Raw genomic sequence first — 48,070 nt, 5'->3', positions numbered from 1 at the left:
TCCGGTGACGGATGAAGGAAACTCACTCCTGAAGATGGGGAACTGACGAAGGAAAGCCGTGTGCGGGAAATCCGCATGCACGGTTTGACGGGGAGTCCGAGGGAGTAATCCCTCGTCTTACCCTACTCGTTTAGGAAATTATGCTTCTCGTCAATTGTGGATAAGGCAGGTATGAAGTTAGGGGGAAATTATATTGCGTCTTAATCGTGCTGAATCGTGCTGAGTCGTACTGATTTGTGCTGAGTTTGCTGAGTTGCTGGGTTGTGCTGAGTTTGCTGAGCCGTGCTGAATGGTGCGGAGTCTGAGGGATCTATGTTTTGCAGGAGGAAGCGGGAATAGAGCAGGTCCAGCCGGGGCCGCTACCGGGGCAGGGACGTGAAGTGGAATGGAGTAAAGTGGAATTCGTAAGGAATAAGTACACTTACACGGACGGATGGGTCTTAAAGGAATCATGGGAAGCTGGCTCCATCTAAAAAATAGGGGCCGGCACTAAGTGCGGACATAGCGGAGGGTCAGAGGAATTCCGGAGAAACGATAGTGTTCGCCTTTAAAGACTGTTCAACCAGTAATCTTATTCCAATCAGGAGACCGGGCTTTAGCAGCGGCCGGAAGAACCCTCTGAACCCGCCGGACTTTCATTCACATCATCAACCGCTGATTTTGGCTTTGAGCCAAAAAGGTAATTTAGTAAAAAGGTAATTGAATGTATAGGAATGGAACCGGAGAACCTGAACACGCTGATGGAACGCAAGGAGGTTCATAGGGAACGGAAGCGAAGTGTAAAAAGTAACACTAATAAGCTGGAATTCTGGCGTGAACGGGCTTTAGTGGGATTTTGTACACTTAATAGAGGTCCACTCCCCCCATATGGCTGATTTCAGCCGAATTAGTTGTACTTTTTCCCACTAGGGATGAGCCGGAATCCGAATGCGGTGGATTAGTTATTCTTTTTACCACTAAAATGGCTGCCCTTTGGATGAATGGTTCAAGTTCAATCTTAGTTTAGACGTATTCCTCTGCAAGGGAGAGAAACTCTGTATTCACCTATCCTTAATCCGGCTATTTCCCGCATATACATCAATTTACAGTGGCTATCCAATCCATAGCAGGTTATACTTCCGTTAGAATAGTTGCTGTCTCTGCATAAGCTTAAACAGGAAGCCATTACTAGCCGATATAGGTAGTGTGGAGTGCAGAATAGGTTGCCGGACCCAAACTTGTGAACTTAGTGTTACATATAATAAGCTGAGTCAAGTTATAAGGTTGCAAATGAGAAAGACAGTACTCTCTAGGCCCGCTTGCAAAGCCGTGCAAGTATTATTTTTCAACGATGTGGTAATAGTTGGATATTAATGAGGCAGATCAGTTTTCCGGCAGTCTGGCGGAAAACATCGGGATGGTGAACATGAATGAATAGCAATTATATAAATGCGGAGCAAGAAATAGAAACCTATGCAGGCAAAGATCTTGGCTTGACTTATTCAGCGGAGTGCAGCTTTTTCAAGGTATGGGTGCCCACAGCCTTCACCGTGTCGCTTGTGTTGTATGACACCGGCGGGAACGGCACGGAGGGAGCAGGCTCCGGGTTCCGGGACAGCGGCCGGATCGTGAATATGCTGCGTCAGGAGGGCGGGGTTTGGGTGGCCCGCCTCTCGGGCGATCTGAAAGGCAGGTATTATATGTACCGTGCGGTCTACGGGGACGGAACCATCAGGGAAGCTGCGGACCCGTATGCCAAGGCGGTGTCGGCAAACGGTGTACGCTCTGCAATTGTTGATCTGCGGGATACCGATCCGGAAGCCTGGGCCGGGGATGAGTCCCCCGCTCTGCCTCATCCCGCCGATGCGGTGATTTATGAGCTGCATGTGCGCGATTTCTCGTCGGCTGCGGATTCCGGCATGCAGCACAAGGGCAAATTCAAGGCATTCACTGAATCCGGGCTGCGGGATTCCGCAGGACATGCACTCGGCATTGATCATTTGGCGGAGCTGGGCATCACCCATGTGCACCTGCTGCCGGTATTTGATTTTCAGACCATAAATGAACTCGCTGCGGATAGCGGAAGTGCCGCTGAGCCTTATTTCACCGAATACAATTGGGGATATGATCCGCAGCACTATAACGTGCCGGAAGGTTCTTACAGCACCAATCCGTCTGATCCGGCCGTCCGGATCCGCGAAATGAAGGAAATGGTGCAGGCGCTGCACAGCAAAGGGATATCCGTAATCATGGATGTCGTATACAATCATACCTACTCAGTGGAGAAAGGGCCCTTCCAGCCGCTGGTGCCGGACTACTTCTACCGGCATGACTATAACGGCCGCCTCTCGAACGGCTCTGGTGTAGGCAATGAGCTGGCTACGGAACGCCCGATGGTGCGCAAGTACATTAAGGATTCCTTGGCCTACTGGGCATCTGAATATCACATTGACGGATTCCGCTTTGATCTGATGGGGCTGATGGACAGTGTGACCATGCGTGAAATTTCGGAAGAACTGCGTCTGGAGGTTAACCCCAGTCTTCTGCTCTACGGTGAGCCCTGGACCGGAGGGGAGTCTCCGCTGGCGGCCAAAACACTCAAAGGGGTGCAGAAGGGCAAAGGCTATGCAGTCTTTAATGACAATTTCCGTTCCGCGATCAAAGGCGACAGCGACGGGTGGGGCAAAGGATTTGCAACCGGGGAGTACGGCAGGGAGGGTGCGGTTGCTTCCGGGATCAAGGGAGCGATCCATGAATTCACCGACTCCCCGGCGGAAACGGTGAATTATGTTGCAGCTCACGATAATTTGAATCTGTGGGATAAGGTGCTTGCCACACAAGGCCTGCGCCAGGCTGCGGGGCTGCCTGAGCTGGACAATGGACGGCTCAGGCACGGCGGCTCTGTCGAAGCGGCCGTGGCCGCAGCCGATCCGTATATTGGAGTGGATCCGCAGGATATTCTCGGCGATGAAGCCGTACGCCGCTCTCTGCTGGCAAGCGGGATCATTTTGACCTCGCAGGGCATTCCCTTTCTGCAGGCCGGAGATGAATTCCTGCGCAGCAAATACGGTGACCATAACAGCTACCGCAGTCCCGATGCCATCAATGCCATCCGCTGGGAGAACAAAGGGAAGTTTCTCCCCGTCTATGAGTATTACAAGGGGCTTATTACGCTGCGGCGCAAGCATCCGGCCTTCCGCCTGCATGGACGGCAGGAAATTGAGCGTTCGCTGGAATTTCTTCGCTGTGACGGCGGAGTGGTATCCTATCTGCTAAAGAACAACGCCGGCGGCGATGAGTGGAACAATATCGTGGTGATTTTTAATGCCAATCCGGGACCGGTCATTCAAGCGCTCCCTGAAACGGACGGCTGCTGGAACATCGTTGTGGACCACACTTCTGCCGGAGCAGAGGCCTTCCGCAGTATTGAGGGCCCTGAGGTACAGCTTGAGGGATTGTCCCTGATGGTGCTCTATGACAAATACGGGCAGCCCGGGCCGAGATCCAAAATTATTGAAATCCATTATGAACGTCCGGACGGCGATTACCGGGGCTGGAATCTATGGGTGTGGGGCACAGGCATCCAGGATGGACAGAGTGATTTCCGGCAGATGAAGGACGGACACGCGGTAGCGCGGGTTGAAGTGCTCCCGGAAGCTGCTTCCATAGGCTATATTCTCAGGCTGAACGACTGGGAAGAGAAGGACGGCGCCGGAGACCGCTTCATAGACTGCTCAGGCAGCAAGGAACTGATTCAGGTAATCATCCGGGACCGCGTGCAGGAGAACAGCGGGGATAAGGATGATCCGCTTCAGCTGACCAGTTAAAAATATATAAGCAAAGGAGCTGCTCTGTACTTCCCCCTTCTTGGGGGATTGCAGAACAGCTCCTTTTTATGTAGCGGGTGCCTGCAAAGCGCCGGAGCAGACCTGAAAGCCAAATGCGGAAGTGTTTTGTTGTTTATTTGGACTGGTCGGTGTATTCTTCATCCACCAGCTTGCTGTACAGATTAGCTTCGTTGCCGCCGTGGTTTTTGGAGCGGTACATCGCCAGGTCGGCAGCGCGGAGCAGCTCATTGATGCTGATGCCGTGCTGCGGATACAGCGCCACTCCGATGCTGGCTGAGGTATGGAAGCTGGAGCCCTGGTTGATCGACCAGGTTTTATTGAAGAGCTGCAGCAGGCGGTCCAGCATTTCATCCAGCATCTCCGGGCTGGAAAAACGGTGCAGCACTACGGCGAATTCATCTCCGCCAATACGGAATGCCTGTCCGTAGCCCTTTACGGTCTGCTGCAGCTCACGCGAGAGCAGCTGCAGGAATTCATCACCCGCCAGATGGCCGAGTGTGTCATTGAGCTGCTTGAACCGGTCGCAATCGAGCAGGGCGAGCGCGATATCCTGTTTGCGTTCCTCCGGCTGGCTGATCAGATTCTCCATATACATTTTGAAATGGGCCCTGTTGGGAATCGCGGTCAGATGGTCATAGAAGGCCAGCTTATGCAGGCGTTCCTCATATTGCTTGCGCTGGGTAATTTCGCGGGATACCAGCATGAACTGTGCCGGAAAAGCACTGCCGCCCTTAATCGGGCTAACCTTTGTTTCGAGCCATACCCAGTGCCCATCCGCTGAACGCATGCGCAGCTCGGAAATCCGCGGAGTGGCCTGCACCACACTCTTGAGCTTCGCCCAGGTGATTTCCGCCTCGCGGATATAATTGGAGAGCGGAGTCCCCTTGCCCGGGGTATAGCCGAGCAGGCTGGAGTGGGAAGGAGAAGCATACATGATCAGCCCATTGGGATCGGTCAAAATAATAAAGTCGGACATCGACTCCCCGATTAGCTGATACAGCGACTTTTCCTCAAGCATTTCATTCTGCAGGCCAATCAGCTTGCGGCACAGATAAATAATGACAAGTACCAGCAAAAACAGGAATAGCGAGTATACGGCGAACAATGAGCTTTTTTGATCGCGGAATTCCTGCGTAACCTGCCGGGCGTAGCTGTCAATCAACTGCTCGGATTGGTCGAGGGGCTCCCGCACATGCTCCAGAAGGACATTAATTTGCAGGGCAGAAAAGGATTCGGGATTCCAGCCGTTCTGGACGCGCTGTACAATAAGCTCCCTGCCTGTATCCTTCCAGGTTTCAAATGGGCCATCGAAGCCGTACAGTGCATTTTTCAGCTCACCAAGCAGCTGTTCACTCTGTTTCATTCCTCTGAACGGATTCTTCACGGAGTTGATATTATCCCCGGCCCTGCTGAGTCGCTGCTGCGCCTGGGCATTGTTCTCCTCGAAATTCCGGGACAGCAAGCTGCGCTGCTCACCGGTTATATTCCCGTTCATGGCGGTATGGAGTGCCAGGGCAGCCTGGTACAGGTCACGGTCGGCGTTCAGAATAAGCTCTGAATTCTGATAGACATCGTTATACAAGGAATCGGATAATTTGTTCATCGTATGATTCAAATACAAAAGGGAAACAACGCTGATGCCAACCAGAAGAACGGAGATAGCGGCAAATAAAAGGATTAGTCTGCGTGTGTTTTTGAACTCGGGAAAACCTGCCACTTCATCCACCCCCTGCAAAAGCTATTAAGTGTTCTTATTGCTGTGACATGAACACGCGAAATATATCCATATGGGGACCAATTGCTAGTGTGTGCAGGATATTGAAGAGAGATTGCGATTCAAGCGAGTCATACAGAGCAGGGGAAGAATGAGGTGGCAGGAATGGGAATCTCCCGGTATGATCGAAGTTTCTTTTCTCATCAGTATAAAGGGCGCACTCCTGTAGAGCAATTGAATGTAAAAAAATGGATATGTCCAGCAAAAAAATCAGGTCCGTTATCCGTGCCGGAGATATGACAATTGATCCTTTCTGATGTATGGGTTTACGGAATATAAGCCCTTCTCTATAAAAAAGATTATGTATAGCCTGCTGCCTTATAAACATTCCAGCCCTTAAGTCCTATTACCCAACTTTATTGCAAACGATACCCCCTCATACAATAATCCGAGATATAGAATCCCGGGTTGCCTTAGGCATATTGCAGCAGTCCGGACAGAAAAAAAGCCGCAGGCCCCAGGAAAAAGAGGCTTGCGGCTTGATATGTTACAGAATGCCCGGGTAAAGCCAATGGCTAGTCATTGCGCAATGCATAGATAGGGCGCATTCTTGCCGCCTTGTTGGCGGGCATCATTCCAAAGACCACTCCGATAAACAAAGAGAACAGAAAGGAGATGATCACCATGTTCCAGGAGGTGGCCACATTCATTGAGGTGTAGTTGCCGACCGCCCAGCTGATACCCAGCCCCAAGCCGACGCCAATTAATCCGCCCAACCCGCTGAGCACAATGGATTCAATCATAAACTGCATCAGAATATTCATTTTTTTGGCCCCGATCGCTTTGCGGATGCCAATTTCCCGCGTACGTTCATTGACGGAGACAATCATGATATTCATAATGCCGATACCGCCGACAAACAGCGAGATGCCGGCAATTCCTCCGAGGGCCATGGACAGCGTATCACTGGTTGCCGACACGGTCTCCAGCATTTCCTGGGAATCGAAGACTGAGTAGGAGTTGTCGGCGTAGTTGAATTTCGCATCCAGGGTTGCTTCAAGCTTGGCCTTGACCTCGGTCACATTATCGGCAGAGGTCGTTGTAATGGTAATGGAGCGGACACCCTTGCTTTGCAGGAAACGCTCGGCAGTGGAAATCGGAATCAGGATCTTCTCGTCATTGGACCCTCCCAGGCTTGAGCCCTTGGATTCCAGAAGTCCAACAATCTTGAAGCTTCTTCCGTTCAATTGCACGCTTTCTCCAACAGGATCATCAGTGCCGAATAAGGTTTCCGCTGTGTCCGAGCCGATAAGGGCCACCTTTTGACGGTACTCTGTATCAATATTCAGGAGGAAACGGCCGGATTGGACATGAAAGTCCTGGACATCCTCATAGCCCGGGGTAATTCCTTCCATTGATACGGTTGTATTCTCCGTCCCGTTCTTGGCAGTGACGTTGCCGCTGATCACCGGAGATACCCCGTCCACGCCTTCGATGTCCCCAAGCGCCAGGGCTTCCTCATAGGTCAGCGAGGTTGTGGCGCCACGTCCTGTAATATTAACCGTCAATTGATTCGTACCAAGTGAATTCAGTGATTCAGTGATCTGGGAAGTGGTCCCCTGGCCGATGGATACGAGCGCGATGACGGAGGATACCCCGATAATAATCCCAAGCATCGTAAGGAAAGCTCTTATCTTGCTGCTGAGGATGCTTTTCAGGGCCATTTTCATACTTTGGAAAAGCATCATTAGGCATTCCTCCGATCCTCTACGAGATTGCCGTCCTGGATACGGATAATCCGTTTGGCCTGCTGGGCAATCTCCAGGTCATGCGTAATCAGAATAATCGTGTGGCCCTGCTCGTTGAGCTCGCGGATCATTTGGAGGACCTCCTGGCCGGTCTTGGTATCGAGCGCTCCGGTAGGCTCATCGGCAAGCAGGATCGGAGGCGTGCCGGCCAAAGCTCTTGCAATGGCGACACGCTGCTGCTGTCCGCCGGACAATTCGGAAGGGCGGTGGTGAATCCGCTCTTCCAGCCCGACCCGGACCAGTGAATTCCGGGCAACCTCACGCCGTTCACGGTGCGGCATGCCCCGGTAGATCAGGGGAAGCTCCACATTTTCGATGGCCGACAGCTTGGGAAGCAGATTGAAATTCTGGAAGATAAAACCGATCTTCTCATTGCGGATCTGCGCCAGCTTGTTATCCGACAGCTTGCGAATTTCTTTGCCATCCAGGAAATAATCCCCTTCATTTGCAACATCCAGACAGCCAAGCATATTCATCAAGGTTGATTTGCCGGAGCCGGAGGGGCCGATGATGGCCACAAATTCGCCGTAATCAATGGTAAAGGTCAGGCTTTTCAGGATCGTCATCGTTTCACCTGCCATGACATAGCGGTGAATCATGTTCTCGACCCGGATAAGCGGTTCAGCGGAGCTCATCGGCCGCCACCCCCGGGCATGCCGCCGCCAGCACCGCCACTGAATCCGCCGCCAGTACCGCCGCCAGTACCGCCGCTGAATCCGCCGCCAGTCATACCGCCGCCAGTCATACCGCCGCCGCCAAATCCGCCGGACATGCCTCCGGCCTGTGTCTGCGCCGCAGATGAGGAACCTGTAGAAATGACAGTCGGGATGATGACTTCATCGCCTTCACTTAAGCCGCTGACTATTTCAATGCTGCTCTCATCGTGGATGCCCACTTCAACAGCAACTCTCGTCTGGCCGGTTGCCGCGGCCGTTCCTGAGCCGCTTCGGGCGCCGGAGCCGCCTCTGCCGCCGGCCTGGCCATAACCGCCGGCACCTGAACCGCTTCGTTCGCCGGCCTGCCCGTAACCCGAGCCGCCGCCAGGGAACTCGCCGCCGCCGGGGAATCCGCCTTCGCCGGCTTGCCCGCCCGGCGCCTGCCCTTCAGGCGCCTGCCCTTCGCCGGCTTGGCCGCCGGGCGCCTGCCCTTCGGCTGGCTGTCCTTCTGCGGCATTTCCTGCCGCTTCGTTGCCTGCTGCATCAGCTGGAACACTAACGAAATACCTGCCGTTCACTTCCGTGACCGCCTCAATAGGTACGGTCAGCACATCGTTTTTCTCTTCAATGGTGACCGCGACTTCTGCAGACATGCCGACAAGCACGCCGTCCGATTCATTCAGCCCCACTGTAACGTCAAACAGCGAGACGCCGTTGGAAGAGACTCCTTCTTTGGCAATGTCAATAACCTTGCCGGCAAATTCCTTATCCTCCAGGGCATCCAGTGTAATCGTAGCTGCCTGGTCCAGCTTCACTTTGGGAATATCAAGCTCGTCGACCTGCACGGTAACGCTCAGGTTCTCATAATCCGTCATAGTGAACAGCTCCGTGCCGTTCTGGGCCTGCTCTCCGTCCGTAATGTTCACTGCGGTAATCGTCCCGTCAATTGGAGCGGTGAGCGGGTCGGGAGGCACCATATCCTCCTGAATGTCAGCAATGGAATCCTGCTGGTCCTGGATATCGCTTTTGGCTTTGTCGATAGCTGTTTTCGCGGAATCCAGCTCTTCGTCCGTGGCGTTGTTCATCGAAAGCGTTTTGTAATTCTCCTGCTTGTTTTCCAGCTCGGTCTTCAGATTCTCCAGAGACTTGCCGGCCTCTTTGAGCTTGTCGCTCATATCGGCGGCCACAAAGGTAATCAGCACATCGCCTTTTTTGACGACATCGCCTTTCTTCACCATGACCTGGTCCACTTCGCCGGCTTCCTTGGTGCGGATGCTTTCGCTGTTAATCGCCGAGACAGATCCTGAGCCCGACACGCCGACCAGGATATTTCCTTTGGTCACGGCGGCTGTATTCAGCGGAGCCGCATTGACCGCTTTGTTCTGGTCAGGCCACAGCACGTAGGCAAGAATACCCGCAATGGCAACAACAACGATACTTGAGGCGATCACAATCTTTTTCTTCTTGTTCATTCCGTTCCTCCATCTTGCTTCAATATAAAAGGCAGTATATTTCTAACAGATACCTGAGAGTGATACGGAGTACCGCTGCTTCGGAGGCATATGCTTCTCCTGGGCGGGGCAGCCGTTTTCACTTGAAATATAAGAATTTATATGCTGGCCCACTAAATGATCCTTCTATTTCTCGCTGAACCCCCCCGTCCCTTATAAGGACGGCGTAGCCGTTTCTGCTTGATGCGCTTTGGCTTTTTTCAGCCCGTCGATTTCATTGCCCTCTTAACTGCCGCCGGCCCCGGTTGCAGAGGAAGGAGATGGAGTAGGGGTTGGAGTCGCTGTATCTGTTGCCGTCGCAGTTGGAGTTGCCGTCGCTTTAGCCGTTACATCGATGGTAAAGACCTGACTGCCGAGCGCAATCCGCTGACCTTCGAACTCGTCGTACAGGGTAAGGGTATAATTGCCGCCTCCGAGAGTCTGGTACAGATTGCTGCTGAAGGTTGTAGTGTACGTGGTGTAAGTTCCCGTTGTCAGGTCGGTTCCGAGCGTAAGCGACTTCTCGAAATACTGTCCGAATGGATCGCTGAAATGCAGAATGAGCTTATGACCGTACTCGCCCATCTGATAGGAGGTATCCTGCGATAAAATGTAGTTGACCGCCAGTGTGAAATTGCTGCTGCCCTCAGTAATACTGCCTGTTGAATTGGAGATCGCCAGTGTGTAAGGGAACATCGTGATGTTGGTCAGACTGGTTTGTGCCGTCACTTCCGTGGCGGTCAACGGGATAGCGGCTGTATTTACATATCCGGTTGCTGCCGTGCCGGCGGCTGTCAGCTTGCCCTCGGCCACTCCCTGACCCACGTACAGCTGAAGGCTGGAGGTATCAACGGCAGTAGGCACTTTGGCCCAGAAGGTAACCAGTGTCTTGCCTTCAGGACTGGTCGACAGCTCGGACTGGTTGGCTGTGGCTTCAAAGTACTGCCCGTCTGCTGTCTTAAACTGGGCATAGAGCCTTGACAGATCCGCCTGGCGGGTTTCCTCGCTGTTCATTTCCACTTCACTGTATACGAGCTTGGCGCTGCTGCTCTTGTAGACGGTGGTCAGGCGTTCCTTCACACTTGCTTTTTTACCGGTTGTGGTGATTTTGAAGGCTTCTCCCGCTGCCAGTGGGGCAATGCTGGTCACGGCCCCGTCTGTTGTGCTGAGGGAGAGGAACTGTGTCACATCCTCGCCGCTAGTTTCCTGGAGGATGATTTTGGTCTGTCTGTAATCCAGGGTGTACGGCACACGGGCCAGCACGGCAACCTGAAGGCTGGCTCCGGGGGCAAGCGTGGTCGTGTCATTATCGATAACAAGCTGTGAAGAAGATGTCAGATCATTCTGGTCCACCTTGAGAATTCCGCTGAGTTTGGGCAGCGTAACCGTTTTGGAGGTGGAGTTCCGGATGCTCAGTTTGGCCTGCACCAAATCCTCGTTGCCCCATGGCAGACGCTGCAGGGACTGCAGGGTGACGCCGAAGGTTCCATAATTGTTCGTCACACCGCTCTCCGAGAGGACATGAGTATCGCTCTCCAGGTTGTAAGGGATTGTGAAATAGGCGACAGGAAGGATTATTCTATCCGTATCCTCGCTGGCAGGCGGTATGACTTGAAGCTGGAGTTTGTCCTGGGCAAGCTCCAGCGGTATGCTGGCGCCAAGGGTGATAATCTTCTCTTCCAGAGGCTTCAGTGTCAGACTGCTGAAGGCTGTAGTCGTAATCGGGAAGTTGTATCCTTCCGCCGATTTGACGGACAGCACATAGGATGGCAGTGTAACGGACTGGCTGCCCGTATTTTTGACCCGCAGCTGATAGGTCCAGATGCCATTTCCATTCTCGGAATATACGGTTGCCTTCTGCAGCTGCATGTCCACAATGTTGCTGCTGATGGACATCTTCTTGGTGGCGCCGGCGGCAATGGTGAAGTCGGCAGTCGACGCTGCCGGAAGGTTATAAGACGCGACCGGAAGGTAGAGCTTCAGCGTTTCATCCAGCTTGGCGATTTGCAGCGTCATTTTGGTCAGGTTCATATAGGCGGGAATTTCCGTCATATAATAAAGCGTCTTTTTTTCCTGCGGCTGAAGCTTGTACTCCGAGCTGCCTTGGTCCAGTGCAAGCGTAAAGATAGAGCCCCCGGACGACTTCAGATACAGGCTGTAGCCGGGGTCCGTGAGCACCTTGGTGCCCAGATTGGTGAGGGTAACTCCTACTTTGGCATAGACCTTGCCGTTATACTTGTAAATCTGCAGTAAAGACGCCCTGCTTGTGACCGGTATGCTGTTCAGCTCTATTTTTTTGTTCTCACCCTGAAGTGCGGAGAGCGAATAATTGGCAGGGACGGTAAACGTACCAATCCTCTGCTCGTAATTGGCTGCGCTGAAGTTCCAGCCGTACATGCTGATTTTGAGTCCTTTTACCGATGAGGCTGTTCCGATATTGGCGTAGTATGTAACGCTGGCGGTTTCCTTGGAGGCGATTTTTTTCTTTGAAGCATCAGCGCTGACGGCGGTTCCTTTGATGATACTGCCTCCGGGAGTGACCACCTTGGAGAAGTAATTGACAAGATTGACGCTGCTGCCAGCCGTATTCGTGTAGGTCAGCGTATAAGTAAGGATATTTCCGCCGTTCTGGCTGAAAATACCGACATCGCTCAGCTTCACGCTGAGTGTGGTGCCCAGCTTGATGGAGCTCAGCTTGGCGAGTGTGGAGATTTCTGTAACAGCAGCAGCTGTTGTGGCCTTAGTTGCCGCTGCCGCAGCGGCAGGTGCCGCCGTCCCGGCAATCCAAGGTACTGAGCTTACGGCAAATGTGCTGAGCAGTAGCAGAACATAAGCCTTTCTTCGATTATGCATGAATTTCCCTCCCTGTATAAAAAGCCTTTGCCATCCGGAAAGCTGCCGCAGGAATAAGGACAGCCAAGCTTTTCTAATAACGAAAAATATCAAATTTGGCTGAACGTTAGCTGAAAATTATTCCGGAAAAGCGCTCTGAAGCTTAAAAAAAGCTTAACGTAAGATAAAAGAAGGATAAAAATTGGTCTAAATTTGTCCGGCTTGTCAAAACGGCTGATTATGCATATAATAAATGGGCATATCTTCTTAAGCAGAAGATCATTTGTATTCAGCAGCATCCTAATGAAATGCAGTGATGGAGAAGAGTAAGCAGTGCCTGGCCTACAGGGAGGAGACGCCGCAGACTGAGAGCGTTTCTAGGAGAGCAGAGCTGCCGAAGTTCACTCCGGAGCAGTTCCTTGAATTCCATTTAAGCTTTGGCTTGAAGGGGAACGTAGGGGAAACCGGCCGCAGACCGTTATTTCTGTATAAAGTGAGACAGGTCTTTGTCATGCCTAAAGAGGGAATAGTGCTCTTAAGGGATGCATAACAGACGGTCTAACAAGGGTGGTACCACGGTCTTTTCGTCCCTTACCGGGAGGAAAGGCCTTTTTTTGTTGGATAATGAGATAAGGGGGCAGTACACGGAGATGAAAGAGAAGCTTGAAGCATTGAAGGCCGAAGCGCTCACGAAGCTGCAGGAAGTAAGCGATCCGCAGGTTCTGAATGATTTGCGTGTGAAGTATCTGGGTAAAAAAGGCGAGCTTACAGAGATTCTGCGCGGCATGGGCGGACTCAGCGCGGAGGAGCGCCCGGTCATAGGCCAGGTGGCGAATTTGGTGCGGAGCGCCATTGAGGAGATTATCGGCACGAAGCAGGAGGCCTTCCAGCAGCAGGAAACCCTGAACCGCCTGACTGCGGAAAAGGTGGATGTAACCCTGCCGGGACGCAGACTGCCGCAAGGCGGGATTCACCCTCTGAGCCGGGTGGTCCAGGAGATCGAGGATATTTTCATCGGCATGGGCTACAAGGTGGCGGAAGGCCCTGAGGTGGAAACAGATTACTACAACTTTGAAGCACTGAATCTGCCGAAGAACCATCCGGCCCGCGACATGCAGGATTCCTTTTATTTAACGGATGACATTCTGATGCGCACACAGACCTCTCCGGTGCAGATCCGCACCATGCAGGCGATGAAGGGCGAAACGCCGGTCAAAATTATCTGTCCGGGCAAGGTGTTCCGCCGTGATGACGATGATGCGACCCACTCCTTCCAGTTCCATCAGATTGAAGGCCTGGTCATTGGCCGTCATATCCGCATGAGCGATCTGAAAGGCACGCTGCAGCAGTTCGTCAAGGAAATGTTCGGACCGGAGGCAGGCATCCGCCTGCGTCCAAGCTTCTTCCCGTTCACCGAGCCAAGTGTCGAGGTGGATGTGAGCTGCTTCAAATGCGGCGGCGACGGCTGCCGCCTGTGCAAGCAAAGCGGCTGGCTGGAAATCCTTGGCTCCGGCATGGTTCACCCGAACGTGCTGAAGATGGGCGGCTATGATCCTGCCGAGTACAGCGGCTTCGCTTTCGGTATGGGTGTGGAGCGGATTGCGATGCTGAAGTACGGCATTGATGACATCCGCCATTTCTACACGAATGATATGGCTTTTGTGAAGCAGTTCAAGGGAATTTAGATTTTTGGCGGGCTTGCGGGGCGGACGGGGAATGGAGAGGCGCAATTGATTTGGGTTTCTGATTTCAGATGAATGAGAAGACTAGTAAAAAGGGAACGGAGAGAAAATTTGGAACTGCAGGAGCGTTAGCGACCGCCTTTGCATCCGGATTTCATCCGCTAAAAGCGGCATGAATCGAGAAATCTGGATACAGCAGCGGCCGGAAGTCCAAATGTTTCTCGCAGTGACTGCATTTAACAGAATTTCAGAAGAAGAAATGAGAGCCAGGTTATTTGCAGACTCTTCTCCGCGCAGCAAGCAAATCCGGCATGTAAATATATCTGAAACAAAAGGAAGTGTGCGAACATGAAGGTATCAACCTCCTGGCTCACGGATTATATATCGCTTGAAGGCGTGACCGCAGATGAGCTGGCAGACAAAATCACGGCCGCCGGCATTGAGATCGACAGCGTGGAGCGACGCAACAAAGGCCTCTCCGGTATTGTCGTCGGTTATGTGAAATCAAAAGAAAAGCACCCTGATGCCGACAAGCTGAATGTATGCATCGTGGACGCCGGCCAAGGAGAGGAGCTGCAGATTGTCTGCGGCGCCAAGAATGTGGCCGCAGGCCAGAAGGTTCCGGTTGCTCTGGTAGGCGCGAAGCTGCCGGGCCTGGATATCAAGAAGGCCAAGCTGCGCGGCGTATTGTCGCAGGGCATGATCTGCTCCGCGAAGGAGCTGGGGCTGAACGACAAGCTGCTTCCCAAGGAGCTGCAGGAAGGTATACTGGTTCTGCCGGAGAACACGGAGGTCGGCCAGGATATCTTGAAGGTGCTTGGCCTGAACGACGAAATCCTCGATTTCGATCTGACTCCGAACCGTTCCGACTGTCTCAGCATGCTTGGGGCCGCATATGAAGTGAGCGCAATTCTCGGCCGTGAGCTGAAGCTGCCGAATCCGGCTGCGGATATTGTCGAGTCGGGGGGGGCGGCCGCTGACTCCATCTCCGTCAAGATTGAGAAGGAAGAGTACTGTGCGCATTATTCGGTGCGTTACATTGCCGGAGTGAAGCCTGCGCCATCCCCGCTCTGGATTCAGAACCGCCTGATGGCGGCAGGAATCCGTCCGATCAACAACATCGTGGACATTACCAACTACGTGATGCTGGAATATGGACAGCCGCTGCACGCATTCGACGGCGACAAAGTGGAGGGCGGCGTGCTTGGTGTCCGTTTTGCCGGGGAAGGAGAGCTTCTGACCACGCTGGACGGCCAGGAGCGGAAGCTGGAGCCGCAAATGCTGGTGATTGCCGACGGAGCAAAAGCTGTGGCACTGGCCGGAGTGATGGGCGGACTGGCTGCCGAAGTAACGGGTGAAACCGTGAATATTATATTGGAGTCCGCCAAATTTGACGGCGGAACGGTCCGCAAAACCTCACGCCGGCTGGGTCTGCGCTCCGAGGCTTCCCTCCGCTTCGAGAAGGAAGTCGATCCGAACTCTGTACTTCCGGCATTGAACCGCGCGGCAGCCCTGATTGCCCGTTATGCCGGAGGCACTGTGCATGAGGGTATTGTTCAGGCCGGTACGGGCGCTGTGGAGGAGAAGGTGCTGACCTTATCTCTGGAGAAGCTGAACCGTTATCTCGGTACAGACCTGTCGCTGCTGGAAGTGAAGACTTTGTTCAGCCGCCTGCACTTCAAGTGCGGGGATGCCGCCCAGGGTCTTGTGGAGGTCCAGGTGCCGACAAGACGGGGCGATATCAGTTATGATGTCGATCTGATCGAAGAAATCGCCCGTCTGTACGGCTATGACAATATCCCTACAACCTTGATTGAGGGAGTGACTACGCCGGGAGCGCTGACAAGCCGGCAGTCCCAGCGCCGTGAGCTGCGCCGCCTGCTCGCACATGGCGGGTATCAGGAGGTCATGGGTTACTCCTTCATTCAACCGGAACAGAGCAGGCTGTTCCCGGCGCTTGCCGAAGGCAGAATCTCCGTGAAGCTGGCAATGCCGATGAGCGAGGAGCGCAGCGTGCTGCGCACCAGCCTGATTCCCCAGCTGCTGGAAATTGCCCGCTATAATACCAACCGCCGCCAGAGCGATCTGGCGCTGTTCGAAATCGGCAATGTGTTCTTCACGGATGAAGAGCAGCTCACCCGCCAGCCGCTTGAACTGCCGGTGCTTGGACTGCTGCTGAGCGGAAGCCGTGCGCCCAAGCAGTGGAATGTGGTGGAGCAGCCTGTGGATTTCTTCGATTTGAAGGGTGCGCTGGAAACGGTATTCAGCCATTTGGGCCTTGCGGAACGAGTGGTTTATGAAGGCGATGCCCCTGAGAATTACCACCCGGGCCGTTCCGCTACCGTATACTTGCAGACCGCTGAAGGGCGTGTGAAGCTGGGAACCCTCGGCCAGCTTCACCCGGAGCTGCAGCGTGAGCTGGACCTGGAGGACACCTACGTGGCGGAGCTGCTGCTTCAGCCGCTCTACAGCGCAGCCCGCAGCAATCTGCAGTACACCGAGCTGCAGCGTTTTCCGGGAATGGAGCGGGATATTGCGGTCGTTGTGGATGCGGCAGTGCCCGCAGGCCACCTGCTGGCTTCCATCCGTGAGAACGGCGGAATCCTGCTTCAGAATGTTCAGGTATTTGATGTGTATACAGGCGGCCAAATGGAGAGCGGGAAGAAGAGTGTAGCCATTTCGCTGCTGTACCGCCATACGGATCACACACTGACCGACGAGGAAGTTGTGGAAGTGCATGACAAGGTCGTTTCCGCACTTCAGCAAACTTTTGGCGCAGAATTAAGAAAGTAGCAGGAATTGTGCAAAGCCGCAGCGAATCCATTTACAAACGGAGTTCGCTGCGGCTTTTTTCTCATCGTTTGGAGTGCGGCGGTTACCGGCTGAAACTATGGAATCAAGCCGTTTTTTGGCAAAATAGAATGAATAACGCTACAATAGGAGCAGGGAAACCAGCTTAGAATCCGCACACATACAAAGGAGGGCACAACTGTGGCTATGGACCGGACTCGTGTCGCCGTGGAGATATATGGAACTTCTTATAAACTGGTCGGGAGCAGTACTGAATATATGAAACAGGTTGCCCGTTATGTTGACGAGCACATGCGTGCAATCTCCAAGTCCCATTCCAGACTGGATACCCCGCGGATAGCGGTGCTTACAGCCGTACATATGGCGGAGCAGGCCATCCAGGTGCAGGACTTCAAGAATGAACTGAATATGCTGACCGGGGAGCGCACGGAGCTGCGTGTAGAGGTTGCACGCCTTACGGAGGCGCAGAAGGAGCGGCAGGAAGAGTATGAACGGATGGAGGCGGCGGCAAGGGAGGAAGCCGCCCGTCTGATCGCCGCCGCCGAAGAGGACCGCAGACGGCACCTGGAAATTCAGGAACAGGAGCGGAAGCTTCATGCCGGGGCGCTGCTGGAAGCGGAGACGGCAGCAGCAGCTGCCCGCGGGCAGCTGGCCGAAGAGCTGAGGGCCCGTGAGGAGGAGCTGAAGTCCCTGCGCGAGGGCTATGAGCAGGAGCTGGCCGCCGCCGAGGCTGTCCGTCTGCAGCAGCTTGAAGATCTGAAAGCTGCCCATCTGCAGGAGCTGGAGAGCCTGCGCGAGGCGCTGGACAAGGAGAAAGCGGAAACGCTGTCCCAGCTTGAGCAGGAGCTGACACAGACCCGGGAGACGCTCGGGGGCGAAATTATACAGATTCGTTCGTCGCTCAGCAGGGAACTGGCGGAGACTAAGTCCCAGCTGGAAAAAGAGCTTGCGGAGGAACGTGAGGCGCTGCAGAAGGAGCTTGCCAAGAACAAGGAGCTGCGGCAGTCGCAGGGCAACCAGGAGCACCGTCATAAGCAGCAGCTGCAGGAGCTGGAGAAGCAGCTTGGCGAGCTGCGCGGCGGCACCGGACAGCTGCAGTCCAGGCTGCGTGCGGCCGAAGCGGGCCTTAAGGGCGAGCGCGATTCCCGCTTGACGCTTCTGGCTCAGTACGAAGCGGTGCTGAAGCGCGAAGAGCAGCTTACGGAGGAGCTTCGTACCGCTGAAGAGCAGGGAATACAGCAGAAAGAGGAGCTGGAAGAGCTGCGCCGGCGTTATGAGGCTGCGCAGGCTGAGGCCTCCTCACTCAGTGAATCGCTGCAGTCATCGACAGACAGTCTGATCCGCGTCCAGGAGGAGCTGCACTCTGCCGCCGAACTGGCTGAGCTGCTCAGCGATGAGCTTGAAGGTCTGCGCCAGCGCTATGAGCTGACGCAGGAAGAGGCTGACGCGCTCCGCAAGTCGCTGCAGGAAACCGGCAGCAGTCTGACCCGGGTCCAGGGTGAACTGGCCCAGTCTGCAGCGGAAGCCGCAACCTGGCAGGAGCTTGCCGACAAGCACATGGAGGATATCGGTGAGCTGGAGATGAAGCTGCTGGAAGCTGAAGAGAAGAACACGGCACTGCAGGGTGAGATTGCTACACTGCAGGGACAAGCAGACGGTATGGTGCAGCAGCTCGACCATGAATCCGGCCGGCGGGCCGAAGCGGAGGCCCAGAGCCGGAAGTACCGCGAGGAGGCGGAAGCCTCCCGCAAAGAGCTGGCGGCGCTGCGGGGCCGTTACGAGGATCTGATCGCGCAATATGACGAAGTATTGCAGGCTGGCGAACGCTTGAAGGAAAGATATGAGCTTCTGGAGGCTGAACGGGAAGAGGACGCCCGGCGCCTGGAAGAGCTGTACGAGGCCGGTCGTGAAGCTGCCGCAGCGGCGGCGGAGCAGCAGGAAGCGCTGCGGGAGACCCGCGAACACGGAGCTTCCTGGAAGCAGAAGTACGAGGAGCTTCAGCGGCGCCAGCAGCAGTGGGGCGAGACGGAAGCGCAGCTGCGCGAGGAAATTGGGATTTGGGAGCAGGAGGCGGGCAAGGCGGAAGCAGACGCTGATTCGGTGAACCGCGAGTACAGCGAGACACAGCAGCAGCTTGCCGAGCTGGGCGAGAACTATGAGCTGGTGCAGGGCCAGCTGCGTCTGATGCAGGCGCAGTCTGAGCTGCGGCAGGGTGAGCTGGACAAGCTGTCCCAGGAGCATCGCAGCCTTCAGGCGGAATATGCCAAGCTGCAGAGTGAATATAATGAATGGATTCAACTGATCGAACAGGACAGTTGAATGGCGGATGCTCTACAGAGAAGAGCTGTTTCAAGCAGGAGGCTGCATTGGAACAGCTCTTTTCTGCTTACAGGATTCACACGATTGCTGCTCCTGCTATTTCCCGCTGAAACGAAACCATCCTGACCAAATAACGGCAATACCGTTTCCGCCCGGCGGACGAACAAGATCATAAATTAAATGTTGCAACCGTTTACATCTCAGGTTAGGAGGTGAACGAGATGGATAAGAAATGGCTCAGCGGTGTCATTGTATTATTCCTGCTGCTGGCATATCTCTTTATTGGCTTTGCCAATCATTCCGCCAGGATGGGCAAGATCGTCAAGGAATTAAGCGGCCATCCCGCTGAGGACAACCCAGGCTATCATATTGTACTGATCGAGCAGGAGCGCTATCATCCGTATTGGGAGATGGTCGAGAGGGGTGCCAAAGCATCCGCTGATAAATACGGAATCGATATTGAATTTACCGGACCGGTCCGCAATAACATGGAGGAACAGATCAGTCTTCTGGAAAAAGCGATTGCCGCGCAGGCGGATGCGATCATCGTGCAGGGACTGAACGACGAGAAATTCACCCCCGTCATTGATAAAGCAGTGAACCGGGGAATTCCTGTGATCACCATTGATACTGATGCACCGGCGAGCAGGCGTCTGGCTTATGTCGGCACTGACAATGTCGCAGCGGGCGAGACACTCGGCCGTATGGTGGTGCAGACAACAGGCGGGCAGGGGAAGATCGGTGTGATCATCGGCAGCGACCTGGCCAAGAATCAGCTGCAGCGGCTGAATGGCTTAAGCAATATTGTGAAGAACTACAGCGGCCTGAAAATTATTGATGTCCGCAGCTCTAATATTTCCCACATGGAGGCAATCCAGCAGGCCGCCGAGATGCTGGAGCTGCATCCGGAAATCAATGTGATGGTCGGCACCAGTTCAACGGATGTACTCGGCATTCTCCAGGTATCCAAAAGACTGAAGCGGATTCCTATGACCATCATCGGCTTCGACAACCAGGCCGAGACTCTTGCCGCAATAAGACGCGGCGATATCGAGGCAACCGTGGCGCAGCAGCCGTATCTGATGGGAGATATGGCCGTACGGCTGCTATATGAGCATTTTCAGGGCATCACGCTAAAGCAGCAATATTTCACCGGGGTCAAGGTGCTGAACAAGGATAATGTGCAGGAGGGGGAGAGCCTGTGAGCATCCGCAGAAAGCTGCTGATTTGCATTCCGCTGCTCGTGCTGCTGATGAGCTCAGTGTCCTTTGTGCTCTTTGAGAGCGGGAAGAATGTGCAGGAGAGCTATCATCTGATGATGAACCGGATCATGCTCTACAAGGAAGTCTCCTACGAGGTCGGGGAGAATATGAAGTCCATGAACCGCTTCATTATGCAGGTCGATGCGGACAGCTTCCCTGAGGTGGACAAGCATCTGACGGCGGTGAAGGAGCTGCGCAGGCAAATGGACGAAGTGGCAACGATCGGCGGGAGCGATCTTCCGCTGATGAACTACCGCCATATCATTGATACCTTTCTCGAACAGGCCGGACAGATGATCAGCGAGATTGATGAGCAGGACTCCAATACACTGGCCGGTGCTTATATTGAGGCGGAGCAGACACAGCGGTTCATCCGTGAGCAAGCACAGGAACTGGTCGATCTTGAACTGGATCAGTATAAGCCGATTTATGAGGAGATCATGTCGACGACGGACAAGCTGAATGAACTGGGGGTACTGCTGGTGATTACCGCAGCGGTTCTCAGTATATGTATGGCGATCTGGCTGTCCGGCAGCATCACCGGACCGATACGACGCCTGGTGGGTACAGCGAAGCAGATCTCGAAGGGCCGGATGGACACGAAGGCGCCGGAGAGCATCAACAACGATGAGATCAGTATTCTCTGCCGGGCCTTTAACGGGATGATTGATAATATCCAGGAACTGATGCAGGAGAACATTAAGAGCGTGGAGAAGGACAGGCTGGTTAAGGAACTGGAGCTGAAAATGCTGCAGAGCCAGATCAACCCGCACTTTCTGTTCAATACGCTGAATTCTATTGCCAAGCTGGCCTATCTTGAGGGGGCAGCAAGAACCAGTGATCTGACCGTATCGGTATCGCGGCTGCTCCGGTACAACCTGCAGAAGCTGGATCAGGCGGTTCCGCTGCGCGAGGAAGTAGAGCATGTGAACGAATATATTAACATTCAGCGGGCCCGCTTCCGTGACCGGATAGCCTTCGTGATGGAGATCGATGAGCAGGCACTGGCAGGGATGATTCCGTGCCTCACGCTGCAGCCGATTTTTGAGAATGCGTTTGTTCACGGACTGGAGCAGATGGAGGAAGGGGCGGTTCTGACGTTATCCATCCGTTATGATGCCGGCAGCCTTATGGAAATTGAGATCAGCGACAACGGCGCAGGCATGAGCCGCGAGACCGTGGCCAGGCTGATGGGATCGATTCAGGATGAGGCTCCGTATTTCAGCGGTAAAGGCCAGTCTACCGGACTCGGTACGCATAATGTGTTCAAACGGCTTCATTTGTTTTTTGACGGGGAGCAGCAGATTGAGATCGACAGCAATGAGGGGCGGGGCACAGCGGTGCTGTTCCGTCTGCCTTTCCGCCCGTCTGCCTCAGAGTAGAAGCGAAAGGAGATGCGATAACGATGTACAGACTGCTGATCGCGGATGATGAAGCGCTGGAGAGGGAAGGGCTGGAGCTGATGATCCGGCATATTTTTCCGGATATGTTCGAATTTCTGCACGCCGGGAACGGGCGGATAGCCATTCAGCTCGCGGAGGAGCAGCGGCCCGAGATTATCTTCATGGATATCAAGATGCCGGGGATTCAGGGGCTGGAGGCGGTGCGGCAGATTCTGGACAAGCTGCCTTCCACCCAGATTGTGATAATTACAGCCCATGATTACTTCGCCTATGCCAAGGAAGGGCTGCTGCTGGGTGTGCGTAATTATCTGCTGAAGCCGGCCCGTCGGGATGAGGTCGCGGATGTGCTGAAGCAGCTGCTTGCGGTGATCGAGGAGCAGAAGCGCCATAGGAATGAGCAACTTGAGCTACAGGAGAAGCTGGCCCATCTGCTCCCGCTGGCCGAGAACGAGCTGGCGCTGATGCTGATGCTGGAGCATGTGCAGGATCTGGAGCTTGAGCAGCTGGCCGGGCTGCTGGAGCTGGAGTGGAGCAAAGGCTATGCGATGGTGCTGTCGTTCCCCCGGCATTCGGGCGCCGCATGGGAAGAATTCCAGCAGGCGAAGCGGGAGGTCTATGAGGCGGTGAAGCAGTTTGCCAAAGCTGGGCTCAGCTGCCTGACCGGGCCGCTGATCGGGCATCAGCTGGCGCTGTTCATCCCCATGGCTCCCGGACGGACAGGCTATTCGCAGCGGGTCAGTTCGCTGGACTGGGGGGAGCGCCTCCGCAGTCTGGCCGGGGAGCGGTTCGGATTGTCTGTGAGTGTAGGCATCGGCTCCATCCGCGAAGGCTGGGACGGGCTTAGCCGTTCTTACCGCGAGGCGGTCCGGGTCTGCGCCGGGTACGATGATTCCTCCAGCGTGCGCCACTATGATGATATGGTCCAAAGCTCCGGACAGACAGCCGTCTCCCTGGATGAGGAGAAGAAGCTGCTGGATGCCCTGCTGCAGCGGAACCGGCAGGAGGCGCTGGAGCGTTTCGGCAAGCTGTATGCCTATTTCGGGCAAGGAAGCGGCCAGCAGGTGCCCGTGGTACGGGGTGAAGTGACGGGTCTCCTGTTGTTTCTCTCCAGAGGGGTTCACTCCGCGGCCGGGCCGGAGATTCTTGCTTCCTTAAGTGCGGCGGAAGATTCTGAATCCCTCAGGCTGAGCGCGGAGTCCTGGCTGGAGAGACTGATCTATAATCTTGAGGAGGAGCAGGAGCATAGCCGCTCCCATGTTCATCAGCGTGCGCTGCTCTACATTGGACAGAAGTATAAAGAGGATATTTCCATGGAGCAGACGGCGGAGTATGTGAACCTTAGCCCGCACTATTTCAGCAAATTGTTCCGGCAGCATGCAGGTGAGACCTTCATCGACCACATCACACGGCTGAGAATCAACGAAGCGAAGCGCCTGATCGCGGAGGAGCAGCTGAACCTCAAGGAGATATGCTATGAGGTGGGCTACAGGGACCCGAATTACTTCAGCAGGGTCTTCAAAAAAGCTGTCGGCATTACGCCAAGCGAATTCCGGCAGCAGCATGAGAAGCAGGCTCCTTGCTGACAAAGCAAGGACTTTTTTATGCTGCAGCCCCGGTTTTTCCTATGAAAGCGGCCAAGAAGAGTTTCATTACAACAGAGGATAACGGAATGCAGGCGGAAGGTAAGAAAGTGAAGGGAATAGAAGCTCCGGCTGCGGATAAACCATGCTACACTTTTTTTGTAAGCGCAATCAAATATATGACCGGTGAAAAGGGGCGTAGAAAGAGTGAGAAAATACGGAAAAGCGATTTCCCTCGGATTAACAGCATTAGTGCTGGCAGCGTCAATGGCGGGCTGTGGAGTGGTCTCAAACGGAGACAATCAGAAGAAGGAGACCACCAGTGCTGCAAAGGACGGGGACAAAATTGTCATCGGCATGTCGATGGATACCCTGAAGGAAGAACGCTGGCAGAAGGACCGGGATATCTTCACGAAGAAGGTCGAGGAGCTCGGCGGTGAAGTGAAGGTGCTGGCTGCAAACGGCGATGATGCCACCCAGCTGAGTCAGGCCGAACAACTGATCTCTCAAGGGGTCGATGTGCTGGTGGTCATTGCCCATAATGCTGAAGCTACGGCGCCTATCGTGGAGAAGGCCCACAAGGAAGGCATTAAGGTGATTGCCTATGACCGCCTGATCAATAACGCGGATGTGGATTACTATATCTCATTCGACAATGTGCGGGTCGGAGAATTCCAGGCTCAGGCTGTAATCGACAATGCCCCTAAAGGCAACATCGTCTATATTGGGGGAGCAGATACGGATAACAACGCTCATATGTTCAGAGAAGGGGCGATGAATATCCTGAAGCCGCTTGTAGAGAAAGGCGACATTAAGATTGTCTATGACCAGTTCTCCAAGGACTGGAAGCCGGAAGAGGCGCTGAAGAATATGGAGAACGCGCTGACCGCGAACAATAATGATGTTCAGGGTGTGGTTGCCGCCAATGACGGTACAGCAGGCGGCTCAATCCAGGCACTCACGGCGCAAGGCATGGCCGGCAAAATTCCGGTTTCCGGGCAGGATGCGGACCTTGCCGCTGTACAGCGCATTGCCGAAGGTACACAGCTGATGACGGTCTACAAGCCGATCAACACCATTGCGACCAAGGCTGCGGAAATGGCAATGGAAGCTGCCAAAGATGAGACCATTTCGACTGAAAAATCAGTTAACAACGGTAAATTTGATGTTCCATCCGTGCTGCTTGACCCAATTGCGGTCAATAAGGACAATCTGGACGTACTGATCAAAGACGGATTCCACAAGCTGGAGGAAGTCTACAAGAACGTTCCGAAGGACCAGTGGCCGAAACAATAAGGGCAGCCTTTACGGCAAGCAGATGCGGCGCCTGTGGCGCTACCGCATCTGCTTGCCGGTTGAAGGCCGGAAGGAGGAGCGGAAAGCATGCATGTACTCGAAATGGTGGAGATCAGCAAGGAGTTTCCCGGGGTCAAGGCGCTGGACCATGTGAATTTCAAGGTCAAGCAAGGGCAGATTCATGCGCTGTGCGGCGAGAATGGCGCCGGCAAATCCACACTGATGAAGGTTCTGAGCGGACTGTACCCGGCAGGGACATACGGGGGCGATATCCTGATCAGCGGGGAGAAGAAGGCGTTTCATACCATTGCGGATGCGGAGAAGGCCGGGATTGCGATCATTCACCAGGAGCTGGCGCTCGTCAAGGAGATGACGGCCGGTGAGAATATCTTTCTCGGGGCTGAACCAACCAAGCGGGGGGCAATCCAGTGGGATGAGCTCTACCACCAGGCTTCGCTGTGGCTGAAGAAGGTGGGGTTGAATCTGTCGCCGGATACCAAGATCGGCAATCTCGGCATTGGCCAGCAGCAGCTGGTAGAGATCGCCAAGGCACTCTCCAAGCATACCAAGATTCTGATTCTGGATGAACCGACGGCGGCGCTGACCGAGAGCGAGGTGTCCATTCTGCTGGGCATTCTGAACCAGCTGCGGCGCGAAGGGGTTACCTGCGTCTATATTTCTCACAAAATGCCCGAGGTGTTCGCTCTGGCCGATTCGATCACCGTCCTGCGGGACGGCCGGACTGTCGCTACCCTTGACCGCAAGGAGACGAATGATGACCAGATTGTCTCCTTAATGGTGGGCCGAGAGCTGACGGAGCGTTATCCGCGGGTAGAACATTTTCCCGGAGATACGGTGCTTGAGGTCAAAGGTTATAATGTATGGCACCCGGAGAAGCGGCATCACAGGGTGCTCCGCGATATTTCATTTACCCTCCGTGAGGGCGAGATTCTGGGCATTGCCGGGCTGATGGGCGCAGGCCGTACGGAGCTGGTCAGCAGCCTGTTCGGTGCCTATGGAGGCAGGGCTGAAGGGATTGTACGGATTGAAGGGAAAGACATGAAGATCCGTTCCATCGCCGAGGCGATCAAGGCGGGCATTGCCCTGGTCAGCGAGGACCGCAAACGCCAGGGGCTGGTTATGGGGATGGATGTCAAACGGAACACCACCTTAGCCACACTGGGCAAGGTCTCCCGGCTGGGCGTCATCAATGAGAACGAGGAGATTAAGTGGGCGGATAAGTACGTGCAGGAGCTGAAGACGAAAACTTCTTCGCTCGAGACGCTGGCAGGCACACTTTCCGGGGGGAACCAGCAGAAGGTCGTCATCGGCAAATGGCTGATGTCAGACCCCAAGATTCTGATTATGGATGAACCTACCCGGGGAATCGACGTCGGGGCGAAATACGAAATATATAATTTGATGAATCAGCTGGTGGAGCATGGGGTGGCGATTATTATGATATCCTCGGAGCTTCCGGAGGTACTGGGCATGAGCGACCGGATTCTGGTGATGTGTGAAGGGCAGTTTGTGCGGGAATATGATTGGCGGGAAGCGACGCAAGAGAATATTATGCTGGCCGCTACGGGAGGTAAATAGAGATGCAACTGCAAAAAGAGCTTCGGGAACCTGAAGCGGTTCCTGCTGCCGCAAGATCACGCTTACGCGGCTTGTTCGGCAAAATGGATATACGTGCGTATACAATGGTGGGCGCATTAATTCTGATCTGGGTTCTGTTCGGCGCGCTGAATCCGACCTTCCTGACATCGCGGAATCTGTCCAATCTGTTCACACAGATGTCAGTGACCTCCATTCTAGCGATCGGCATGGTGCTGGTCATTGTGGCCGGACACATCGATCTGTCTGTCGGCTCCATCGTCGGACTGACCGGCGGCATGGCGGCTATTCTCAGCAATTGGCTGGAGCTGCCGGCAATTATCGTTATTCTGGGTACACTGGCGGCAGGTGCGGTGCTGGGCCTGATTCAGGGCTGGCTGGTGGCTTATAAAATGATTCCCGCCTTCATCGTCACACTCGGAGGGATGATGGTATTCCGCGGTGTGCTGATGGGTGTCACCGAGTCGATGACTATTCCGGTGTCCGATCCGGTGCTGGCCCTGCTCGGCAATGCATATTTTGCCCCCGGCTTTGGCATTATCCTTGGTGTAATCGCGGTGGGATTGCTGCTCTGGAGTGCGTTCAATAAACGGCGTTCCCGCAAAAAATACGGCTTCGAGATCGCCCCGCTGGGCTTCGACATCGCGAAGGCGGCCGGACTTGCGCTGCTAGTGGTGGTCTTCGTAGCTGTAATGAACAATTATAAAGGCATTCCGTTCCCGATTATTTTTGTGATTGTGCTGGCCGTCATCTTCTATTTTATCTCGGCCAAGACAACGTTCGGGCGCCATATCTATGCGATTGGCGGCAATATTGAGGCGGCGCGCCTCTCCGGCATCAATATCAAGCGCAAGACGATGCTGATTTTCCTGCTCAGCGGGCTGCTTGGCTCAATCGCCGCCATCGTGCTGACGTCGCGGCTGGCCTCGGCCACCATCACCGCCGGCAACATGGCGGAGATGGACGCCATTGCGGCTTGCGTCATTGGCGGAACTTCGCTGATGGGCGGAGCCGGAACCGTCATCGGCGCCATCATCGGAGCGCTGGTGATGACCTCGCTGGACAACGGGATGTCGCTGATGGGACTGGAGTCCTTCTGGCAGTATGTCGTGAAGGGTTCGATTCTGGTGATCGCCGTCTGGCTGGATATTTCGAACCGTAGCAAGGGTGTGAAATAATAGCAGCAGCTATAACAGGTCACCCCATAGGAGCTGTCTCTTGCGCAGAATTTTCTGCGGAGGGACAGTTCTTTTGCTTAGTTTCCCTCCACAAGAATAGGGTATCCCGGCAACTGGTTCAGGCCTTCAGGATACCCTATTCTGCTCGGCGGCTTCAGTTCCTACTCCACAATAATCCTGGCGCTCATCTGGCTGTGGCCTGAGCCGCACATGACCGCGCAGGTCATCTCGAAGGTTCCGGCTTCCCCGGGCAGAATGACCTGGGAGGAATTCTTGGCATCCAGCCGCAGCTTCATCTCAGGCACAAGAACGCCATGGCTGCCGCTTTCATTTTTATAGGTGACTTTGACAGGTACGCCCTTCTTCAGGTGATATTCCTTCTGGTCAAAGCTGTAATTCGTTGCGGTAATGACAATTTCCTCCTCAGCCGTCAGGCCTGACTGGGCGGATGCATCCGGGCTGCCCGCAGCATTGCTGCTGCTGTTATTGCTGCTGCAAGCGGTGAGCATAAGTGCACAAACGATGGAACATAGAATAGCCGCCTTTCTGATCATAGACATCCTCCTCAAAAGTTTTGCGAGCACGGGCTTCTGAATCTCTTCGTACGGAACTTGCTTCGAAAGCATACGCTTAAGCAGCTTTACAACAGGTGTCATTAGCATAGCGTAAATCCGGACCGTTGTCTTGGAGAATCCGTGAAGATTTGTTTGGGTGCAATAGCACTCAAAGTTTGTGCTGCCCTCCTCGCTGTATTACCGCAAGCCTGCCGTTGTAATTTGCGGATTCCTTGTATCTTTTCTGATGTATTTTGTTCTGGAGCCGTTTGCAGACGGCGCCCGGATGACACTTATGATGCCGATTATGATTGCCCTGATCTATTTTGACCGGCGGCTGCTGTACTATCTGGGAATTATCAGTACGATTTTTACAGTGTGATTTAATTCGGGCTAGAACGGACGCTGCTTGACAAGCCGCTGCTGGAGCAGTGTGAGAGCAATGGCCTGAGGCTGCAGCTGGCGCTGTTTGATATCGATGACTTCAAGCGTGTGAATGACATCTACGGACACCGGGTCGGTGATCTCGTGCTCAAGGAGGTGGCGGCGAAGGTGGGCTGCCTGATCGGGCTGAATGACTTCGCGGCGAGATATGGCGGGGAAGAGTTCGCGGTATTTTTACGGATAAAAGCTTTCAGGAGGCCTACGCTTCGGTGGAGGACATGCGGCTGGTCATATTCGTATGGAGATCCATACGCCGGAGGCAAGCCGATTACGGCCAGTATCGGGCTCTGTGATTATCAGCGTGGCGACGGCAAGGAAATGCTGTTCCGCAAGACGGATCACGCGCTGTATTCGGCCAAGCGGGGCGGCAAGAACGCCGTGGTCACTGCCGCTGTGTCCCGGGATGATGATCCCAGGGTGTCCTATGGGTAAGTTAATCAAGAGAAAACGCCCGCCGTCCGTTTATAAGGACGTTACCGTTTCAGCGGAACACATAAATTATATATTCACAAAAAACCCCCAGTTTCCGGTATAATCCGGGCATTGGGGGTTTCGTTGTCTGCCGAGGGCAGAGGGGCATTATGAAATGGATACCATCCTCCCGAAGACGGCGCAGCCGGTTCTACTTGGCCGCTTCAAACGGAGTGGATACCGGCAGGAACAAGTCGATAATTCCAATGACGAGTGCCGCCAAAAGTGCTCCCAGAATGGTGACGCTGACACCGCTCACGATGAATTGGGCAATCCATATGACCAGTGCACTGACCAGAAAGCCAACTATGCCGCGGCCGAAGGGCGTTGTTTTTTTGCCGAAGATGCCCTCAATGACCCAGCCGAGCAGAGCGATGACCAGGGCAAGAATAAGCGCGCTCCAGAAACCGCCAATCGTGAACTGCGGAACGATCCACCCGACTACGAGCAGCACAATTGCTGCTACCACAAAACGGACCACATGACCTAAAAATCTCACTGAACTAACCTCCTTTGGCCTTCGCATAAGGATATGTGCATTTGTTATTGTGGCCAGTCTCCGTTTTTCTATGCCCTGAAAACTTACCCAAATAGCGAAAATGGGCTGAATTAGGTATAATGTAACCATCTATGAAGGGAGCTGTGACTGTAATTGGACGACAAAATTTTGCATACGCTTGAATATCGCAAGATTTTAAATAAATTGATGCAATATACGCAGACCCCGATGGGACGGCTGCTGGCGGAAGGCCTGAAGCCTTCCGGTGATTTAGAAGGTGTAAAAAGGCTGCTGCAGGCTACGGACGAGGCGGCAAATGTCGACCGGCTCAAAGGAATTCCTTCCTTTGGCGGGGTGACGGACATCAAGCAGGCGCTGAAGCGTGCTTCCATCGGAGGAATGCTGGGCACCGGTGAGCTGCTCTCTGTCGGCAATACCATCGGCGGGGCGCGCAGAATCAAGCGTTTTCTGGCGGCGGTGCATGAGGACGGGCAGATTCCGCTTCTGTTCGCGCAAAGCGATCTGCTGTCGGAGCAGAAGCATGTGGAGGATGCCATCCGCGCCTGCATCGACGAGAATGCGGATGTGCTGGATACGGCAAGCCCAGAGCTTGCCTCGATCCGCCGGGAGCTGCGCGGAGGCGAGTCCCGGATCCGCGAGAAGCTGGATTCCATGATCCGCTCTTCCTCCGTAGCCAAAATGCTGCAGGACCAGCTTGTGACGATTCGCGGTGACCGCTTCGTCATTCCGGTCAAAGCCGAATACCGCGCGCATTTCGGCGGGATTGTCCACGACCAGTCGGGCTCAGGGGCCACGCTGTTCATTGAGCCGGAATCGATTGTGGCAATGAACAACAAGCTGCGTGAGACCCGTCTGCGCGAAGAACGGGAGATCGAGATTATCCTGCACCGGTTGACCGCGCTCGTCGGTGGCATTGCCGAAGAGATGGCTTACGATGTGGATATCCTGGGCGAGCTTGATTTCATCTTCGCCAAGGCGCGGCTGGCCCGTGACATGAAGGCGATCCAGCCCCGGATGAATGACCGGGGATACCTTAAGCTCCGCAAGGGCCGGCATCCGCTGATCCCCGCAGAGCAGGTGGTTCCGCTGGATGTGGAGCTGGGCAACCAGTACAGCTCCATCATTGTGACCGGCCCGAATACGGGCGGCAAGACGGTGACGCTGAAGACCATAGGCCTGCTTAGTCTGATGTCAATGTCGGGATTGTTCATCCCGGCGGAGGAAGGCAGCCAGATGTGTGTATTTGATGCCATTTATGCAGATATTGGCGATGAACAGAGCATTGAGCAGAGTCTCAGTACCTTTTCGAGCCATATGACCAATATTATCTCCATTCTGCGCCGGATGACTCCGAAGAGCCTGATTCTTCTGGATGAGGTAGGGGCAGGAACCGATCCGGCGGAAGGCTCGGCACTGGCGATTGCGATCCTGGAGAATATTCACCGGACCGAGTGCCGGATGGTGGCAACCACCCACTACAGCGAGCTGAAAGCCTATGCTTACGAGCGCAAGGGTGTCATCAATGCCAGCATGGAGTTTGATGTGCAGAGCCTCAGTCCTACATACCGGCTGCTGATCGGAGTGCCCGGACGAAGCAACGCATTCGCCATTGCCGAGCGTCTGGGGCTGCCGAACGCCATTCTGGAGCATGCGCGCGGCGAGGTTAATGAAGAGGATCTGCGCGTGGAGCACATGATTGCTTCACTGGAGGAAAACCGCCTCGGAGCCGAGAACGAGCGGGAACGGGCCGAAGCGGTCCGGCGGGAAGCGGAGGAGTTCCGCAAGCGCCAGCAGCAGGAGCTGGAGAAGCTGGAGAGCCAGCGCGACAAGCGGCTGGAAAAGGCGGAGAAGGATGCCAGCGCGATTCTTGATAAGGCGCGCAGGGAAGCGGAGGAGATTATCAGGGATTTGCGGCGTCTGGCTATGGAGGAAGGGGCTTCCGTCAAGGAGCATAAGCTGATTGAAGCCCGGCGCCGCCTGGATGAAGCAGAGCCTGCACCCCGCAAGAAGACCGTAACGCCGCGCAGCGCGTCCAAGGCTCCGCGGAAGATTCAGCCCGGCGACGAGGTCAAGGTACAGAACGTGAATCAGAAGGGGTATGTCGTGGAGCTGAGCGGTCCGAAGGAAGCTGTTGTGCAGTTTGGCATTATGAAGATGAAGGTTAACCTGGAGGAGCTGGAATTCATGTCCTCGGCACCGGATTCCCCGCCTCCGGCACTCCGCCGTGCAACTACAGTGAAGCGTACCCGGGATGAGAATATCCGCAGTGAGCTGGATCTGCGCGGCGCAAATCTGGAAGAGGCCATCATGGAGACGGACCGCTTCATTGATGAAGCTTTTCTCGGGAATTTGGGCCAGATTTCCATCATCCACGGCAAAGGCACGGGAGTGCTGCGCACCGGCATTCAGGAATATCTGCGCAAGCACAAGCATGTGAAGAGCTATCGGCTCGGGAATTACAATGAAGGCGGCGCGGGCGTAACCGTAGCTGAACTGCAATAGCGGCTGGAGTCCGGCAGAAAGAGGGAGACGCATGCAAGAAAATATTGATCTTTTGCTGGATCATCCGCTGGGCTCGCTGCTCGGCTATTTCACGGTGGCCGTACTGGGACTGGTGGTATTTCTGTCCTTCTTCGAAATGGTGACCAAGTATAACTGCTGGGAGGAAATACGCAAAGGGAACGTGGCGGCAGCCATGGCGACCGGAGGCAAGATCTTCGGCATCTGCAACATCCTGCGGTTCAGTATTGATTCCGGCGCATCGATCTACGAGACCATGAAATGGTCCGTTGCCGGATTCCTGCTGCTGCTGCTGGCGTATTTTCTCTTCGAGTTTCTGACCCCGGTGTTCTCCATCGATGATGAGATTGCCGCAGACAACCGGGCGGTTGGCTTGACCGCCATGCTGATTTCCGTGTCCCTGTCCTATGTGATCGGTGCCGCTATTTTCTGAATATGGGGTGTGGAATAACATGAAGATTTTGGTTCGGGTCCTGTTCTTTTCTGCCCTTGCTTTTATAGCGGCCGGTATTATTTATCTAATGATTAATTGAATTCAAATGTGAGGTAAGAAGGGGATATTTCAGATGGAGACAACAGTTTGTCCGTGGTGCCATACAGAGATTGTATGGGATGAGGAATTCGGACCGGAGGATACCTGTCCACACTGCAGCAATGAGCTGAGCGGCTACCGCACAGTTACTCTGGGCAGAGCTGATCTGGACGAAGAAGATGATGAGCCGGAGGAGGCTGAAGAGCCCGAACAGGATTCGGCAGACGATGATGATCTGTGGGATGACAGCGGCCAGGACAGTGTGGTGCCGATCTTCAACACGCTGCTCCAGTTCGGCGATGATAATGACTTGAAGCGCTACGAATCCGGTGTGTCAGCAATTCTGGCGGCTCAGCTGGAAGCGCCTGAATGTCCGCAATGCCATGAGCTTATGCTGCTGTCCGGCACGCAGAAGGCAGACGGCTTTGAGCCTTCCGTGCCGGAAGCGCTGGGCGGACCCGTGCTGAAGGCGCCGTTCGCGCTCAATCTCTTTGTTTGCCCTTCATGCTTCCATGTGCAGCACAGTCTGGCGCAGGAAGACCGTATTCAGCTTGTGCGCAACCTCAGCGCCGGGGGCAAGTAAAACGGACTCATGGTTTCCCTGTTTTTTGGACATGTTATAGCAAGGAATGTCCGGAAGGCAGGGGATGAAACATGAAAAGCTTATTTCGCAGTCAGGCGGCGCTGCTGCTGGCGGTGGCAGGCCTGTACATGCTGGCGAGCGTGCTGGCAGGCACCTTTTTGAATGTCTACCTGTGGAAAAGCCGCCAGAACTTCGCCATGATCGGCTGGTTTACGGTCGCACAGCAAATCGCTGTCGGCCTCAGCTTCTGGCTGGGGGGCAAATGGGTGAAGGAACATAACAAAATGAATGCCCTGCGGCTGGGAATTGCCGTTTCGGGCTTTTTTTATTTGCTGGTGCTGTGGCTGCGCGGAGAATCCGTTCATTATATCTGGCCGCTGGGATTGATTCTGGGACTCTCAATCGGCTTCTACTGGCTGGCGTTCAACATTGTGTTTTTTGAGATAACAGAGGCGGAAAACCGCGATTTCTTCAATGGCTGGATGGGGCTGCTCGGCTCCCTTACGGGCATAGCGGGTCCGTGGATCTCCGGCTGGCTGATTTCTCTTTGGCAGGGAGAACGGGGATACCGGGTGGTATTTATGATCTCTCTCTGCACGTATGGTGTCGCAGCTGTCCTCAGCTTTCTGCTCAAAAGGCGCAAGAGTGAAGGAAGCTATCTATGGACGGAGCCGTGGAGGGAACTTAGGCGTGCAGGAAGCCCGTGGAGGCCGGCAGCTGCGGCCCTTTTGTTTCAGGGCCTGCGGGAGGGTGTCTTTTCGTTCCTGATCGGATTGCTTGTATACATAGCGGCCCGGGAAGAGAGCAAGCTGGGACAGTTTGCGCTGATTACTTCTGCCGTGTCGCTTCTCAGTTATTATGCAGCCGGCAAGTGGTTCAAGCCCAAATACCGCTCGGCGGGAATGCTGGCCGGCGGCCTGCTGCTGGTGGCTGTGATTACTCCGCTCCTCTGGAAGGTCAGCTTCGGGACACTGCTGGTCATGGGAATTGGCACCTCGCTGTGTATTCCGCTGTACATGCTGCCCATGACCTCGACGAGCTTCGATCTGATGGGGCTGTCCGCAGAGAGCGCAGGCAAACGGGTGGAGCTGGTTGTGCTGCGTGAGCTCAGCCTGATGAGCGGACGGCTGCTCGGGCTGCTGGTGTTCATCGCTGTGCTGTCTGTTCAAGACTCGCCCCGGGTCATTACGCTTCTTATGCTGCTGCTGGGTTGCGCTCCGCTGGGAAGCTGGCTGATGCTGCACCGTTTGCTGAAGCGAAAGGGGGAAACACATCCCGCGCAAAATTAATCCTGTATGGCAAAATTAAGCTTACGGGAGCAGGAAACAGGGGGAGAAAGCCCGGTGGCCAAGAAAAAAAGCTACGGCCTGAGGACAAAGGTTGCGGTTATGGTGTCTGCGGTGATGATACTGGTCATGCTTGTGCTCTACGTTATTTTCAGAAACCAGATTATTCCGCAGACCCGGCATGCCCTGGAGGATAAAGCGATTGCGATTGCCCGTACCATTGCGCTCATGCCGCTGGTATCGGAGGGGCTCAGTGAAGGACGCAGCAAGGAAATTCAGGCTTATACCTCAAAAATCACCCGGCGCAATGATATTATGTTTGTAGTCGTAATCGATATGAACAGCATCCGCTATTCGCACCCCGATGCTTCGATGATCGGCAAGCCTTTTGTGGGCGGGGGGCAAAAAATAGCGCTGCGCGGCGATGAAAGCATTTCTGAAGGCGAGGGGCTGCTGGGCAAGTCACTGCGCGCCTTTGTGCCTGTATACAATAACAGAGGGTATCAGGTCGGTGTCGTCGTTGCCGGTCTGTCGCTGGACCGGGTGCAGCGTCTGGTCAGACAGAATGAATGGACGATTATTGCCATTCTGCTGTCCGGAGCCGTGCTTGGAGCGGGCGGTGCGATTGTCCTGGCCCGCAAGATCAAACGGATGATGTTCGGCATGGAGCCATCGGATATTTCCAAGCTGCTGGAGGAGCGCAGCGCCATGCTGCAATCCACGCGTGAGGGAATTATAGCAGTAGACCACCAAGCCCGGATCACCATGATCAATATGGAGGCGGAGCGGCTTCTGGGAACGGCGGGGATTACAGGCAATGCGATGACGCGGAACATCGCCGATTATTGGCCTGAGCTGCGTCTGGAGCAGGTGCTGGTCAGCGGTGAAGCGAAGCAGGATCAGGAGCTGGAGCTGAACGGCATCACTTTGCTGGCGAGCAGTGTTCCGATCCGGGTAAATGGCCAGATTGCGGGGGCTATTGCTACCTTCAGGGACAAGACCGAGCTGGCCGTGCTGGCGGAAAGGCTGTCCGGCATTTCTGTATATGCGGACGCTCTGCGGGCAGGGGCGCATGAATTCATGAACAAGCTCCATGTCATTATGGGAATGACGCATATGGGCCTGTACGATGAGCTGCAGCAGTATATTTCGGGAACCGTCAGCAACTACCGGAATGAGGTCGGGCTGATCACCAGGCAGATCAAGGACCCGGTGATGGCCGGCTTCCTGCTGGGGAAGCTCAGCAGGGCCCGTGAAGCGGAAATTGAGCTGCTCCTGGCAGAGGACAGCTACCTGCCGGAAGCGGCTGATCCCCGAGTAATCCACGAGCTGGTTACCATTGTCGGCAATCTGCTTGACAACGCCATGGAAGTGCTGGAAGGGCAAAGCCGCAAGGAAATTGAGCTTGCGTTTCATTATGGACAGGGGCGTCTGATCTGCACTGTGCAGGACAGCGGGCCGGGAATTCCCGAAGCGCTGAGGGAGCGGCTATTTGTTCAGGGGTTCTCCACCAAGGGAGAACACCGGGGGATCGGGCTTTACCTGGTGCGCAAAAGTGTGGAGAAGCTCCAGGGCCGGCTCCAGATCATATCCGGCGGGAAGCCGGGAACGACTTTTATGGCCGATGTGCCATATGCTGTAAAGGGTGATGAGACCGTATGAAGATTAAAGTACTGATCGTTGAGGACGATCCGATGGTGGCGAAGTTCAACCGCCATTATCTGGAGCAGGTGCAGGGCTTCGAGTTCGCGGGCTGGGCAGCTTCAGGAGATGAGGCCGGACGGATGCTTGCGGAGCTTGAGATTGACCTTATTCTGCTCGATATCTATATGCCGCGCACAAGCGGGCTGCAGCTCTTGTCCTCCTTGCGGGAGCAGGGAAGCATGGTCGATATTATCGTAATTTCCGCAGCCAGCGACAATGCCAGCATCCGCAAGGCGCTGCAGCTCGGGGCTGTCGATTATTTGATTAAGCCTTTTGAGTTCGCCCGCTTTCAGGCGGCGCTGTCGGCATACCGGGAGGATCATGCGCTGATGAAGCACCGTGAGCACCTTAGCCAGGAGCAGCTTGACAAGCTGCTGCGCCTTTCCCCGGGAACCGAGGAGGATAAGGGCGGAGCTCTGCCCAAGGGACTTACCGAAGGGACGCTGGAGAGCATTTGGAGCACCATACAGAAGCTGGAGAGACCGTTGTTCTCCACTGAGGACATCACGGCGGGCGCTCCGATTTCGCGGATATCCGTGCGCAAATATTTGGCTTTTCTGACCGAGGCCGGTGTGCTGGAAATGGAGATCAGCTATGGTGCGGTGGGCAGGCCGGTATATATGTATACGGTGGCTGCTGAGGGTCAGGGCATTATAGCTAAATATCTTTAAGCGCCGGCTGCGGTTCAGTTCAGTTTGCACGAAGGGTGGCGCCCGTACAGGTACAGGTGAAAGGAATAGATTCATAGGAAACGGAAGCGAAGTGTAAAAAGTAACACTAATGAGCTGGAATTTTGGCTTTAACGGGTTCTAGTGGGATTTTGTACACTTAATGGAGGCCCACTCGCTCCATATGGCTGATTTAAGCAGAATTAGGTGTACTTTTTCCCACTAGGGATGATCCGGAATCCGAATGCGCTACTTTAGTGTTACTTTTTACCACTAAAAGGGCTGCCCTTTGGATCTCACGGTTTTGGGAGTTTTGTCAACAATTTAGCGGTACTTTATTTCGTCGCAGTCTCTAACGCTTGCGGAAAAGCGGCTGGGGGAATATGAAGCGGCACCTTTTCCACCTGGCTTCCCGCCTGGCTTCAGCAGCCAGCCTTACACCTGAAATGCCAACAGCTGCGCTGCCCGGTCAAGGACGGCGCAGCCATTTCCACTTGAATTTGAAAGATAAGAATTTATATGTTTCACGCAATAAATTAGCCTTATCTTTCTCGTTGAAACGGATACCGCCTCTTTCAGAGGACGGCGCAGCCGTTTCTGCTTGTTATAATGGTTTTTTGTGTAAGGAAACATAACATAAATGTCGAATAAAATCGTTTTGTGTGAAAAAAGCTCACCAAAATTGTGAAAAAACCTTGACCGATCTGTTAGGGTTGCAGTATATTGTAAGCAATCGAATGAGATGAATCAAATATTTCAATGCGAAAGGTGGTGAATGGAATGATTCAAACCAATGATATCCGCAACGAAATATTGAACGACAAGCTGACGGAAATTATTTATTCCGAAAAAACGACGCTCAATATTCGCAGACTTGCCGAGTACATCCAGCATCATTACAGCCAGGTTGCTTTCATGACCGCAGCGGAGCTGGCGGAAGCGGCAGGGACAAGCCAATCGACCGTCACCCGGTTTGTTACGATTTTTCTCGAGTATCATAATTTTGCTGCTTTCATCAGAGAAATTCAGGACAACGTACGCAGTCAAATCTCCGGGGCCGAGAGTCATCCCGCCTTTGCAGAGAGCAGCGATGGAGCCATTGAAGCTTACACGCGTCAAGAAATTGAAAATTTGATTCAGGCGATGAAGGCGATTGATGAGCAGAAGCTGAAGCGATTGGCGAAGCGTATTGCCTCCAAAAGGTCGATTGTCATCACCGGGTTTCGCACCGGGGCCCACCTGGCCCAATACGCTCACTTTATACTTAACAAAATCCACAAGGATGTGCGGCTGTTTACTTCCGGCGGCAGCGAGCTCTATGACACGATCATCAAAATGAATCCGGAGAACACGCTGGTGTTCAATATCGTGCTTCCCCGTTATCCGCGCGAAATGATTGAGCTGATCTGGTTCCTCAAAGAAAAGAAATTTGAATTGCTGACAATCAGTGACACTTATACCCTTCAGAATTGGGGGATAACCGAATGTCATTTGGTAACCCCAATAAATTCCACCGATCTTTTTGAATCCTATGCAACCACCTGCAGCGTCTTGAATTTACTGTTCAGCGAAGTCGGGAAGGTCAATCTCCAGGACACGAAGGAACAGCTGCTGTCGCTGGAACGGCTGTATCAGGAAAACAGGGTGTTTTACACCAAAGAAAAATAAACGATTAAGGGAGTGGAGAGAGTGCTTAGAAAACCGGATGTGGAAGAAGTAAAGGCCTATGGCAAAGAGCTTGGTCTGAATTTCACTGATCTTGAAGCCGTACTGGTGCAGCAGAGCATGGAGCGGAGCCTCGATGGGTTGGACACGTTTTATGAAGCCCGCCTGGAAGAAGACCGGCTTCCGACGGGACACTTCGTTCGGGACCCGGGTTATCGTCCCTCCGAAGAAGAAGATCCGTACAATGCCTTCATCCGGAAGTGCCGCGTGGAAGGATCGGGAGAAGGCCTGCTCGCCGGCAAAACCGTTGCGCTCAAGGATCATGTGGCAGTATCGGGCATTCCGATGACCTTCGGCTCTCACTTCATGGATGGCTACACACCGGATTTCGATGCAACGATCGTAACCCGAATACTGAATCAGGGAGCGACCATTACAGGAAAGCTGAATATGATTGATTTCTCCTCCGGCTCGGGTCTCTCGGGGACGGGGGATTATGGCAGGGTGAAGAATCCCCATAATCCCGAGCATGTCAGCGGAGGCTCATCCTCGGGCTCGGCCGTCTCCGTGGCGAGCGGCGCGGTCGATATCTCCATCGGCGGTGATCAGGGCGGCTCGGTACGGGCACCGGCCCATTACTGCGGCGTCATCGGACTGAAGCCGACCTTCGGGCTAATTCCGCATACCGGCGTGTTCGGCTCTGATCCTGGAGTGGATTTCCTGGGACCGTTGGCGAAGAAGGCGGAGGACGTCGCCCTGATGCTCGAAAGCATCGCCGGCCCGGACGGCTACGACCCGCGGCAGCGGAATATTCCGGAGCTTCCGGCGTACAGCCAAATCATTGACCGGGGAGTGAAGGGGCTGAAAATCGGCATTCTGGAGGAAGGCATTGGATTCGACGGGATGGAACCGGAGGTGGAGAATGCCGTACTCGCAGCGATTGAGGTGCTCAGCAAGGCCGGAGCGATAGTGTCGAGGGTATCGGTTCCGGCTCATACCGATGCCCATATTCCCGCAAGCATCCTCCTGATGGAAGGCAGCCGCTACCTGATGGGAACCAACTTTGGCGGGGCCTTCGCGGAAACTTACTATCCCACTTCGCTTATTCGCATGATCGGCAGCTCCAGACAAAGCCACGGCTATCAGCTTCCGCTGGGTATGCGGACCAACCTCACGACGGCGGAATATTTGCACCGCAATTACTACGGAACACTCTACGCCAAGGCGCAAAACGTGCGCAAAGGCATTCGCCGTGCGTACGACAAGGCTTTTGCTGATATAGATCTGCTTGTTTGTCCCACCAAACCGACCCGCGCCCCGAAATTTAAAGCTCCGCAAAGTACCAAAGAAGCCTTGGAACAAGCCATAACAGGCGGAGGCCCTGCTCACTTCCGCAACACCTCCTGCTTCAATTATACCGGTCATCCCGCTATCAGTGTCCCCTGCCAGGTGGACGGCTTGCCGATCGGCATGCAGCTGATCGGACCCCATTATTCTGAGTCTCTCCTGCTGCAAGCTGCCTATGCCTATCAACAATCTATCTGAGCGGACCCCGTTTAGATCAGGGAGGTGACCACCATGTCGGACATCCTGCTGAAAGTGACCGACCTCGTTACCGAATTCTCCATCCGGGGGAAACAGGTACCTGCCGTGCGCGGCGTCTCTATTGATGTGAAAAAAGGGAAGACCCTCGTTGTGCTTGGCGAGTCCGGTTCGGGCAAAAGTGTGATGCTTCGTTCGATTATGCGGATTCTGCCGAAGGATACGGTAACGTCCGGCCAGGTGCTTTATAACGGGGAAGAATTGCTGCATAAAAGCGAGAAATCGATGCAGCGCATTCGCGGAAATCAGATTTCCATGGTCTTCCAGGATTCCCTGTCCGCCCTTGATCCGCTGTATCGCGTCGGGGCGCAAATCGGCGAATCCATGCGCGATCATGGAACCGCTCCAAGGAACACCATCCGCGGCAAGGTTATCGAATTGCTGTCCAAGGTGGGAATTCCTTCACCGGAAACGAGGATGCGCGCTTACCCTTTTGAGATGAGCGGCGGCATGAGGCAGCGTTCGGTAATCGGCATGTCATTGGCCAATACGCCGCAGCTGCTGCTGGCCGATGAGCCGACCACCGCTCTTGACGTCACTATTCAGGCTCAAATCCTGACCTTATTCAAGAAAATTCAGCAGGAATATGGCATGACCGTTATTCTGGTCACTCATGACATTGGAGTGGCTATCGAAATGGCCGACGAGATCGCCGTAATGTACGCCGGCAAAATCGTGGAATTCGGAGATGTCAGGCAGGTGCTGGGGACTCCGTCACATCCTTACACGAAGGGGCTGATCGAGGCTACTCCCCGCCCCGGCCAGCGCGGTGCGCTGACGGCCATTCCGGGACAGCCTCCGACCATCGCCAATATGCCCGCAGGCTGCGCTTTTGTAGATCGCTGCCGCTGGGCAATGGATCGCTGCCGGCATGAACAGCCGGAGATCACTTCGCTGGGAGGGGGTCATCATTTCGCTTGCCATTTAAATGCAGACACGATAACGCATGTGCCGGAACATTCACTTTTATAAGGAAAAGACAGCTAAAGACTTAAGGGGGCATTCATAGTGAAACGTCAACGGAATTGGTGTTATTACGGAATTATTAGCATCGTCCTTGTGCTGCTGCTTTCGGCTTGCAGCAGCAATTCGGGAGAGTCTGCGGCAAACGTTGACGAGCAAGCGGCTGCTGATACGGGGGGCGGCAAAGGAGGAACGCTTGTCGTCGCCATGACAGCCGGCAACATTCCCGTTCCCGACGTCGGTCCGACAGAAGGCTCCGAGGGCCTGCGATTTGTCGGGTTCCAGCTCTATGACGGGCTGGTGCGCTGGGATTTGTCCAGCGACAGCAAGCCGGCGGTGCCCAAGGCGGCGCTTGCGGAATCGTGGGAGGTTTCCGATGACCAGACCACCTGGACCTTTCACCTTCGTGCCGGCGTGAAATTCCACGATGGCACAGACTGGAATGCCGACGCGGCAATCTTCAACTTCGATCGTGTGATGAAAGAAGACTTTGAATATTTTTCCCCGAAAATGTCCGCCGGTTTAGCCAACTACACCAAATGGATCGGCTCCTATTCCAAGATAGACGATATGACGATTCAACTGGTGACGAAGGAACCGTATTCCTTGCTGGAATGGGATTTGACCTGGATGCTGTTTGCAAGCCCGGAAGCCGTCAAAACCTCCGGCGAAGATTATGCCCAGCATCCGGTAGGCACCGGCCCCTTCAAATTCGTAGAGATGGTTGAAGGGCAAAGCATGACGATGGAAGCTAACACCGATTATTGGGGTGACGTGCCTCTGATTTCCAAGCTGGTGCTGAGACCGATCACCGACCCGGCGGCGAGACTTGCGGCGCTGCAGTCGGGTGAAGTCAACTGGGCGGAGCTGCCGCCGCCTGAATCGATGAGCATCCTGGAGAGCCAGGGCTACCAGGTGTACTTGAACCCGTATCCCCATGTGCTTCCGTTTATGCTGAACATGAATTCGGATATCTGGAGCAATAAGCTGGTCCGGCAAGCGGCGAACTATGCCGTCGACCGGGAAGGCATAGCGAACGATTTGCTGGGCGGCGCGGCTGAACCGGCGAATGCGTTAATGTACCCGGCCCAGTCCTGGTACAACGACGACTATAAATACAGCTATGATCCGGAGAAAGCAAAGGCGCTGCTTGCGGAGGCTGGCTACCCGGACGGGTTCGAATCGACCTTCGTGCTGCCTTCTGCCGGCTCGGGCAATATGTGGCCGCAGCCTATTGCGGAATACGTCCAGAAAAATCTCGCCGATGTCGGCATTCAAATCAAGCTGGAGGTTATGGAGTGGCAGTCGCTCTTGACCACCTTCGCAAACGGCTTCCCGACGGACCGGGAAGTAGGCGGTGTTTTGATTTCCACAGGAACCTACACGCCGATTCGGGCGATTGACTTTAACTTCGCCAAGAGCTCCTGGGCTCCTGTCGGCAACAACAGGGGCAAATATTCCAATGACGAGGTCGAAGTGCTTCTGGACAGAATCAAGGTAGCCAAGCCCGAAGAGGTCGATGCGCTCATGCAGGAGGCTTCGGGAATTATTACCGATGATGCGCCCTGGATCTTCATTGTCCACGACAAGAATTTGCGGGCGCTTGCTCCGAACGTCAAGGGCTTCGTCATGGCGCAGTCCTGGTTCCAGGACCTGACCCATCTGACCGTTGAATAGAAGGGTGCAAGCGGACCAATTCCGAGAATACGAGGTGAAGTGATGCTTAACTTTCTGATGAAGCGGCTTCTCCTGATGATTCCTACCCTGTTTGGCGTTACGCTCGTAGTTTTCCTTGTTATCCAGATCGTCCCCGGGAATCCGGTGGACGCTCTGGTTCCTCCCGAATCATCCCAGGAGGTGAAGGACCAGCTGATCGCCGATCTTGGATTGGATCAGCCGCTGTACATCCAATATTTCCGGTGGCTCGGAGATCTGCTGACCGGCAATCTGGGCCGTTCCATTGTGAAATCGACCTCTGTCAACTCGCTGCTTATTCAAGCCTTCTCCAATAGTCTGCTGCTAGCCCTCGGCGCCGCCGCCTTCGCGTTTGTCTTTAGCATTCTGCTCGGTTTTCTGGCGGCGTATAAGCCGGAGTCCTGGTTTGCCGCCCTCGGCAACATCGTTGCTATCATTGGAATCAGCGTCCCGAATTTCTGGGGCGGGCTGATTCTTATGGGGATTTTCGGAGTGGCGCTAGGATGGCTGCCCCCTATGGGCAAGGTGTCCCTTGACGGCGCCAGCTTCGATTTGCTGAAGCATATGATCATGCCGTCAATCGCGGCAGGCATGGTAACGCTGGGCGTAATGACGCGCATGGTGCGCAGCAGTGTATACGATCTTCTGCATGAAGAATTCGTCCTTACGCTAAGGGCGAAAGGGGTGAAAACCACGACGATTCTGAGGCATGTGCTGAAGAATGCGACACCTTCCATTCTGACGATTGCCGGGCTGCAATTCAGTTCCCTTCTGGGCGGTTCGATCCTGGTCGAAACCGTTTTTTCCTGGCCGGGGCTGGGACAGCTTATTTACCAGGGAATCAGTCAGCGGGATTATCCCATCATCCAGTCCGGGATATTGCTCATTTCCATCTTTTTCGTCGTGCTCAATATCGTAGTAGATTTGCTGCATGCGCTGCTGGATCCGAGAGTCCAGAATGCCTGAACGCGAAAGGAGGCAGTTTCATGTTAAGCAGTCAAATTACCGGCACAGCACCCGCGCTGGCTGAACCGGCGGTGGCTGAAGAAGAGAAATTCTACCGGAAAGCCATCAGGGCGTTTTTTAAAAACCGGGTTGCAACTATCGCTTTTGTCATCCTTGTACTAATCGTTCTTTCCATACTTTTGGCAAACTGGATTAGTCCGTACTCCCCGCTGGAAGGGGACATCAAGAACCGGCTTCAACCCATCGGAACGCCGGGATACTTTCTGGGTACGGACGAGCAGGGCAGGGATATGCTCACCCGTATTTTGTACGGCGGACGATTGACGCTGCTGTCCGGTTTTTTGCCCGTTATCGTGGCCGCTATTGCCGGAGGCGCGCTGGGCATCATCGCCGGATATTACGGCGGCACGGTCAATGCGATCATCATGCGTACGCTGGATATCTTCTATGCTTTTCCCGCAGTGATCCTGTCGATTGCGGTTTCGGCCGCATTGGGGCAAGGGAGCATCAATATCATGATCGCCATCTCCATCGTGTTTATCCCTCCTGTCGCACGTGTGCTTGAAACAGCGGTGAAGCGCATCCGCAATCAGGAGTTTATTGAAGCGGCCAAATCCAGCGGGGCCAGCTCGCTGCAGATCATGCGGCATCACATCGTCCCGAACGTATTCAGCGAGCTGTTCGTATACTCCTCCAGCCAGATTTCCATCGGGATCGTCATCGCTGCAGGTCTTAGCTTCCTCGGCCTCGGAGTGTCGCCACCGACGCCGGAATGGGGCGTGATGCTGAACAGCATCAAGCAGTTGATCTTCGTCGATCCGCTGTTAACTGTCGTACCGGGAGGCTTTCTCTTCCTGACCTCGCTCTGCATCAACTTGTGCGCTGACGGTATCCGGGACGCCTTGCAAGTAAAGTGATTCCAACGGGAGGGACTGAAGCTATGGACAGCGAAACGGCCATTCTGGAAGTGAAGCAGGTGTCAAAAACCTTTTTGACCAAAAATTTCGTCGGAAAAGTGAAGCATGTGGTATCGGCAGTTCATGATGTGTCCTTCGATCTGCCGGCGCGGAAAACCTTCGGCATTGTCGGGGAATCGGGATGCGGGAAATCGACGCTGGCCCGCCTGATCCTGCGGCTGATCGAATCCGACCGGGGGGAGATTCAATATAGGGACAAGGATTTGATCAAGCTTTCCAAATCCCAGTTCAAAGAATACCGGAAGGATATTCAGATGGTCTTTCAGGACCCGTATTCGTCTCTCAACCCAAAGATGACCCTGCTTGACAATGTGGCATTCAGCCTGTGGGTGGGCGGCGCCTCCAAAGCCGAAGGCCGAAGCCGGGCATATCGTTATCTGGATGCAGTGGGCATCCCCCGCAGCTTTGCCGAGCGTTATCCGCAGACGCTGAGCGGGGGCCAGCGGCAGCGCGTTGCCATTGCGCGGGCGCTGGTGCTGGAGCCGAAAATCCTGATCGCCGATGAAGCGGTGTCGGCACTGGACAAGTCAATCCAGGCGCAGGTGCTGAATCTGTTCCGCGACTTGCAGCAGGAATTTCATCTGTCGATGATTTTCATATCTCACGATTTGAATGTTGTGCAGACAATGAGCGACGAAGTGATGGTTATGTACCTGGGAATGGTCGTGGAACGGGGTCCCGCCGATCAAATCTACGGCAGCCCGTACCACCCGTATACCCAGGCCCTGTTTAACTCGGCGCCATCGATGGAAGTGAACAAGCGGAATCTGGATCATTTCAACCTGACCGGCGAGCTTCCGAGTCCGCTTAACCCGCCTTCCGGCTGCCGGTTCCGCACGCGGTGCCCGTTTGCCTCCGAAAGCTGCGCAAGCGGTATTCCGAAGTCCGTGGAGGTAGAGCCTGGACATACGGTGTCCTGTGTCCTGTACCCCGAGCCCGGAAGCGTACGAAAGAAAATTTGATATAGGTCGTTATATAGAGTGAGCTTAAGAAGCTTATATAACTGCGATTTTTACTAGGCTGGTGAATGTCACATATGGTTTTCTTTATCATGCTGCTGATCAACACGCTGCACAGCTTTGGACTTGCGGCAACGCGGCCGATCGTCTCTATTTATTCCGAGCAGCTCGGGTTTACCTCGGTCGTCATCGGTGTACTGGTCGCTTCATATTCCTTAGTTCCAATGCTGATTGCCGCTCGCACGGGCAGATGGGTGGACCGGATCGGCGCCAGGAGAATGGTTTACATGGGCGGCTGCGGTCTGCTTGCGGGCTTTCTCCTGCCGATTATGTTTCCCGTCCTGCCCGTCCTGTTTTTTTCGCAGATCATGCTTGGATTCTCGCAGCTCTTTATCGTATTATCCATCCAGAAAACCGTGGGGAATATGCCTGGAGAACGGGATCGTCTCATCGCCACGCACAGCCTCTCGGGAGCGATAGGAGAAATGCTCGGGCCGCTGGTAAGCGGCTTTACTTATGCCCGTTTCGGGTTTCAATGGTCCTTTGGAATTTCTGCATTCGCTTCGATGATCGCTATTTTGCTGGGGCTTTTGCTGAAGAAAAAGGATTGGCAGTGGGGAGATCCGGCTGCCAGATCATCTGCAGGCCATGTCGAGCCGATCTGGCGCCTGCTCGGCAATGTCAATTTGCGCAATGCAATTCTGATCAGCGGCGTCGTGCTCTATTCCAAAGAATTGATCACGGCTTATTTTCCGCTGTACGGCACCAGCATCGGCATGTCCTCCGGCACAATCGGACTGGCCCTTTCCGTCTCTGCGCTTATGTCGCTGATCGTGCGTTTTCTGCAGTATCCGATTATCAGATGGCTGGGAAGAAGCCGGATAATGACCGGAACCCTGATTGTCTCGGCCGCCGCTTATATGCTGATTTCCTTGACGGAGCTGCCGGTGTGGCTTGGTGTATTGCTTGCCGTAATAGGGGCCAGCCTCGGGATCGGGCAGCCGCTCAGCATGGTGTATGCTCTTGATTTAAGCCCGGTGCAGAGGCACGGGGAAATACTGGGTCTGCGGGTCTCAATCAACCGGATACTGCAATTTTTTGCCCCCATGATTTTTGGAGGCATCGGCGGCGCGGTGGGGCTCGGGGCGATTTTTCTAAGCAACGGAGTAATTATGCTGATTATTTCAAGCTTTACCCATATCGATCCGGCCATCGGCAGCGCCCGCCGGGAAGGGGTGTCCAATGCGGATGAGGCCAAGCTGTAAGGCAGCATCGGCGGACGGATTCGCTAACAGTACATGGCAAAACAGAAAGGTTGATCGTAAAAAGGGAGCGGAATCTTGCGGACGGGGTGTCCGGCAAATTTCGCTCCTTTTTCTCGATAGAGAACTTATCCTGAATTTCGAAAGTGAATTGAACCATTCCAGATCGGACAAGGGATAAACCCTCTTTTTCCTTCACCCCTTTGGTGCAAGCTGTTTTTAGCAAAAAATCCCTTCGTGTAGAGCTTTTTAGACGATTTGTGGATACTTACTCTCGAAATTCGGGTTTATATGTTTTGGGGGAAGCGAAGCTTATCCGTTATTTCACGGCTGCGCTGTAAATGAAAGAATGGATCAGGACTCCGGCCAGGCAAACTGCGCGATTGCGTTGGCCGCAGCGGGGAGGTAGAGGGAATCAAAGGCAGAAATGCCTTTGATTTCGCCCGAAGCCGGCTGGAGGAGGGAATCAAAGGCAGAAGTACCTTTGATTTCGCCCGAAGCCGGCTGGAGGAGGGAATCAGAGGCAGAAGTACCTTTGAATCCGCCCGAAGGCGGCTGGAGGAGGGAATCAGAGGCATAAGTACCTTTGAATTCGCCCGAAGCCGGCTGGAGGAGGGAATCAAAGGCAGAAGTACCTTTGTATTCGCCCGAAGCCGGCTGGAGGAGGGAATCAGCGCGAAATGATTCTTTTCCTCCCCACTGAAAGGGCAGCATTCTTACTATAGGACGCCGATAGGCGTCTTTCTTAAAAGATAAGAACTTATTTATATGTTTAAAGCTAAAAATTAGCCTTATTTTTCTCGCTGAAACGGATACTGTCCTTATCAGGACGGTGAAGCCGTTTCCACTTGTCGTTTAGGAAATTATGCTTCTTGTCAATTGTGGATAAGGTATGTTATGAAGATTAGAGGGGAAATTGTAATGCGTCTTATTCGTGCTGAATCGTACTGAGTTGTGCAGAGTTTGCTGAGCCATGCATAGTTTACTGAATTGCGCTGAGTCTCCTGAGCCGTGCGGAGTCTGCGGGTTCTATGTTTTGCAGGAGGAAGCGCGAAATAGAGCGGGTCCAGCCGAGGCCCCTACCGGGGCAGGGATGTTAAGTTATGATGAACGAAAGGCAGCCCCTGTTCGCACACCGTAGGTTAAAATGGAAGTGGAAACCATTTCAGAGCTACATGCGAAAGGAGCTGTTACTATGAAGAATACCATAAAATACGTCGGTTT

Annotated in this window: 35 protein-coding genes; 27 read left to right on the top strand and 8 right to left on the bottom strand. The window is 54.3% G+C overall.

The genetic code is table 11. The features are described from left to right. Positions 1 to 1,409 precede the first annotated feature (1,409 nt). On the top strand, positions 1,410 to 3,806 hold the full coding sequence (pulA, locus tag HYD27_RS28450; RefSeq protein ID WP_219220961.1) for a type I pullulanase: 2,397 nt from the start codon (positions 1,410 to 1,412) through the stop codon (positions 3,804 to 3,806). A 133-nt stretch (positions 3,807 to 3,939) separates the two neighbouring features. On the opposite strand, the gene HYD27_RS32795 is transcribed toward pulA, so the two are convergent. The 5 genes from HYD27_RS32795 to HYD27_RS28425 form a co-directional block, all read right to left on the bottom strand. Next, positions 3,940 to 5,544 (bottom strand): diguanylate cyclase domain-containing protein, encoded by a 1,605-nt coding sequence (locus HYD27_RS32795; protein WP_219220960.1) that lies wholly within the window; start codon positions 5,542 to 5,544, stop codon positions 3,940 to 3,942. A gap of 572 nt (positions 5,545 to 6,116) precedes the next feature. After that, the gene (locus HYD27_RS28440; RefSeq protein WP_219220959.1) at positions 6,117 to 7,289 is read right to left on the bottom strand and encodes an ABC transporter permease; all 1,173 of its coding nucleotides are present in this window, start codon (positions 7,287 to 7,289) and stop codon (positions 6,117 to 6,119) included. Further along, positions 7,289 to 7,984, bottom strand: a complete 696-nt coding sequence (locus HYD27_RS28435) for an ABC transporter ATP-binding protein (RefSeq protein ID WP_219220958.1) — start codon at positions 7,982 to 7,984, stop codon at positions 7,289 to 7,291. The genes HYD27_RS28440 and HYD27_RS28435 overlap by 1 nt, the downstream gene beginning before the upstream one ends. Continuing rightward, positions 7,981 to 9,477, bottom strand: a complete 1,497-nt coding sequence (locus HYD27_RS28430) for an efflux RND transporter periplasmic adaptor subunit (protein ID WP_219220957.1) — start codon at positions 9,475 to 9,477, stop codon at positions 7,981 to 7,983. The genes HYD27_RS28435 and HYD27_RS28430 overlap by 4 nt, the downstream gene beginning before the upstream one ends. Positions 9,478 to 9,741: 264 nt before the next feature. Further along, entirely contained in the window at positions 9,742 to 12,348 is a 2,607-nt protein-coding gene (locus HYD27_RS28425; RefSeq protein ID WP_219220955.1) for a hypothetical protein, read from the bottom strand. A 295-nt stretch (positions 12,349 to 12,643) separates the two neighbouring features. Between HYD27_RS28425 and HYD27_RS28420 the strand changes: the two genes are divergently transcribed. From HYD27_RS28420 to HYD27_RS28375, 10 genes are all read left to right on the top strand, one after another. Then, a complete protein-coding gene (locus HYD27_RS28420; protein ID WP_219220954.1) occupies positions 12,644 to 12,877 on the top strand; it encodes a hypothetical protein in 234 nt (77 codons plus the stop codon). A gap of 100 nt (positions 12,878 to 12,977) precedes the next feature. Next, positions 12,978 to 14,012, top strand: coding sequence for a phenylalanine--tRNA ligase subunit alpha (gene pheS, locus HYD27_RS28415; protein WP_219220952.1), 1,035 nt, complete (start codon positions 12,978 to 12,980; stop codon positions 14,010 to 14,012). A gap of 345 nt (positions 14,013 to 14,357) precedes the next feature. Continuing rightward, positions 14,358 to 16,802 (top strand): phenylalanine--tRNA ligase subunit beta, encoded by a 2,445-nt coding sequence (gene pheT, locus HYD27_RS28410; protein ID WP_219220950.1) that lies wholly within the window; start codon positions 14,358 to 14,360, stop codon positions 16,800 to 16,802. Between the two features lie 198 nt (positions 16,803 to 17,000). After that, on the top strand, positions 17,001 to 19,139 hold the full coding sequence (gene zapA, locus HYD27_RS28405) for a cell division protein ZapA (RefSeq protein WP_219220949.1): 2,139 nt from the start codon (positions 17,001 to 17,003) through the stop codon (positions 19,137 to 19,139). A 221-nt stretch (positions 19,140 to 19,360) separates the two neighbouring features. Next, positions 19,361 to 20,344: a sugar-binding protein gene (locus HYD27_RS28400; RefSeq protein ID WP_219220947.1), complete on the top strand. Its 984-nt coding sequence runs from the start codon at positions 19,361 to 19,363 to the stop codon at positions 20,342 to 20,344. Next, positions 20,341 to 21,783, top strand: coding sequence for a sensor histidine kinase (locus HYD27_RS28395; protein WP_219220945.1), 1,443 nt, complete (start codon positions 20,341 to 20,343; stop codon positions 21,781 to 21,783). The genes HYD27_RS28400 and HYD27_RS28395 overlap by 4 nt, the downstream gene beginning before the upstream one ends. 23 nt (positions 21,784 to 21,806) lie before the next feature. Beyond that, the gene (locus HYD27_RS28390; RefSeq protein ID WP_219220943.1) at positions 21,807 to 23,387 is read left to right on the top strand and encodes a helix-turn-helix domain-containing protein; all 1,581 of its coding nucleotides are present in this window, start codon (positions 21,807 to 21,809) and stop codon (positions 23,385 to 23,387) included. Between the two features lie 264 nt (positions 23,388 to 23,651). Beyond that, a complete protein-coding gene (xylF, locus tag HYD27_RS28385) occupies positions 23,652 to 24,680 on the top strand; it encodes a D-xylose ABC transporter substrate-binding protein (RefSeq protein WP_219220963.1) in 1,029 nt (342 codons plus the stop codon). A gap of 87 nt (positions 24,681 to 24,767) precedes the next feature. Continuing rightward, a complete protein-coding gene (locus HYD27_RS28380) occupies positions 24,768 to 26,279 on the top strand; it encodes a xylose ABC transporter ATP-binding protein (protein ID WP_219220941.1) in 1,512 nt (503 codons plus the stop codon). A 2-nt stretch (positions 26,280 to 26,281) separates the two neighbouring features. Then, positions 26,282 to 27,475 carry a sugar ABC transporter permease gene (locus tag HYD27_RS28375; RefSeq protein ID WP_219220939.1) on the top strand — a complete coding sequence of 398 codons (1,194 nt, stop codon included), beginning with the start codon at positions 26,282 to 26,284 and terminating at the stop codon, positions 27,473 to 27,475. Positions 27,476 to 27,636: 161 nt separating this feature from the next. Here HYD27_RS28375 and HYD27_RS28370 read toward each other — a convergent pair whose 3' ends face one another. Beyond that, a complete protein-coding gene (locus HYD27_RS28370; protein WP_219220937.1) occupies positions 27,637 to 28,029 on the bottom strand; it encodes a cupredoxin domain-containing protein in 393 nt (130 codons plus the stop codon). A gap of 178 nt (positions 28,030 to 28,207) precedes the next feature. Between HYD27_RS28370 and HYD27_RS28365 the strand changes: the two genes are divergently transcribed. Further along, positions 28,208 to 28,411, top strand: coding sequence for a hypothetical protein (locus tag HYD27_RS28365; protein WP_219220936.1), 204 nt, complete (start codon positions 28,208 to 28,210; stop codon positions 28,409 to 28,411). Between the two features lie 23 nt (positions 28,412 to 28,434). Beyond that, positions 28,435 to 28,905 carry a GGDEF domain-containing protein gene (locus HYD27_RS28360; protein ID WP_219220962.1) on the top strand — a complete coding sequence of 157 codons (471 nt, stop codon included), beginning with the start codon at positions 28,435 to 28,437 and terminating at the stop codon, positions 28,903 to 28,905. 190 nt (positions 28,906 to 29,095) lie between these two features. On the opposite strand, the gene HYD27_RS28355 is transcribed toward HYD27_RS28360, so the two are convergent. Beyond that, complete coding sequence (locus tag HYD27_RS28355; RefSeq protein ID WP_219220934.1) at positions 29,096 to 29,443, bottom strand: phage holin family protein; 348 nt, start codon at positions 29,441 to 29,443, stop codon at positions 29,096 to 29,098. A 153-nt stretch (positions 29,444 to 29,596) separates the two neighbouring features. Here HYD27_RS28355 and HYD27_RS28350 point away from each other — a divergent pair, with 153 nt between their 5' ends. The 14 genes from HYD27_RS28350 (at position 29,597) to HYD27_RS28285 (ending at position 46,849) form a co-directional block, all read left to right on the top strand. Further along, the gene (locus HYD27_RS28350; protein ID WP_219220933.1) at positions 29,597 to 31,966 is read left to right on the top strand and encodes an endonuclease MutS2; all 2,370 of its coding nucleotides are present in this window, start codon (positions 29,597 to 29,599) and stop codon (positions 31,964 to 31,966) included. Positions 31,967 to 31,997: 31 nt separating this feature from the next. Continuing rightward, entirely contained in the window at positions 31,998 to 32,417 is a 420-nt protein-coding gene (locus tag HYD27_RS28345) for a DUF350 domain-containing protein (protein ID WP_219220931.1), read from the top strand. A 133-nt stretch (positions 32,418 to 32,550) separates the two neighbouring features. Beyond that, on the top strand, positions 32,551 to 33,099 hold the full coding sequence (locus tag HYD27_RS28340) for a hypothetical protein (RefSeq protein WP_219220929.1): 549 nt from the start codon (positions 32,551 to 32,553) through the stop codon (positions 33,097 to 33,099). Positions 33,100 to 33,170: 71 nt separating this feature from the next. Further along, positions 33,171 to 34,388 carry an MFS transporter gene (locus tag HYD27_RS28335; protein WP_219220927.1) on the top strand — a complete coding sequence of 406 codons (1,218 nt, stop codon included), beginning with the start codon at positions 33,171 to 33,173 and terminating at the stop codon, positions 34,386 to 34,388. A gap of 54 nt (positions 34,389 to 34,442) precedes the next feature. Then, positions 34,443 to 36,047 carry a DcuS/MalK family sensor histidine kinase gene (gene dcuS / locus HYD27_RS28330; protein ID WP_219220926.1) on the top strand — a complete coding sequence of 535 codons (1,605 nt, stop codon included), beginning with the start codon at positions 34,443 to 34,445 and terminating at the stop codon, positions 36,045 to 36,047. Then, a complete protein-coding gene (locus tag HYD27_RS28325; protein ID WP_219220925.1) occupies positions 36,044 to 36,760 on the top strand; it encodes a response regulator in 717 nt (238 codons plus the stop codon). Before dcuS ends, HYD27_RS28325 begins: the two co-directional genes overlap by 4 nt. Before the next feature lie 777 nt (positions 36,761 to 37,537). Beyond that, positions 37,538 to 38,425 (top strand): MurR/RpiR family transcriptional regulator, encoded by an 888-nt coding sequence (locus HYD27_RS28320; protein ID WP_219220924.1) that lies wholly within the window; start codon positions 37,538 to 37,540, stop codon positions 38,423 to 38,425. Positions 38,426 to 38,446: 21 nt separating this feature from the next. Further along, complete coding sequence (locus tag HYD27_RS28315) at positions 38,447 to 39,967, top strand: amidase family protein (RefSeq protein WP_219220923.1); 1,521 nt, start codon at positions 38,447 to 38,449, stop codon at positions 39,965 to 39,967. 33 nt (positions 39,968 to 40,000) lie between these two features. Continuing rightward, entirely contained in the window at positions 40,001 to 40,996 is a 996-nt protein-coding gene (locus HYD27_RS28310; RefSeq protein WP_219220922.1) for an ABC transporter ATP-binding protein, read from the top strand. 36 nt (positions 40,997 to 41,032) lie between these two features. After that, a complete protein-coding gene (locus HYD27_RS28305) occupies positions 41,033 to 42,664 on the top strand; it encodes an ABC transporter substrate-binding protein (protein WP_219220921.1) in 1,632 nt (543 codons plus the stop codon). A 42-nt stretch (positions 42,665 to 42,706) separates the two neighbouring features. Continuing rightward, positions 42,707 to 43,648 (top strand): ABC transporter permease, encoded by a 942-nt coding sequence (locus HYD27_RS28300; RefSeq protein WP_219220920.1) that lies wholly within the window; start codon positions 42,707 to 42,709, stop codon positions 43,646 to 43,648. A gap of 20 nt (positions 43,649 to 43,668) precedes the next feature. Beyond that, a complete protein-coding gene (locus HYD27_RS28295) occupies positions 43,669 to 44,565 on the top strand; it encodes an ABC transporter permease (RefSeq protein ID WP_219220919.1) in 897 nt (298 codons plus the stop codon). A gap of 23 nt (positions 44,566 to 44,588) precedes the next feature. After that, positions 44,589 to 45,587 carry an ABC transporter ATP-binding protein gene (locus HYD27_RS28290; protein ID WP_219220918.1) on the top strand — a complete coding sequence of 333 codons (999 nt, stop codon included), beginning with the start codon at positions 44,589 to 44,591 and terminating at the stop codon, positions 45,585 to 45,587. 74 nt (positions 45,588 to 45,661) lie between these two features. Continuing rightward, on the top strand, positions 45,662 to 46,849 hold the full coding sequence (locus tag HYD27_RS28285; RefSeq protein WP_219220917.1) for an MFS transporter: 1,188 nt from the start codon (positions 45,662 to 45,664) through the stop codon (positions 46,847 to 46,849). A 351-nt stretch (positions 46,850 to 47,200) separates the two neighbouring features. Here the strand turns inward: HYD27_RS28285 and HYD27_RS28280 are convergent, their stop codons facing one another. Next, a complete protein-coding gene (locus HYD27_RS28280; protein ID WP_219220916.1) occupies positions 47,201 to 47,560 on the bottom strand; it encodes a hypothetical protein in 360 nt (119 codons plus the stop codon). Between the last annotated feature and the right edge of the window lie 510 nt (positions 47,561 to 48,070).

It is taken from the genome of Paenibacillus sp. S150 (genome assembly GCF_019352175.1).
Classification (GTDB): domain Bacteria; phylum Bacillota; class Bacilli; order Paenibacillales; family Paenibacillaceae; genus Paenibacillus_AQ.
Note: the sequence above shows the minus strand (reverse complement) of the source record. Positions and strands in the feature narration are given on the sequence as shown.

Excerpts from the sequence above, each read along its gene's own strand:
- pulA (WP_219220961.1), top strand. The coding sequence starts at position 1,410 with ATGAATAGCAATTATATAAATGCGGAGCAAGAAATAGAAACCTATGCA.
- HYD27_RS28440 (WP_219220959.1), bottom strand. The coding sequence starts at position 7,289 with ATGATGCTTTTCCAAAGTATGAAAATGGCCCTGAAAAGCATCCTCAGC.
- HYD27_RS28435 (WP_219220958.1), bottom strand. The coding sequence starts at position 7,984 with ATGAGCTCCGCTGAACCGCTTATCCGGGTCGAGAACATGATTCACCGC.
- HYD27_RS28430 (WP_219220957.1), bottom strand. The coding sequence starts at position 9,477 with ATGAACAAGAAGAAAAAGATTGTGATCGCCTCAAGTATCGTTGTTGTT.
- HYD27_RS28425 (WP_219220955.1), bottom strand. The coding sequence starts at position 12,348 with ATGCATAATCGAAGAAAGGCTTATGTTCTGCTACTGCTCAGCACATTT.
- HYD27_RS28420 (WP_219220954.1), top strand. The coding sequence starts at position 12,644 with ATGGAGAAGAGTAAGCAGTGCCTGGCCTACAGGGAGGAGACGCCGCAG.
- pheS (WP_219220952.1), top strand. The coding sequence starts at position 12,978 with ATGAAAGAGAAGCTTGAAGCATTGAAGGCCGAAGCGCTCACGAAGCTG.
- pheT (WP_219220950.1), top strand. The coding sequence starts at position 14,358 with ATGAAGGTATCAACCTCCTGGCTCACGGATTATATATCGCTTGAAGGC.
- HYD27_RS28400 (WP_219220947.1), top strand. The coding sequence starts at position 19,361 with ATGGATAAGAAATGGCTCAGCGGTGTCATTGTATTATTCCTGCTGCTG.
- HYD27_RS28390 (WP_219220943.1), top strand. The coding sequence starts at position 21,807 with ATGTACAGACTGCTGATCGCGGATGATGAAGCGCTGGAGAGGGAAGGG.
- xylF (WP_219220963.1), top strand. The coding sequence starts at position 23,652 with ATGGCGGGCTGTGGAGTGGTCTCAAACGGAGACAATCAGAAGAAGGAG.
- HYD27_RS28380 (WP_219220941.1), top strand. The coding sequence starts at position 24,768 with ATGCATGTACTCGAAATGGTGGAGATCAGCAAGGAGTTTCCCGGGGTC.
- HYD27_RS28375 (WP_219220939.1), top strand. The coding sequence starts at position 26,282 with ATGCAACTGCAAAAAGAGCTTCGGGAACCTGAAGCGGTTCCTGCTGCC.
- HYD27_RS28370 (WP_219220937.1), bottom strand. The coding sequence starts at position 28,029 with ATGATCAGAAAGGCGGCTATTCTATGTTCCATCGTTTGTGCACTTATG.
- HYD27_RS28345 (WP_219220931.1), top strand. The coding sequence starts at position 31,998 with ATGCAAGAAAATATTGATCTTTTGCTGGATCATCCGCTGGGCTCGCTG.
- HYD27_RS28340 (WP_219220929.1), top strand. The coding sequence starts at position 32,551 with ATGGAGACAACAGTTTGTCCGTGGTGCCATACAGAGATTGTATGGGAT.
- HYD27_RS28335 (WP_219220927.1), top strand. The coding sequence starts at position 33,171 with ATGAAAAGCTTATTTCGCAGTCAGGCGGCGCTGCTGCTGGCGGTGGCA.
- HYD27_RS28325 (WP_219220925.1), top strand. The coding sequence starts at position 36,044 with ATGAAGATTAAAGTACTGATCGTTGAGGACGATCCGATGGTGGCGAAG.
- HYD27_RS28320 (WP_219220924.1), top strand. The coding sequence starts at position 37,538 with ATGATTCAAACCAATGATATCCGCAACGAAATATTGAACGACAAGCTG.
- HYD27_RS28310 (WP_219220922.1), top strand. The coding sequence starts at position 40,001 with ATGTCGGACATCCTGCTGAAAGTGACCGACCTCGTTACCGAATTCTCC.
- HYD27_RS28300 (WP_219220920.1), top strand. The coding sequence starts at position 42,707 with ATGCTTAACTTTCTGATGAAGCGGCTTCTCCTGATGATTCCTACCCTG.
- HYD27_RS28295 (WP_219220919.1), top strand. The coding sequence starts at position 43,669 with ATGTTAAGCAGTCAAATTACCGGCACAGCACCCGCGCTGGCTGAACCG.
- HYD27_RS28290 (WP_219220918.1), top strand. The coding sequence starts at position 44,589 with ATGGACAGCGAAACGGCCATTCTGGAAGTGAAGCAGGTGTCAAAAACC.
- HYD27_RS28285 (WP_219220917.1), top strand. The coding sequence starts at position 45,662 with ATGGTTTTCTTTATCATGCTGCTGATCAACACGCTGCACAGCTTTGGA.
- HYD27_RS28280 (WP_219220916.1), bottom strand. The coding sequence starts at position 47,560 with ATGCTGCCCTTTCAGTGGGGAGGAAAAGAATCATTTCGCGCTGATTCC.